Source organism: Chromohalobacter nigrandesensis (assembly GCF_023061285.1).
Taxonomy (GTDB): domain Bacteria; phylum Pseudomonadota; class Gammaproteobacteria; order Pseudomonadales; family Halomonadaceae; genus Chromohalobacter; species Chromohalobacter nigrandesensis.
The window spans coordinates 1-55,905 of sequence record NZ_JAKGAM010000019.1; the positions used below are offsets into that span (position 1 = coordinate 1).

At 59.8% G+C, this 55,905-nt stretch carries 59 protein-coding genes and 4 tRNA genes (1 of these 63 only partly in view); 56 read left to right on the forward strand and 7 right to left on the reverse strand.

Translation table 11 applies throughout. The features are described 5' to 3' along the window. Positions 1-161: 161 nt before the first annotated feature. The 46 genes from L1073_RS16065 (at position 162) to rplQ (ending at position 32,936) form a co-directional block, all read left to right on the forward strand. Complete coding sequence (locus L1073_RS16065; protein WP_246900982.1) at positions 162-1,142, forward strand: biotin--[acetyl-CoA-carboxylase] ligase; 981 nt, start codon at positions 162-164, stop codon at positions 1,140-1,142. Further along, a complete protein-coding gene (locus L1073_RS16070; protein WP_246900985.1) occupies positions 1,139-1,978 on the forward strand; it encodes a type III pantothenate kinase in 840 nt (279 codons plus the stop codon). The genes L1073_RS16065 and L1073_RS16070 overlap by 4 nt, the downstream gene beginning before the upstream one ends. 105 nt (positions 1,979-2,083) lie before the next feature. Further along, positions 2,084-2,167: transfer RNA gene (locus tag L1073_RS16075), tRNA-Tyr, on the forward strand. Between the two features lie 50 nt (positions 2,168-2,217). Next, positions 2,218-2,291 (forward strand) — tRNA-Gly (locus L1073_RS16080). Positions 2,292-2,297: 6 nt separating this feature from the next. Then, positions 2,298-2,372: transfer RNA gene (locus L1073_RS16085), tRNA-Thr, on the forward strand. Between the two features lie 128 nt (positions 2,373-2,500). Then, positions 2,501-2,576, forward strand: a tRNA-Trp gene (locus L1073_RS16090). A 72-nt stretch (positions 2,577-2,648) separates the two neighbouring features. Next, positions 2,649-3,017, forward strand: coding sequence for a preprotein translocase subunit SecE (secE, locus tag L1073_RS16095; RefSeq protein ID WP_246900987.1), 369 nt, complete (start codon positions 2,649-2,651; stop codon positions 3,015-3,017). 8 nt (positions 3,018-3,025) lie between these two features. Next, positions 3,026-3,559 carry a transcription termination/antitermination protein NusG gene (gene nusG / locus L1073_RS16100; RefSeq protein ID WP_246900990.1) on the forward strand — a complete coding sequence of 178 codons (534 nt, stop codon included), beginning with the start codon at positions 3,026-3,028 and terminating at the stop codon, positions 3,557-3,559. A 103-nt stretch (positions 3,560-3,662) separates the two neighbouring features. After that, positions 3,663-4,094, forward strand: a complete 432-nt coding sequence (gene rplK, locus L1073_RS16105; RefSeq protein WP_040239445.1) for a 50S ribosomal protein L11 — start codon at positions 3,663-3,665, stop codon at positions 4,092-4,094. 2 nt (positions 4,095-4,096) lie between these two features. Continuing rightward, complete coding sequence (gene rplA, locus L1073_RS16110; RefSeq protein WP_246900993.1) at positions 4,097-4,789, forward strand: 50S ribosomal protein L1; 693 nt, start codon at positions 4,097-4,099, stop codon at positions 4,787-4,789. 262 nt (positions 4,790-5,051) lie between these two features. Continuing rightward, positions 5,052-5,555 carry a 50S ribosomal protein L10 gene (gene rplJ, locus L1073_RS16115; protein WP_246900996.1) on the forward strand — a complete coding sequence of 168 codons (504 nt, stop codon included), beginning with the start codon at positions 5,052-5,054 and terminating at the stop codon, positions 5,553-5,555. A gap of 83 nt (positions 5,556-5,638) precedes the next feature. Continuing rightward, complete coding sequence (rplL, locus tag L1073_RS16120) at positions 5,639-6,010, forward strand: 50S ribosomal protein L7/L12 (protein WP_246900997.1); 372 nt, start codon at positions 5,639-5,641, stop codon at positions 6,008-6,010. Positions 6,011-6,237: 227 nt separating this feature from the next. After that, entirely contained in the window at positions 6,238-10,314 is a 4,077-nt protein-coding gene (rpoB, locus tag L1073_RS16125) for a DNA-directed RNA polymerase subunit beta (RefSeq protein ID WP_246901000.1), read from the forward strand. Positions 10,315-10,392: 78 nt separating this feature from the next. Beyond that, positions 10,393-14,610, forward strand: coding sequence for a DNA-directed RNA polymerase subunit beta' (gene rpoC, locus L1073_RS16130; protein WP_246901003.1), 4,218 nt, complete (start codon positions 10,393-10,395; stop codon positions 14,608-14,610). Positions 14,611-14,758: 148 nt separating this feature from the next. Then, positions 14,759-15,133, forward strand: coding sequence for a 30S ribosomal protein S12 (gene rpsL, locus L1073_RS16135; protein ID WP_040239433.1), 375 nt, complete (start codon positions 14,759-14,761; stop codon positions 15,131-15,133). Between the two features lie 107 nt (positions 15,134-15,240). Next, complete coding sequence (gene rpsG / locus L1073_RS16140) at positions 15,241-15,711, forward strand: 30S ribosomal protein S7 (protein WP_246901005.1); 471 nt, start codon at positions 15,241-15,243, stop codon at positions 15,709-15,711. Between the two features lie 18 nt (positions 15,712-15,729). Further along, positions 15,730-17,850 carry an elongation factor G gene (fusA, locus tag L1073_RS16145; RefSeq protein WP_246901007.1) on the forward strand — a complete coding sequence of 707 codons (2,121 nt, stop codon included), beginning with the start codon at positions 15,730-15,732 and terminating at the stop codon, positions 17,848-17,850. A gap of 29 nt (positions 17,851-17,879) precedes the next feature. Next, positions 17,880-19,073: an elongation factor Tu gene (gene tuf, locus L1073_RS16150; RefSeq protein ID WP_246901008.1), complete on the forward strand. Its 1,194-nt coding sequence runs from the start codon at positions 17,880-17,882 to the stop codon at positions 19,071-19,073. 152 nt (positions 19,074-19,225) lie between these two features. Beyond that, the gene (gene rpsJ / locus L1073_RS16155) at positions 19,226-19,537 is read left to right on the forward strand and encodes a 30S ribosomal protein S10 (RefSeq protein ID WP_011505728.1); all 312 of its coding nucleotides are present in this window, start codon (positions 19,226-19,228) and stop codon (positions 19,535-19,537) included. Positions 19,538-19,668: 131 nt separating this feature from the next. Further along, positions 19,669-20,307: a 50S ribosomal protein L3 gene (rplC, locus tag L1073_RS16160; protein ID WP_246901011.1), complete on the forward strand. Its 639-nt coding sequence runs from the start codon at positions 19,669-19,671 to the stop codon at positions 20,305-20,307. Between the two features lie 14 nt (positions 20,308-20,321). Further along, positions 20,322-20,930, forward strand: a complete 609-nt coding sequence (gene rplD, locus L1073_RS16165) for a 50S ribosomal protein L4 (protein ID WP_246901013.1) — start codon at positions 20,322-20,324, stop codon at positions 20,928-20,930. Then, positions 20,927-21,223, forward strand: a complete 297-nt coding sequence (gene rplW / locus L1073_RS16170; RefSeq protein WP_040239417.1) for a 50S ribosomal protein L23 — start codon at positions 20,927-20,929, stop codon at positions 21,221-21,223. Before rplD ends, rplW begins: the two co-directional genes overlap by 4 nt. 16 nt (positions 21,224-21,239) lie before the next feature. Continuing rightward, complete coding sequence (rplB, locus tag L1073_RS16175) at positions 21,240-22,070, forward strand: 50S ribosomal protein L2 (protein ID WP_246901015.1); 831 nt, start codon at positions 21,240-21,242, stop codon at positions 22,068-22,070. Between the two features lie 33 nt (positions 22,071-22,103). Next, positions 22,104-22,379 (forward strand): 30S ribosomal protein S19, encoded by a 276-nt coding sequence (gene rpsS / locus L1073_RS16180; RefSeq protein WP_011505733.1) that lies wholly within the window; start codon positions 22,104-22,106, stop codon positions 22,377-22,379. Between the two features lie 16 nt (positions 22,380-22,395). Then, positions 22,396-22,728, forward strand: a complete 333-nt coding sequence (rplV, locus tag L1073_RS16185; RefSeq protein ID WP_246901017.1) for a 50S ribosomal protein L22 — start codon at positions 22,396-22,398, stop codon at positions 22,726-22,728. An 11-nt stretch (positions 22,729-22,739) separates the two neighbouring features. Further along, positions 22,740-23,438, forward strand: coding sequence for a 30S ribosomal protein S3 (rpsC, locus tag L1073_RS16190; protein ID WP_246901019.1), 699 nt, complete (start codon positions 22,740-22,742; stop codon positions 23,436-23,438). 14 nt (positions 23,439-23,452) lie between these two features. Beyond that, positions 23,453-23,866: a 50S ribosomal protein L16 gene (rplP, locus tag L1073_RS16195; RefSeq protein WP_011505736.1), complete on the forward strand. Its 414-nt coding sequence runs from the start codon at positions 23,453-23,455 to the stop codon at positions 23,864-23,866. Next, positions 23,866-24,057, forward strand: a complete 192-nt coding sequence (rpmC, locus tag L1073_RS16200; RefSeq protein WP_011505737.1) for a 50S ribosomal protein L29 — start codon at positions 23,866-23,868, stop codon at positions 24,055-24,057. Before rplP ends, rpmC begins: the two co-directional genes overlap by 1 nt. A 1-nt stretch (position 24,058) precedes the next feature. Beyond that, the gene (gene rpsQ, locus L1073_RS16205; RefSeq protein WP_040239407.1) at positions 24,059-24,319 is read left to right on the forward strand and encodes a 30S ribosomal protein S17; all 261 of its coding nucleotides are present in this window, start codon (positions 24,059-24,061) and stop codon (positions 24,317-24,319) included. Positions 24,320-24,370: 51 nt separating this feature from the next. Beyond that, positions 24,371-24,742, forward strand: coding sequence for a 50S ribosomal protein L14 (gene rplN / locus L1073_RS16210; protein WP_246901022.1), 372 nt, complete (start codon positions 24,371-24,373; stop codon positions 24,740-24,742). Between the two features lie 14 nt (positions 24,743-24,756). Then, positions 24,757-25,071, forward strand: a complete 315-nt coding sequence (rplX, locus tag L1073_RS16215; RefSeq protein ID WP_246901024.1) for a 50S ribosomal protein L24 — start codon at positions 24,757-24,759, stop codon at positions 25,069-25,071. A gap of 18 nt (positions 25,072-25,089) precedes the next feature. Beyond that, on the forward strand, positions 25,090-25,629 hold the full coding sequence (rplE, locus tag L1073_RS16220; protein ID WP_246901026.1) for a 50S ribosomal protein L5: 540 nt from the start codon (positions 25,090-25,092) through the stop codon (positions 25,627-25,629). Between the two features lie 10 nt (positions 25,630-25,639). Then, on the forward strand, positions 25,640-25,945 hold the full coding sequence (rpsN, locus tag L1073_RS16225) for a 30S ribosomal protein S14 (RefSeq protein WP_040239397.1): 306 nt from the start codon (positions 25,640-25,642) through the stop codon (positions 25,943-25,945). A 28-nt stretch (positions 25,946-25,973) separates the two neighbouring features. Further along, positions 25,974-26,366, forward strand: coding sequence for a 30S ribosomal protein S8 (gene rpsH / locus L1073_RS16230; RefSeq protein ID WP_246901028.1), 393 nt, complete (start codon positions 25,974-25,976; stop codon positions 26,364-26,366). Positions 26,367-26,375: 9 nt separating this feature from the next. Next, entirely contained in the window at positions 26,376-26,906 is a 531-nt protein-coding gene (rplF, locus tag L1073_RS16235) for a 50S ribosomal protein L6 (RefSeq protein ID WP_246901031.1), read from the forward strand. 9 nt (positions 26,907-26,915) lie between these two features. Then, positions 26,916-27,266: a 50S ribosomal protein L18 gene (gene rplR, locus L1073_RS16240; protein ID WP_246901040.1), complete on the forward strand. Its 351-nt coding sequence runs from the start codon at positions 26,916-26,918 to the stop codon at positions 27,264-27,266. 11 nt (positions 27,267-27,277) lie between these two features. Continuing rightward, on the forward strand, positions 27,278-27,778 hold the full coding sequence (rpsE, locus tag L1073_RS16245; RefSeq protein WP_246901043.1) for a 30S ribosomal protein S5: 501 nt from the start codon (positions 27,278-27,280) through the stop codon (positions 27,776-27,778). A gap of 6 nt (positions 27,779-27,784) precedes the next feature. After that, complete coding sequence (gene rpmD, locus L1073_RS16250; RefSeq protein WP_040239387.1) at positions 27,785-27,970, forward strand: 50S ribosomal protein L30; 186 nt, start codon at positions 27,785-27,787, stop codon at positions 27,968-27,970. A 3-nt stretch (positions 27,971-27,973) separates the two neighbouring features. After that, entirely contained in the window at positions 27,974-28,408 is a 435-nt protein-coding gene (gene rplO, locus L1073_RS16255; protein WP_075369411.1) for a 50S ribosomal protein L15, read from the forward strand. Further along, a complete protein-coding gene (gene secY, locus L1073_RS16260) occupies positions 28,409-29,740 on the forward strand; it encodes a preprotein translocase subunit SecY (protein ID WP_246901045.1) in 1,332 nt (443 codons plus the stop codon). It abuts the gene before it with no gap. 31 nt (positions 29,741-29,771) lie between these two features. Then, entirely contained in the window at positions 29,772-29,885 is a 114-nt protein-coding gene (gene rpmJ, locus L1073_RS16265) for a 50S ribosomal protein L36 (protein WP_075369409.1), read from the forward strand. Positions 29,886-30,007: 122 nt separating this feature from the next. Further along, a complete protein-coding gene (gene rpsM / locus L1073_RS16270) occupies positions 30,008-30,364 on the forward strand; it encodes a 30S ribosomal protein S13 (RefSeq protein ID WP_246901047.1) in 357 nt (118 codons plus the stop codon). Between the two features lie 39 nt (positions 30,365-30,403). Then, on the forward strand, positions 30,404-30,790 hold the full coding sequence (rpsK, locus tag L1073_RS16275) for a 30S ribosomal protein S11 (protein ID WP_246901049.1): 387 nt from the start codon (positions 30,404-30,406) through the stop codon (positions 30,788-30,790). 12 nt (positions 30,791-30,802) lie between these two features. Next, positions 30,803-31,423 carry a 30S ribosomal protein S4 gene (gene rpsD, locus L1073_RS16280; RefSeq protein ID WP_246901051.1) on the forward strand — a complete coding sequence of 207 codons (621 nt, stop codon included), beginning with the start codon at positions 30,803-30,805 and terminating at the stop codon, positions 31,421-31,423. A gap of 91 nt (positions 31,424-31,514) precedes the next feature. Beyond that, positions 31,515-32,513 (forward strand): DNA-directed RNA polymerase subunit alpha, encoded by a 999-nt coding sequence (locus L1073_RS16285; RefSeq protein WP_246901060.1) that lies wholly within the window; start codon positions 31,515-31,517, stop codon positions 32,511-32,513. A gap of 39 nt (positions 32,514-32,552) precedes the next feature. Then, positions 32,553-32,936 (forward strand): 50S ribosomal protein L17, encoded by a 384-nt coding sequence (rplQ, locus tag L1073_RS16290; protein ID WP_246901062.1) that lies wholly within the window; start codon positions 32,553-32,555, stop codon positions 32,934-32,936. A gap of 293 nt (positions 32,937-33,229) precedes the next feature. Here rplQ and uvrA read toward each other — a convergent pair whose 3' ends face one another. Then, a complete protein-coding gene (uvrA, locus tag L1073_RS16295) occupies positions 33,230-36,100 on the reverse strand; it encodes an excinuclease ABC subunit UvrA (RefSeq protein ID WP_246901063.1) in 2,871 nt (956 codons plus the stop codon). A gap of 244 nt (positions 36,101-36,344) precedes the next feature. Between uvrA and L1073_RS16300 the strand changes: the two genes are divergently transcribed. The 6 genes from L1073_RS16300 (at position 36,345) to pgaD (ending at position 44,634) form a co-directional block, all read left to right on the forward strand. Continuing rightward, a complete protein-coding gene (locus L1073_RS16300; protein ID WP_246901065.1) occupies positions 36,345-37,727 on the forward strand; it encodes an MFS transporter in 1,383 nt (460 codons plus the stop codon). A gap of 33 nt (positions 37,728-37,760) precedes the next feature. Then, entirely contained in the window at positions 37,761-38,330 is a 570-nt protein-coding gene (locus tag L1073_RS16305; protein WP_246901067.1) for a single-stranded DNA-binding protein, read from the forward strand. A 336-nt stretch (positions 38,331-38,666) separates the two neighbouring features. Further along, on the forward strand, positions 38,667-40,748 hold the full coding sequence (pgaA, locus tag L1073_RS16310; protein ID WP_246901068.1) for a poly-beta-1,6 N-acetyl-D-glucosamine export porin PgaA: 2,082 nt from the start codon (positions 38,667-38,669) through the stop codon (positions 40,746-40,748). Then, positions 40,748-42,853 (forward strand): poly-beta-1,6-N-acetyl-D-glucosamine N-deacetylase PgaB, encoded by a 2,106-nt coding sequence (gene pgaB / locus L1073_RS16315; RefSeq protein ID WP_246901070.1) that lies wholly within the window; start codon positions 40,748-40,750, stop codon positions 42,851-42,853. Before pgaA ends, pgaB begins: the two co-directional genes overlap by 1 nt. After that, the gene (gene pgaC, locus L1073_RS16320; RefSeq protein WP_246901072.1) at positions 42,850-44,148 is read left to right on the forward strand and encodes a poly-beta-1,6-N-acetyl-D-glucosamine synthase; all 1,299 of its coding nucleotides are present in this window, start codon (positions 42,850-42,852) and stop codon (positions 44,146-44,148) included. Before pgaB ends, pgaC begins: the two co-directional genes overlap by 4 nt. Before the next feature lie 3 nt (positions 44,149-44,151). After that, entirely contained in the window at positions 44,152-44,634 is a 483-nt protein-coding gene (gene pgaD, locus L1073_RS16325) for a poly-beta-1,6-N-acetyl-D-glucosamine biosynthesis protein PgaD (protein WP_246901075.1), read from the forward strand. A gap of 36 nt (positions 44,635-44,670) precedes the next feature. On the opposite strand, the gene norR is transcribed toward pgaD, so the two are convergent. Then, positions 44,671-46,239 carry a nitric oxide reductase transcriptional regulator NorR gene (gene norR, locus L1073_RS16330; RefSeq protein ID WP_246901081.1) on the reverse strand — a complete coding sequence of 523 codons (1,569 nt, stop codon included), beginning with the start codon at positions 46,237-46,239 and terminating at the stop codon, positions 44,671-44,673. Between the two features lie 247 nt (positions 46,240-46,486). Between norR and hmpA the strand changes: the two genes are divergently transcribed. The 3 genes from hmpA to L1073_RS16345 all read left to right on the forward strand — a co-directional run bounded on the left by hmpA (position 46,487) and on the right by L1073_RS16345 (position 49,536). Further along, positions 46,487-47,668: an NO-inducible flavohemoprotein gene (gene hmpA, locus L1073_RS16335; RefSeq protein WP_246901084.1), complete on the forward strand. Its 1,182-nt coding sequence runs from the start codon at positions 46,487-46,489 to the stop codon at positions 47,666-47,668. A 243-nt stretch (positions 47,669-47,911) separates the two neighbouring features. After that, positions 47,912-48,784 (forward strand): sugar nucleotide-binding protein, encoded by an 873-nt coding sequence (locus L1073_RS16340; RefSeq protein ID WP_246901086.1) that lies wholly within the window; start codon positions 47,912-47,914, stop codon positions 48,782-48,784. Then, entirely contained in the window at positions 48,781-49,536 is a 756-nt protein-coding gene (locus tag L1073_RS16345; RefSeq protein WP_246901089.1) for a lysophospholipid acyltransferase family protein, read from the forward strand. The genes L1073_RS16340 and L1073_RS16345 overlap by 4 nt, the downstream gene beginning before the upstream one ends. Positions 49,537-49,649: 113 nt before the next feature. Here the strand turns inward: L1073_RS16345 and fabB are convergent, their stop codons facing one another. Continuing rightward, positions 49,650-50,867, reverse strand: a complete 1,218-nt coding sequence (gene fabB, locus L1073_RS16350; protein WP_246901092.1) for a beta-ketoacyl-ACP synthase I — start codon at positions 50,865-50,867, stop codon at positions 49,650-49,652. Positions 50,868-50,880: 13 nt separating this feature from the next. Then, positions 50,881-51,396 carry a 3-hydroxyacyl-[acyl-carrier-protein] dehydratase FabA gene (gene fabA / locus L1073_RS16355; RefSeq protein ID WP_246901094.1) on the reverse strand — a complete coding sequence of 172 codons (516 nt, stop codon included), beginning with the start codon at positions 51,394-51,396 and terminating at the stop codon, positions 50,881-50,883. A gap of 213 nt (positions 51,397-51,609) precedes the next feature. Between fabA and L1073_RS16360 the strand changes: the two genes are divergently transcribed. Further along, complete coding sequence (locus tag L1073_RS16360) at positions 51,610-53,445, forward strand: putative bifunctional diguanylate cyclase/phosphodiesterase (protein WP_246901096.1); 1,836 nt, start codon at positions 51,610-51,612, stop codon at positions 53,443-53,445. On the opposite strand, the gene L1073_RS16365 is transcribed toward L1073_RS16360, so the two are convergent. The 3 genes in view from L1073_RS16365 to L1073_RS16375 are tightly spaced (each overlapping or abutting the next) and all read right to left on the reverse strand, a layout consistent with a single transcriptional unit that may run on beyond the window. After that, positions 53,414-53,956: a DUF2878 domain-containing protein gene (locus L1073_RS16365; RefSeq protein WP_343322515.1), complete on the reverse strand. Its 543-nt coding sequence runs from the start codon at positions 53,954-53,956 to the stop codon at positions 53,414-53,416. The two genes, L1073_RS16360 and L1073_RS16365, sit on opposite strands and share 32 nt — an antisense overlap. After that, the gene (locus L1073_RS16370; RefSeq protein ID WP_425531596.1) at positions 53,902-55,170 is read right to left on the reverse strand and encodes a class I SAM-dependent methyltransferase; all 1,269 of its coding nucleotides are present in this window, start codon (positions 55,168-55,170) and stop codon (positions 53,902-53,904) included. Before L1073_RS16370 ends, L1073_RS16365 begins: the two co-directional genes overlap by 55 nt. Then, positions 55,167-55,905, reverse strand: partial view of a DUF1365 domain-containing protein gene (locus tag L1073_RS16375; protein ID WP_246901097.1) — the 3' portion only. It continues 32 nt past the right edge of the window; only the last 739 of its 771 coding nucleotides appear in the window; the start codon falls outside the window, past its right edge; the stop codon is at positions 55,167-55,169. Before L1073_RS16375 ends, L1073_RS16370 begins: the two co-directional genes overlap by 4 nt.

The window sequence follows — 55,905 nt, forward strand, 5'->3', positions numbered from 1 at the left end:
TGCGGCCTGAAGATCAGAAAGCAGCAAGTTACAAGAGCAGGGATGCGGTCTACGGCTAAAATGGCTACCTAGAATAATTTGTTGCGCTTTGGTCGGCTATGCTCCCCCGGCGGAGCGCATTTCGATAGAATGGCGTTTTTTTCCCGACGGGGATGATCTGAATGACGATCGGTGATCTGATCCGTTTGCTGAGCGACGGTGAGTATCACTCCGGCGAACAATTGGGCGAGCAACTGGGCGTTTCACGCACGGCGGTCTGGAAGCAGCTCAAAAAGCTGGAGAAAATGGGGTTGCAGCTGGAGGCGGTAAAAGGTCAAGGGTATCGCTTGGCCGCCCCGCTGGACCTATTGTCCGGGCCGGCTATCATCGAGCGCCTGCCGGCAGAACCGCGTCATCATTTGACCCGCCTTTTCGTCGAAGATGCACTACCTTCGACCAACACTTTTTTGCGTGAACGCTTTCAGCAGGGCGCGGGGCATGCCGAGGTATGCTTGGCGGAGAGCCAGGGCGCCGGGCGTGGGCGGCGTGGTCGTCATTGGGTCTGCCCCTGGGGCAGTGGTCTGCTGTTCTCGCTGGGCTGGCGTTTCGATGAAGGTGCGTCGGCGTTGGAAGGCTTGAGTCTGGCCGTGGGCGTGGTGCTGGCCGAAGTGCTGGAACGTCTCTGCGTACCTGTGGTGCTTAAATGGCCCAATGACGTATTGTTGCAGCGTGGCGATAGCACCGCAAAGTTGGCCGGCATCCTACTGGAGGTGAGTGGTGATGTTGCCGGCCCCTGTGAGGTCGTCATCGGCATTGGGTTCAATGTCGCCTTGCCTACCGCCGCAAGAGATAGCGTGGACCAGCCCGTTGCCGCTCTGCATGACGTAAGGTCCGATATTACGCGCAATGACCTGTCTGCATCGTTGGTCGAGGCCCTGCTGGGAATGTTGCCTCTTTTCGAGCAGCATGGCTTCGAGCCGTGGCGTAATGCGTGGAACAGTCGCAATGCCTATGCAGGGCGCGAGGTGGATGTCACTCAGGGTGGGCATACCTATGCGGCTGTTGCCAAGGGCGTGGACGCCACCGGGAACTTGCAAGTCGATGTGAATGGCGAAGTCCGGCTGTTAGCCGGTGGTGAAATCAGCTTGCGCGTGCGCTCATGATTTTAGATCTCGATATCGGCAATACCTTGTCGAAGTGGCGCCTGAAGGATGTCGCGAGCAGCGAAATTCGTTCTCGAGGGGCCGTCTGGACGCGGGAAGAATGGCGCCCCGGTGCCGACATACCAGATCTCGATGTCGTAGAGGCTGTGCGTATCTCGAGCGTCGCGCGTGAATCCGTATTGCGCGATACCGTGACGTTACTGCGGCGCCAGGTCGGTGTGGTGCATGTGGCGCGCTCTACCCCCGAAGCGCTTGGTGTCAGCTGTGGTTACGATGAGCCCGGGCGTCTTGGCGTCGATCGCTGGATGGGGGTGCTTGCCGGCTATCAGTTGACCGGGGGCTGCTGTAGTGTCGATTGTGGCAGCGCCATCACGATGGATTTTGTGCTGCCCGGTGGGCGCCATCTGGGAGGGTATATCATTCCTGGGCTGCGCTTGATGAAGGAAAGCCTCAAGCTGGGGACGCGTAACGTGACCATTGATCCCGACAGTGAGGCAGATGAGCTCCTGGCGCCGGGGCACAATACGGTCGAGGCAGTCAATCACGGTATCTATATGTCGGCGGTGAGCGCTGTTAATCGTATCTATAGCGAAGTGTGCGATCGAGAAGGCGTGGCGCTACCTCTGCTGCTGACAGGAGGTGATGCCCGGGTGGTGTCACGCGGGCTGCGTATCCCGCATGCAGTCTGGCCGGATATGGTCTATGCCGGGCTTGAAACATGCTATCCGCTGACGGCGGCGGAGCGCGCTGGGCGACTAGCAGGGGCGCCGTTGCCGCCTGCTGTTCCACCCCTGGAAAAAGTCCGGGCCGGACTTGCATACTCAATGCTGCTTTGACACAATATTGCGCGTTTCGAGTCGACGGGCTCATGGCGAGAGAAAAGCATTGTAAATTAAGTGCTTGACACAATTCTCAAAAGCCGTATAATTCGTCGCCACGTTGGAGGGGTTCCCGAGTGGCCAAAGGGAGCAGACTGTAAATCTGCCGCGAAAGCTTCGAAGGTTCGAATCCTTCCCCCTCCACCAGATCATATGCTTGACCGTCAGTCCGTAGGGCACAAGCGACGAGTGGGCAGGCGGGCATAGTTCAATGGTAGAACCTCAGCCTTCCAAGCTGATGATGCGGGTTCGATCCCCGCTGCCCGCTCCAGATTATGCTCATGTAGCTCAGGGGTAGAGCACACCCTTGGTAAGGGTGAGGTCGACGGTTCAAATCCGTCCATGAGCTCCATTGTTGGGCGAGGCTAGTTTCTCGTCTTGATACGATACAATTGGGTTGCCTTCCTGGTTGTAGTTAGCTAACATGACGCGCGCTGTAGCAAAACGCTACCGGTGGAGTGTCAGGTTGCAGGGCAGTATAGGCCAGTAGCTCAATTGGCAGAGCAGCGGTCTCCAAAACCGCAGGTTGGGGGTTCGATTCCCTCCTGGCCTGCCAGCCTTCCTCAGTGCTGGTTCTTCCTTTATTCTTTCTTGTTACGCTTGCCGCGCCTTTAGGAGTTCCTTTTCCATGAAACAAAGCGCCGAGGTGCAAGAGTCGCGTTTCGATGCGGCTAGATGGGCGGTCGCCGTCGTTCTTGTCGTTGTGGCGGTGGCAGGCAATGCGTATTTTGCCGATCAAGCGCTGCTGTATCGCGTCATAGGCGTCGTTGTGCTTGGTGTGGCCGCTGCAGCAGTGGCCTTGACCACGACCAAGGGGCGCGAATTGACAGAGCTGGCGCGTGGGTCGCGTAAGGAAATCCAGCGTGTAGTGTGGCCGACGCGTCCCGAGACTATTCAGACTACTGCGATCGTCTTGGTGGCCGTGGTGTTGGTCGGCATTCTCTTGTGGCTGATCGATACGCTTCTCGGCTGGGCCATGTCCGGCATCATAGGTTAGGAGTTTTCATGTCCAAGCGTTGGTACGTTGTCCACGCCTACTCCGGTTTCGAAAAGCATGTGATGCGTTCTCTCAATGAGCGCGTCAAGATGTATGGCATGGAAGATCAGTTTGGCGAAATTCTGGTGCCGACCGAAGAAGTCGTCGAGATGCGCGACGGTAAGCGCCGCAAGAGCGAGCGCAAGTTCTATCCCGGCTATGTACTGGTCGAGATGGAAATGACCGACGCCACCTGGCACTTGGTGAATGAGACACCGCGTGTCATGGGGTTCATTGGCGGTACCCCGGAAAAGCCGGCGCCGATTACGCAAAAAGAAGCGGATGGCATCTTGCGTCGCGTGCAGGATGGTACGGACAAGCCGCGTCCCAAAACGCTCTTCGATCCGGGCGAAACCGTGCGTGTCGTGGATGGCCCTTTTGCCGATTTCAACGGCGTAGTGGAAGAGGTCAACTACGAGAAAAGCCGCTTGCATGTCAGCGTGCTGATCTTCGGGCGCTCGACGCCGGTCGAACTCGAGTTCGCTCAGGTCGAAAAAGACTGAATTCAAGACGCCGGCTCGGTAGTAGCCGGTGCATGTCGTAAAGACCTTCGGGTCTTGTTGAAACGGGGAGCCGCAAGGCGTTAGCACCCAACTGGAGTCCAATATGGCGAAAAAAGTACAGGCCTATATCAAGCTGCAGGTCGCAGCGGGTAAGGCCAATCCGAGTCCCCCCGTGGGCCCCGCGCTGGGTCAGCACGGCGTTAATATCATGGAGTTCTGCAAGACGTTTAACGCCGAGACTCAGGATATTGAGCCGGGTCTTCCGACGCCGGTCGTGATCACGGTCTATTCTGATCGCAGCTTCACGTTCATCACCAAGACGCCGCCCGCAGCAGTGCTGTTGAAGAAAGCAGCGGGAATCAAGTCAGGCTCTGGCGTGCCGAACAAGACCAAGGTCGGTACCGTGACACGTGAGCAGCTGGAAGAAATTGCCAAGACCAAGGAGCCTGATTTGACGGCTTCGGACCTTGATGCAGCTGTCCGTACCATCGCAGGCAGTGCCCGTAGCATGGGTCTCAACGTGGAGGGTCTCTGATCATGGCCAAGCTTACCAAGCGCGCACAGATGCTCAGCGAAAAGGTAGACAGCTCCAAGGTATATAACCTGGAAGAAGCTGTTGCCCTTTTGTCTGAAGTGTCTACGGTCAAGTTCAAGGAATCCGTCGAGGTATCGATCAATCTCGGCGTTGATCCGCGTAAATCCGACCAAGTTGTACGTGGCGCAACCGTCATGCCTAACGGTACGGGCAAGACCGCTCGTGTTGCTGTCTTTGCGCAAGGCGCTGCTGCCGATGCCGCGAAAGAGGCTGGCGCCGATGTCGTGGGAATGGACGAGCTGGCAGCTGACGTCAAGAAAGGCAATATGGATTTCGATGTGGTGATTGCCGCACCGGACGCCATGCGTGTCGTTGGGCAACTTGGCCAGATTCTCGGTCCACGTGGGCTGATGCCCAACCCCAAGGTCGGTACCGTAACGCCTGATGTCGCCACTGCCGTGAAGAACGCGAAGGCAGGCCAGGTGCGCTTCCGTACCGACAAGAACGGCATCATTCACGCCGCCATCGGTAAGGTGGATTTCGACGCTAGTGCTATCAAGGGCAACCTCGATGCATTGATCGGTGATCTCAAGCGTCTCAAGCCGAGTACTTCCAAGGGCATCTACTTCAAGAAAATCACCCTGTCCACTACCATGGGACCAGGGTTGACTGTGGATCACACACCTTTCGTGTGAGTCACGGAAAAAGGCAGTAACTTTGCGGTCCCCGTACACGACGCTTAGACGTGGCGGCGGGGCACCGTCAAAGACCGCAGGTGCCGTGCTTCTTCGAGAGGCGCGGCTTAATGGAGATCAAGAGCCGCCTGCGCAGATGGTGTAGCCGCCAGTCTTCTGGTGAGCACCATCATCCCGGCCCCCTCTCGCGGCAAGCGAAGATAGGGGAGATGGTAACCACTGGAACGCCCTCTCAGGCGTCCGGTACGAAGGAGTGATCACTGTGCCATTAGCACTCGAAGGCAAGAAAGCGATCGTTGCCGAGGTCAGTGAAGCTGCACAAGATGCGCTCTCCGTCGTCGTTGCCGATTCTCGCGGTGTGGCGGTAAGCGCCATGACCGATCTGCGCAAGCAGGCACGCGAGAATGGTGTGCAGATTCGTGTTGTGCGCAACACGCTGGCACGCCGCGCCCTCGAAGGTACTCCTTGGGAGTGCCTCAACGAGACTTTCTCGGGTCCGACCATGCTGGCCTTTTCCTATGAGCATCCGGGCGCTGCCGCTCGCCTGTTCAAGGAGTTCGCCAAAAATGAGAAAGATTTCGAGATTAAGGCGCTGGCATACGAAGGCGAGTTCATCCCGGCTTCCGATCTTGATCGCCTGGCGACGCTGCCGACACATGATGAAGCCATCGCCAAGCTGATGTCCGTCATGAAGGAAGCATCGGCTGGCAAGCTGGTTCGTACACTCGCTGCGTTGCGTGACCAAAAGCAGGAAGAAGCTGCCTAAAGGCAGACTGAACCGCACTGGCACCAATACTGTATCAATGAGCCCTCATAATATGAGGCTCCCGCAAAGTTAGGAATTTGACAATGGCACTGACTCAAGAAGATATCATCAACGCCGTCGCCGAAATGTCCGTCATGGAAGTGGCTGAGCTAGTTTCCGCGATGGAAGAGAAGTTCGGTGTTTCTGCGGCTGCCGCTGTTGTGGCTGGCCCGGGTGGCGGCGAAGGCGAAGAGGTTGAAGAGCAGACTGAGTTCGACCTGGTGCTGACTGGCGCTGGTGAGAAGAAGGTCAACGTCATCAAGGTGGTTCGTGAAATCACCGGTCTGGGCCTCAAGGAAGCCAAGGCAGCCGTCGACGGTGTCCCGGCAACCCTCAAAGAAGGCATGTCCAAGGAAGATGGCGAAGAAGCCAAGACCAAGTTGGAAGAAGCTGGCGCATCCGTGGAACTCAAGTAATTCCGGTGACCATGGCTTTACGCGCTGCGTGAGCTTCATGGCTGGCGGCGGGCTTTCCCGCTGCCGGCCTTTTTCTGTTGCTGCTAGCCAGAATGCCAGATGTCTGAAGAGACGAATTCCGACGGCGAGCTCTCGTAAGAGCTTGCCGTCAGCGCCTGACGGGAAGTCCCTTCAGGCGGCGCCGACCACGCACCGGTCACCCAAGGTGAACAAGCTGGGGAATACAGATGGCTTACTCATACACTGAGAAAAAACGCATCCGCAAGGATTTCGGCAAACTGCCACAAGTAATGGATGTGCCTTACCTGCTGGCCATTCAGCTTGATTCCTACTACGACTTCCTCCAGCAGGACCGGGCGATTGAAGAACGCCTCGACGTCGGCTTGCATGCTGCTTTCAAGTCCGTGTTCCCTATCGAGAGCTTTTCCGGCAATGCCGCTCTCGAGTATGTCAGCTACCGCTTTGGCACATCGGCATTCGATGTCAAGGAATGCCAGCTGCGTGGCGTGACCTATTCGGCGCCGCTGCGGGTCAAGGTGCGCTTGATCATCTACGATAAGGACTCGTCCAACAAGGCGATCAAGGACATTAAAGAGCAGGAAGTCTACATGGGGGAAATCCCCCTGATGACTGAAAACGGTACCTTCGTCGTCAATGGTACCGAACGTGTCATCGTCTCCCAGCTCCACCGCTCGCCGGGAGTGTTCTTCGACCACGACAAGGGCAAGAGTCACTCGTCCGGTAAGCTGCTGTACTCCGCGCGTATCATCCCGTATCGCGGCTCTTGGCTGGATTTCGAGTTCGATCCCAAGGACAACGTCTACGTCCGTATCGACCGTCGCCGCAAGCTGCCGGCCACGGTATTGCTGCGCGCGTTAGGCATGAGTGCCGAGGAGATCCTCGAGACGTTCTTCGACACCAGTATCTTTCATATCGAGAAGAAGGGTTTCAGCGTCGAGCTGGTGCCGTCACGGCTGCGTGGTGAAACGGCAACCTTCGATATTCAGGATGGTGAAGGCAACCTCATCGTCGAGGAAGGTCGCCGGATTACCCAGAAGCATATTCGCCAGATGGAAAAAGCCGGCCTTGAGCGTCTCGATGTGCCGATGGAATATCTGTTCGGCAAGACGCTGGCCAAGGATCAGGTCGATCCGAATACCGGTGAGCTGGTGTGCGAATGCAATACGGAAATCACCCCTGAGTTGCTTGAAACGCTTGGCCAGGCGGGCATTACCACGCTCGAGACGTTGTATACCAACGATCTCGACGCGGGCTCGTTTATCTCCGATACGCTGAAGATCGATACCACGCGCTCTCAACTCGAGGCACTGGTCGAGATCTATCGCATGATGCGCCCCGGGGAGCCGCCGACCAAGGAAGCAGCCGAGACGCTGTTCCACAATCTGTTCTTCACCGAGGACCGCTACGACCTGTCGGGCGTCGGTCGCATGAAATTCAATCGCCGCCTGCGTCATGAAGGGGACAAGGGCTCCGGGATTCTCGATAAACCGGATATCCTCGACGTCCTGCGGGAAATGATCAATATCCGTAACGGCTTTGGTGACGTCGATGATATCGACCACCTGGGCAACCGCCGTATTCGTTGCGTCGGCGAGATGGCGGAAAACCAGTTCCGCGTAGGGCTGGTGCGCGTCGAGCGCGCGGTCAAGGAGCGTCTCTCCATGGCGGAGAGTGAAGGCCTGATGCCGCAGGATTTGATCAATGCCAAGCCGGTGGCAGCCGCAGTGAAGGAGTTCTTCGGTTCTTCGCAGCTGTCCCAGTTCATGGACCAGAACAACCCGCTCTCCGAGGTCACGCACAAGCGCCGTGTTTCCGCGCTGGGGCCGGGTGGCTTGACCCGCGAGCGTGCCGGCTTCGAAGTGCGCGACGTTCACGCCACGCACTACGGGCGTCTGTGCCCGATCGAAACGCCGGAAGGTCCTAATATCGGCCTGATCAACTCGCTGGCGACTTACAGTCACACCAATAGCTACGGCTTCCTGGAAACACCGTATCGCAAGGTGAGTGACCGTCAGGTTACCGACGAGGTCGTGCATCTGTCGGCCATTGAGGAGGGTGACTTCGTTATCGCCCAGGCGTCGGCGACGGTGGACGAAGATGGCAAGTTGGTCGACGACCTGGTTCAGGTACGCCACCGCGGCGAGACGACCTTCATGGCACCGGATAAGGTCACGTTGATGGACGTGTCGCCGCGTCAGGTAGTTTCCGTGGCTGCAGCGTTGATCCCGTTCCTCGAGCACGATGACGCCAACCGTGCCTTGATGGGCTCGAACATGCAGCGTCAGGCCGTGCCGACCCTGCGTGCCGAGAAGCCGCTGGTCGGTACGGGCATGGAGCGTTTCGTGGCGCGCGACTCCGGTGTCTGTGCGATCGCACGGCGCGGCGGAGTGATCGACTCGGTCGATGCCAAACGCATCGTGGTACGCATCAACGAAGATGAGATCATCGGCGGTGAAGCGGGCGTCGATATCTACAATCTCACCAAGTACCTGCGTTCCAACCAGAACACCTGCATGAACCAGCGCCCGATCGTGCGCCCCGGCGACACCGTGGCAAGCGGCGACATCCTGGCCGATGGGCCTTCCGTCGACATGGGGGATCTGGCACTGGGTCAGAACATGCGCATGGCGTTCATGCCGTGGAACGGCTACAACTTCGAGGATTCCATCCTCATCTCGGAGCGTGTAGTCGAGGAAGACCGCTTCACCAGTATCCATATCCAGGAGCTGACCTGCGTGTCTCGCGACACCAAGCTGGGCGCTGAGGAAATTTCCTCGGACATTCCCAATGTTGGTGAAGCGGCACTCGGCAAGCTCGACGAGGCGGGTATCGTTTATATCGGTGCCGAGGTCGGCCCCGGCGATATCCTGGTCGGTAAGGTCACGCCCAAGGGAGAGACCCAACTGACGCCTGAAGAGAAGCTGCTACGTGCGATCTTCGGCGAGAAGGCGTCCGACGTGAAAGACACGTCGCTGCGTACGGCGACGGGAATGAAAGGCACGGTCATCGACGTGCAGGTCTTTACCCGCGATGGTGTCGAGAAGGATTCGCGCGCCCTGTCCATCGAGCAGAGCCAGCTCGATGAGGTGCGCAAGGATCTTCAGGAAACGTATCGCATTGCCGAAGAAGCTACCTTCGAGCGCCTCAAGCGCACGTTGCTTGGTCAGCCGGTCAACGGCGGTCCCAAGCTCAAGAAGGGCGATATCCTCGATGAGGCCTATCTCGAAGAGCTGCCGCGTAGTCAGTGGTTCAAGTTGCGTATGCAGGACGAGGCGCTCAACGAGCTCTTGGCCCAGGCCGATGAGCAGTTGGAAAAACGCCGCAAAGAGATGGACGAGCGTTTCGAAGACAAGAAGCGCAAGTTGACTCAGGGCGACGACCTGGCGCCGGGCGTGCTCAAGATCGTCAAGGTCTACCTCGCCGTGAAGCGGCGCATCCAGTCGGGTGACAAGATGGCTGGCCGCCACGGTAACAAGGGTGTCATTTCATCGATCATGCCCGTCGAGGATATGCCGTTCGATGACAATGGCGAGCCGGTCGACATAGTGCTCAATCCGTTGGGTGTGCCCTCGCGCATGAACGTCGGTCAGGTCCTCGAGACGCACCTGGGGATGGCGGCCTGGGGGCTCGGGGTGAGGGTCGACGAGATGTTGCGCGAGGCACGCCAGCAGCAGGTGGCGGAGATTCGCGACTTCCTGGGGCAAGTGTACAACACTGCCGAGACGCGCCAGGAAGATATCGACTCGCTCAGCGATGATGAAATCATCACCCTGGCGAAGAATCTGCGTAATGGCGTACCAGTGGCGACGCCGGTTTTCGATGGTGCCAAGGAGCACGAAATCAAGCATCTCCTGAGCCTGGCCAACCTGCCGGATTCCGGCCAGATGACGCTCTACGATGGGCGTACGGGCGAAAACTTCGATCGCCCCGTGACGGTGGGCTACATGTACATGCTCAAGCTCAACCACCTGGTCGACGACAAGATGCACGCGCGTTCCACCGGCTCGTACTCGCTGGTGACCCAGCAACCGCTGGGCGGCAAGGCACAGTTCGGCGGACAACGCTTTGGTGAGATGGAGGTCTGGGCGCTGGAAGCCTATGGCGCGGCCTATACCTTGCAGGAAATGCTGACCGTCAAGTCCGACGACGTCGAAGGCCGCACCAAGATGTACAAGAACATCGTCGACGGCGACCACTCGATGCAGGCAGGCATGCCGGAATCCTTCAACGTATTGGTGAAGGAAATCCGCTCGCTGGGTATTGATATCGAGCTGGAAGGCTGAGCGTTTCACGCTGACGAATGACGGTCCGCGGGGCCCTACAGGCCCCGCTCATGACAACTCCGCTACGGAGCCGACCCCATGAAAGATTTGGTGAAAGTCCTCAAATCGCAGGCACAGTCCGAAGAATTCGACGCGATCAAGATTACGCTCGCGTCGCCGGACTTGATCCGCTCCTGGTCCTACGGCGAGGTCAAAAAGCCTGAGACCATCAACTACCGTACGTTCAAGCCCGAGCGTGATGGCCTGTTCTGTGCCAAGATTTTCGGCCCGGTAAAGGATTACGAGTGCTTGTGCGGTAAGTACAAGCGCATGAAGCATCGTGGCATCATTTGCGAAAAGTGCGGCGTCGAGGTCACAAAGGCTGCCGTGCGCCGCGAGCGTATGGGGCATATCGAACTGGCTGCGCCGGTGGCGCATATCTGGTTCCTCAAGTCGCTGCCGTCACGCATCGGCTTGTTCCTGGACATGACCCTGCGCGATATCGAGCGTGTGCTCTATTTCGAGAGCTTCATGGTCATCGATCCAGGCATGACCACGCTTGAGCGTGGTCAACTGCTCAATGACGAACAGTATTTCGAGGCGCTGGAAGAGTTCGGCGACGACTTCGATGCCCGTATGGGCGCCGAAGCGGTTCAGGTGTTGCTTAAGGACATCGACCTCGGTGAGGAAATTGAGCGCCTGCGCGAGGAAGTGCCGCAGACCAATTCCGAGACGAAGATCAAGAAGCTTTCCAAGCGTTTGAAGTTGCTTGAAGCCTTCTACAAGTCTGGCAACGACCCGGCGTGGATGGTCATGGAAGTGCTGCCGGTATTGCCGCCGGATCTGCGCCCGTTGGTGCCGCTGGATGGTGGCCGTTTCGCGACCTCGGATCTTAACGATCTGTATCGTCGCGTGATCAACCGCAACAACCGCCTGAAGCGGCTGCTCGACCTCAACGCGCCGGATATCATCGTGCGCAACGAGAAGCGCATGCTGCAGGAATCGGTAGATGCGTTGCTGGACAATGGCCGCCGCGGTCGAGCCATCACGGGTTCCAACAAGCGCCCATTGAAGTCGCTGGCTGACATGATCAAGGGTAAGCAGGGGCGTTTCCGCCAGAACCTGCTGGGCAAGCGTGTCGACTATTCAGGCCGCTCGGTGATCACTGTGGGTCCGACGCTGCGTCTGCATCAGTGTGGTCTGCCCAAGAAGATGGCTCTGGAACTGTTCAAGCCGTTCATCTATTCCAAGCTGCAGGCAAATGGCCAGGCGTCGACCATCAAGGCCGCCAAGAAGATGGTCGAGCGCGAGCTACCGGAAGTGTGGGACATTCTCGCCGATGTCATCCGCGAGCATCCGGTCATGCTCAACCGTGCCCCGACGCTGCATCGCTTGGGTATCCAAGCGTTCGAGCCTCTGTTGATCGAAGGCAAGGCGATCCAACTGCATCCGTTGGTGTGCGCGGCGTATAACGCCGACTTCGACGGTGACCAGATGGCCGTGCACGTTCCGCTGACGCTGGAAGCGCAGCTCGAGGCGCGGACGCTGATGATGGCCACCAATAACGTGCTGTCGCCAGCCAACGGTGAGCCCATCATCGTGCCGTCTCAAGATGTGGTGCTGGGTCTTTATTACATGACCCGCGAGAAGATCAATGCCAAGGGCGAAGGCATGGTGTTCGCCAACCTCAAGGAAGTCGAGCGTGCCTTCGGCACCGAAAGCGTGTCGATGCATGCGCGGATCAAGGTCCGCTTGACCGAGCATCTGCCCGAAGTGGAAGGTGGCGAACTGGTCAAGAAACAGTCGATCTTCGATACTACCGTCGGGCGCGCGTTGCTGTTTCGCATTCTGCCCAAGGGCGCCTCGTTCTCGCTGGTCGATCAGCCGATGAAGAAGAAGGCGATCTCGACGCTGATCAACGAGGTGTATCGCAATACAGGCCTCAAGGAAACGGTGATCTTCGCCGACCAGCTGATGTACACCGGGTTTCATCTGGCCACTTGGTCGGGTGCCTCAATCGGCGTCAACGACTTCGTTATCCCCGATTCGAAGAAGGAGATCGTCGACGGAGCCGAGGAAGAGGTGAAGGAAATCGAGGACCAGTTCTCCTCGGGGCTTGTGACCGCCGGCGAGAAGTACAACAAGGTGATCGACATCTGGGCCAAGGCGAATGACAAGGTGGCCAAGGCGATGATGACCGGTATCTCCAAGGAAACCATTACCGATCGCCATGGCGAGCAGGTCGAGCAGGACTCGTTCAACAGTGTCTTCATCATGGCTGACTCCGGGGCCCGTGGTAGTGCCGCCCAGATCCGTCAGTTGGCGGGTATGCGCGGGCTGATGGCGAAGCCGGATGGCTCGATCATCGAGACGCCGATCACCGCCAACTTCCGTGAAGGCCTGAACGTACTGCAGTACTTCATCTCGACGCACGGCGCTCGTAAGGGATTGGCGGATACGGCACTCAAGACCGCCAACTCCGGTTACCTGACGCGTCGACTGGTGGACGTGTCTCAGGACCTTGTGGTGACCGAGGAGGACTGCGGCACGTATGAAGGGCTGACGCTACATCCGGTAATCGAAGGCGGCGACGTCATCGTCTCGCTGGCACAGCGTGTGCTAGGCCGCGTCGTGGCGCAGGATGTCGTCGATCCTGCCAACGACGAGGTGTTGATTCCGCGCGGTACCTTGCTGGATGAGGCGTGGTGCGCCGAGCTCGATACCATGGGCGTGGACGAAATTATCGTGCGCAGCGCGATTACCTGTGAAACGCCGCATGGCGTGTGTGCAGCGTGCTACGGCCGTGACTTGGCGCGTGGTCATCATGTGAATATCGGCGAGGCTGTCGGCGTCATCGCGGCGCAGTCGATCGGCGAGCCGGGCACTCAGCTTACCATGCGTACATTCCACATCGGGGGGGCCGCATCGCGTGCCTCAGCCGTCGATAGTGTGCAGGTCAAGCATGGTGGCACGGTGCGTCTGCACAACATCAAGCATGTCGAGCGCAATGACGGCAAGCTCGTCGTTGTCTCCCGTTCGAGTGCCCTGGCCGTCGCCGACGAGCATGGGCGTGAGCGTGAGTACTACAAGCTGCCGTATGGTGCCGAGCTGTCGGTGCGCGACGGCGACATGGTCGAAGGCGGGACGCCGGTCGCCAAGTGGGACCCTCATATGCATCCGGTCGTGGCCGAGGTCGAGGGCAAGGTTCAGTTCAGCGATATGGAAGAGGGTGTCACCATCCATCGCAGCGTGGACGAGATGACCGGCCTGTCGAATGTCGAGGTGATCGAGACGCCTGCACGTCCGACCTCCGGCCGTGAAAAGCGTCCGATGATCATGCTGCTCGATGATAATGGTGAGCATGTCACGCTGCCGGGCTCCAATACCCCTGTGCAGTACATGCTGCCCGGCAAGGCGATTATCGCAGGCGAAAACGGTGATCAGGTGGGTGTCGGTGAGGTCATTGCGCGCATTCCGGTTGAAGCGTCCGGTAACAAGGACATCACCGGGGGGCTGCCGCGTGTCGCCGACTTGTTCGAGGCACGTAAGCCTAAGGAACCATCTATCCTCGCCGAGGTAACCGGTACCATCAGCTTTGGCAAGGAGACCAAGGGCAAGCGTCGCTTGACGGTCACGCCGGAAGAAGGCGATCCGGTCGAGATGCTGATCCCCAAGTGGCGTCAGATCGGTGTGTTCGAGGGCGAAACGGTGGAGAAAGGCGAAGTCATCTCCGATGGTCCCAGCAACCCCCACGACATTCTGCGCTTGCTTGGAATCGCGGAATTGGCCAAGTACATCACGGCCGAGATCCAGGATGTCTATCGCCTGCAAGGGGTGGTCATCGATGACAAGCACATCGAAGTGGTGGTGCGTCAGATGCTGCGCAAGGCGGAGATCACCGATGCCGGAGATTCCACCTTCATTACCGGCGACCAGGTGGAGTACGTCCGCGTCCTCGAGGAAAATGCACGCCTGGCTCAGGAAGGCAAATTCCCGGCCAAATGCGAGCGTTTGCTGCTGGGTATCACCAAGGCAAGCCTGGCAACCGAGTCGTTCATCTCGGCGGCGTCGTTCCAGGAAACCACGCGCGTATTGACCGAGGCGGCGGTGTCCGGCAAGCGCGACTACCTGCGCGGCCTCAAGGAAAACGTAGTGGTGGGTCGCCTGGTGCCCGCCGGGACTGGGTTGGCGCACCATGCCGAGCGGCGTCGCAAGCGCGAGGATGATGGACACACGGTCAATCCGTCGGCTTCCGATGTCGAACAGGAATTGGGCGCGCAGCTCACCGCGCTGGACGCCGACGACGAAGACCTCTAGGCGTATGCCGTCAAGTCCGGCGTCCTCGTGGCGACGGACTTGACGCGGCTTGTCGCCAGACATTAGAATGCGCAGCCTTTAACAGTGGGGTGGGTACGTCCTGTCCCAATGTTCAAAGGTTTGGCAACCATTGGAGTCAGCTACAGATATGGCAACGATCAATCAGCTCGTGCGCAAGCCGCGCAAGCGCCCGGCCGCCAAGAGCGACGTGCCGGCGCTGCAGTCTTGCCCGCAAAAGCGCGGGGTTTGCACCCGTGTATACACCACCACCCCGAAGAAGCCGAACTCGGCACTGCGTAAGGTTTGCCGCGTGCGCCTGACGAATGGCTACGAAGTCGCTTCCTATATCGGTGGTGAAGGTCATAACCTGCAGGAACACTCCGTGGTCCTGATTCGCGGCGGTCGTGTAAAAGACTTGCCGGGTGTGCGTTATCACACCGTTCGCGGCGCGCTGGATACTTCCGGTGTTCAGAATCGCCGTCAGGGCCGTTCCAAGTACGGTACCAAACGTCCCAAGTCTTGATCGCGAGGCGTTCAAGAATTCAATTGTTGGTCAGATAAGAGTAAGGTCGAGCGCGCGCGGCGTCGTCTCGAGTTTACCTGAAGGACCCTTCGAAACGAGGGCTTATCATGCCTAGAAGAAAAGTTATCGCCAAACGCGAAATCCTTCCGGATCCGAAATTCGGAAGTGAGCGTCTGGCCAAGTTCATGAACCACCTGATGATCAGCGGCAAGAAGTCTGTAGCTGAGCGTATCGTTTACGGTGCGCTGGACAGGGTTGCCGAACGTAGCAAGGATGAGCCGCTGGAAATGTTCGACAAGGCGCTGGAAACGATCCAGCCGATGGTCGAGGTCAAGTCTCGCCGCGTTGGCGGTGCGACCTATCAGGTGCCCGTGGAAGTCCGTCCCTCCCGCCGTCAGGCCCTGGCCATGCGTTGGCTGGTGGATGCGGCGCGCAGTCGTGGTGAGAAGACCATGGTGCAGCGCCTCGCTGGCGAAATGCTGGACGCCGCCGAAGGCAAGGGTGCTGCTGTGAAGAAGCGTGAAGACGTGCATCGCATGGCAGATGCCAACAAGGCCTTCTCTCACTACCGCTTCTAACCAACGGGGTATTCCATCGTGGCACGCAAGACTCCGCTTAATCGCTACCGTAATATCGGTATCGTGGCTCACGTTGACGCCGGTAAGACGACCACTACCGAGCGTGTCCTGTTCTATACCGGCATGTCGCACAAGGTCGGCGAGGTTCATGATGGTGCTGCCACCATGGACTGGATGCAGCAGGAGCAGGAGCGTGGTATTACCATCAGCTCCGCTGCGACTACCTGTTTCTGGCAGGGCATGAGCAAGCAGTTCGATGAGCATCGAATCAATATCATCGATACACCGGGACACGTTGACTTCACGATCGAGGTCGAACGTTCCTTGCGTGTCCTCGACGGTGCCGTCGTTGTACTGTGTGGTTCCTCCGGCGTGCAGCCGCAGACCGAAACGGTCTGGCGTCAGGCAAACAAGTATGAAGTTCCGCGCATGGTGTTCGTCAATAAGATGGACCGCGCCGGGGCCGATTACTTTATGGTGCTCGACCAGCTCAAGCAGAAACTGGGCGCCAATACCGTTCCCATCCAGATCAACTGGGGATCGGAAGATAACTTCAAAGGGGTCATCGACCTGATCCAGATGAAGGGTGTTCTCTGGGACGAGGCCAACCACGGCATGAACTATGAGCTGGTCGACATTCCCGACGAGCTCAAGGAAACCGCCGAGAAGTATCGTGAGGCAATGGTCGAGGCCGCCGCCGAGGCGTCCGAAGAGTTGATGGACAAATACCTCGAGGAGGGTGCCCTCTCCGAGGCGGACATCAAGGCTGGCTTGCGTCGCCGTACCCTGGATAACGAAATCGTTCTGGTAACGTGCGGCAGTGCGTTCAAGAACAAGGGCGTCCAGGCGGTTCTCGATGGCGTGATCGAATACATGCCGTCGCCGACCGAAGTCAAGGCCATCGAAGGTGAGCTTGACGACAAGGATGGCACTGTCGCCACGCGTGAAGCTGACGATAAGGCCCCTTTCGCCGCACTGGCCTTCAAGATCGCCACTGATCCGTTCGTGGGGACGCTGACCTTTATTCGTGTCTACTCGGGTGTGCTCAAGTCCGGTGATAGCATCTTCAATTCCGTGAAGAGCAAGAAGGAGCGCGTGGGCCGTATCGTCCAGATGCACTCCAATTCACGCGAGGAGATCAAGGAAGTCTATGCGGGCGACATCGCTGCCTGCATCGGGCTCAAGGATGTTACTACTGGTGACACACTCTGTGATCTGCATGACAAGATCATTCTCGAGCGCATGGAATTTCCGGATCCGGTGATTTCGGTCGCCGTGGAGCCGAAGTCTAAGCCCGACCAGGAGAAGATGGCGACCGCGCTGGGCAAGCTGGCTCAGGAAGATCCTTCTTTCCGCGTCAAGACCGACGAGGAAACCGGTCAGACGATCATTTCTGGTATGGGTGAGCTTCACCTCGACATCATCGTCGATCGTCTGCGGCGTGAATTCAAAGTCGAAGCCAATATTGGTAAGCCGCAGGTCGCCTACCGCGAGACGATTCGTGCCAGTGTCGAGCAGGAAGGCAAGTTCGTGCGTCAGTCGGGTGGTCGTGGTCAGTACGGTCATGTGCTGCTGCGTATCGAGCCGCTGACGGCCGAAGATAAAGGCGAAGACGAAGACATGAACTTCAAGTTCGCCTCCGAAATCGTCGGTGGTGTGGTTCCCAAGGAATACGTGCCGGCCGTCGAGAAAGGGGCCTATGAGCAGCTGCAGAACGGTGTCATCGCGGGTTATCCGATGATTGACGTCAAGGTCACGCTGTTCGATGGTTCCTACCATGACGTGGACTCGAACGAGACTGCGTTCAAGGTCGCCTCTTCCATGGCGATCAAGGAAGGCGCACCCAAGGCCAAGGCCGTGCTGCTGGAGCCGGTGATGAAGGTCGAAGTCGTGACCCCCGAAGAGTTCATGGGTGATGTCATGGGTGACCTGAATCGTCGCCGTGGTCTCGTACAGGGCATGGATGACTCCCCTATGGGTAAAGTCATTCGCGCCACGGTGCCGCTGGCTGAGATGTTCGGTTATGCGACCGATCTGCGCTCTCAGACCCAGGGCCGCGCAAGCTACACCATGGAGTTTGCGGATTACGAAGAGGCGCCCTCCAGCGTCGTTGAAGCCGTCATCAACCAGAATGGTTAACCGTTAGCTAACGTAAAGAGGTTATAGCAGTGGCTAAGGAAAAATTTGAACGCACCAAGTCGCATATCAACGTCGGTACCATCGGTCACGTCGACCATGGTAAGACTACGCTGACTGCAGCACTGACGCGTGTTTCCGCAGAGGTTTTCGGCGGCGATTGGCGTGAATTCGAGACCATCGACAATGCGCCGGAAGAGCGTGAGCGCGGTATCACCATCGCGACTGCTCACGTCGAATACCAGTCCGAAGAGCGCCACTATGCGCACGTCGACTGCCCGGGGCACGCTGACTACGTCAAGAACATGATCACTGGTGCCGCGCAGATGGATGGCGCGATCCTGGTTTGCTCCGCTGCCGACGGCCCCATGCCGCAGACGCGCGAGCACATCTTGCTGTCGCGTCAGGTCGGCGTACCATACATCGTCGTGTTTCTGAACAAGGCCGACATGGTCGACGACGAGGAGCTCCTCGAGCTGGTCGAAATGGAAGTGCGTGAACTCCTTAACGAGTATGACTTCCCGGGTGACGATACACCGATCGTCATCGGTTCCGCGCTGATGGCGCTGGAAGGCAAGGATGACAACGGCATGGGTACCACTGCCGTAGCCAACCTGATCAAAGCCCTGGACGCCTACATTCCAGAGCCGGAGCGTGCCGTCGATCAGCCGTTCCTGATGCCGATCGAAGACGTGTTCTCCATCTCCGGTCGCGGTACCGTGGTGACCGGTCGTGTTGAGCGCGGTGTCGTCAAGTCCGGTGAAGAAGTCGAGATCGTGGGTCTCAAGGACACCGCCAAGACAACCGTTACCGGTGTCGAGATGTTCCGCAAGTTGCTCGACGAAGGTCGTGCTGGCGAGAACATCGGCGCGCTGCTGCGTGGCACCAAGCGTGACGATGTCGAGCGCGGTCAGGTTCTGGCCAAGCCGAAGAGCATCACGCCGCATACCGTCTTCGAAGCCGAAGTTTACATCCTGTCCAAGGAAGAAGGCGGTCGTCATACCCCGTTCTTCAAGGGCTATCGTCCGCAGTTCTACTTCCGGACCACTGACGTGACCGGTACTTGTGAACTGCCGGAGGGCGTCGAAATGGTCATGCCGGGTGATAACGTCCAGATGACTGTGACGTTGATCGCGCCGATCGCTATGGAAGACGGCCTGCGCTTCGCGGTTCGCGAAGGTGGGCGTACCGTGGGCGCCGGCGTTGTCGCCAAGATCGTCAAGTAAGGGTTTCGCCCTTCGATGATCGAAGGGGGCTCCTTTGGGAGCCCCCTTTCTGTGCATGTTTGACTCTTACTGTCAGCCTGCCTATAATGCGCATCCTTTGAATGCGTGGGTAGACGGCTCGCGCCGTCGACATCCATTGGAGTTTAAGGCTAATGCAGAACCAAAAGATTCGCATTCGGTTGAAGGCCTTTGACCATCGCCTGATTGACCAGTCTGCGCAAGAAATCGTGGATACCGCGAAGCGTACGGGTGCTCAGGTCCGTGGTCCGATCCCACTACCGACTAATCGCGAGCGCTATACCGTATTGATCTCTCCGCACGTCAACAAGGACGCGCGCGATCAGTACGAGATCCGCACTCACAAGCGTGTGCTCGACATTGTCGAACCCACGGAAAAAACCGTAGACGCGCTGATGAAGCTCGACCTCGCCGCTGGCGTGGATGTGCAAATCAAGCTCGACTGATCACACTAGTCACTAGCGGCTTTTTTATAAAGGTCGCCACGCCGGGACGGCGTTACACAATGTGCTAGTGGAATGCTCTGGAAAGGGCAGCCATAGCGGGTGATAGCCCCGTACACTAAAGGAGACTGAACATGACTATCGGTTTGGTCGGTAAGAAGAGCGGTATGACCCGTATCTTTACCGAAAATGGCGCCTCTGTGCCCGTAACCGTTATCGAGGTCGAGCCGAATCGCGTGACTCGCGTCAAGACCGTCGAAAGTGACGGCTATAGTGCGATTCAGGTGACTTCGGGTTCCCGCAAGGCCAAGCATTTGACCAAGGCTGCCGCAGGGCAGTATGCCAAGTCAGGTGTCGAGGCCGGTCGTGCATTGATGGAGTTTCGTCTGGCAGAAGGCGAAGAGACTCCCGAGGTGGGCGGCAATATCACCGTATCCCTCTTTGAAGCCGGTCAGAAAGTCGATGTGACTGGCACCTCTAAAGGCAAGGGCTTCCAGGGCGCCGTCAAGCGCTGGAATTTCCACACCCAAGACAATGGCCACGGTAACTCGCTTGCGCACCGCGCACCGGGCTCCATCGGTATGTGCCAGACGCCAGGTCGCGTCTTCAAGGGCAAAAAGATGGCCGGTCAGATGGGCAATGAGCGTGTGACCGTCCAGAGCCTGGAAATCGTGCGCGTCGATGCCGAGCGTAATTTGCTGCTGGTCAAAGGTGCCGTGCCGGGTGCGACCGACTGCGAAGTCATCGTACGCAGTGCCGTTAAAGCTCGCTGAGGGGTATGAGACCGATGAATTTGAATCTCGCAGGTGCCGAAGCCGGCACTGTCGAAGTGTCCGACGCTACCTTCGGTAAAGAGTTTAACGAGTCACTGGTCCATCAGGTCGTGACTGCGTATTTCGCAGCCGGTCGCCAGGGGACTCGTGCACAGAAGACTCGCGCTGAAGTACGTGGCGGCGGCAAGAAGCCGTGGCGTCAAAAAGGAACCGGCCGTGCACGTGCCGGCACTATCCGCTCGCCGCTGTGGCGTAGTGGTGGTGTGACCTTTGCGGCACGCCCGCAAGACCACACCCAGAAAGTCAATCGCAAGATGTACCGCGCGGCCATGCGCTCGATTCTCTCCGAGCTGGTGCGTCAGGAACGTCTGGTTGTCGTTGACAGCATTGCGGTGGATGCCCCCAAGACCAAGCAGCTGATTGCCAAGCTGAAGGACCTGGATCTCGAGAAAGCGCTGATCGTCACCGAAGATATCGACGAAAAGCTGTTTCTCGCCGCGCGTAACATTCCCTACGTCGATGTGGTGGATGTCGCGGCTGCCGATCCGGTGAGCTTGATTGCCTTTGACAAGGTGCTGGTCACCGTTTCCGCTCTGCGTAAATTCGAGGAGAAGCTGGGATGAACCAGGAACGCGTATTCAAGGTTCTGCTCGGGCCTCACATGACCGAGAAGGCCGCATTCGCCGCCGAAAACAACCAGTACGTGTTCAAGGTGGCCCAGGACGCGACCAAGCCCGAGATCAAGAAAGCCGTCGAAGCGCTCTTCGAAAAGAAGGTCGCCGGTGTGCAGGTCTTGAACGTCAAAGGTAAGACCAAGCGCACGCAACACGGTGTTGGTCTGCGCAAGGGATATCGCAAGGCATACGTCACACTGGCGGCCGGCGAGACTCTCGAAGACTTCTCTGGCGCCGAGTAAGGCAGGAGCACGGATCATGGCAATTGTTAAGACCAAACCCACGTCCGCCGGTCGTCGTCACGTCGTCAAAGTCGTCAACGACGAGCTCTACAAGGGCCGCCCTTATGCCGGTCTATTGGAGAAGCAATCCAAGAGCGGCGGTCGTAATAATAACGGTCGTATCACTACCCGTCATGTCGGGGGTGGTCACCGTCAGCACTATCGTGTGATCGATTTCAAACGTGCCAAGGATGGCGTTGCCGCCGTCGTTGAGCGCCTCGAATACGATCCCAATCGTAGCGCCAACATTGCGCTGCTCAAGTACCTGGATGGCGAACGCCGCTACATCATCGCGCCGCGTGGTGTGAAAGCGGGCGATCGCTTGGAGTCCGGCGTCAATGCAGCGATCAAGCGCGGTAATGCGCTGCCGCTGCGTAACATTCCGGTAGGGTCTACCGTGCACTGCATCGAGATGAAGCCCGGCAAGGGTGCACAGATCGCGCGGAGTGCCGGGGCCAGCGCCCAATTGGTAGCACGTGAAGGCAACTATGCCACTGTGCGTCTACGTTCCGGCGAGATGCGCAAGATTCTGGCAGAATGCCGTGCCACCTTGGGAGAAGTGGGCAATTCAGAGCACAGCCTCCGTCAACTTGGCAAGGCCGGTGCGAAGCGCTGGAGAGGCGTGCGCCCGACGGTTCGCGGTGTTGCGATGAACCCGGTGGACCATCCGCATGGTGGTGGTGAAGGCCGCTCCAGCGGGGGGCGTCATCCGGTCAGCCCATGGGGTATTCCCACCAAGGGCCACAAGACCCGCAAGAACAAGCGCACCGAAAAGCTGATCGTCCGTCGCCGCAAGGCCCGGAAGTAAGATCCAACGCCAAGACATCAAGAGGTAACGGCTGTGCCACGTTCACTGAAGAAAGGTCCCTTTATTGACCTTCATCTGTTGAAGAAGGTTGAGACTGCAGTGGAGAAGAGCGATCGCAAACCGATCAAGACTTGGTCGCGTCGCTCCATGATCCTGCCCAATATGGTCGGGCTCACCATTGCAGTCCATAACGGTCGCCAACACGTCCCGGTGCATGTCTCCGAGGAAATGGTTGGCCACAAGCTGGGCGAATTCGCTGCGACCCGCACTTATCGCGGTCATGCGGCGGACAAGAAAGCCAAACGGTAAGCCAGAGAGGTTAGAGATGGAAGTCACTGCAAAGCTGCGTGGCGCTCGTTTATCCGCCCAGAAGGCCCGTTTGGTGGCTGACCTGGTGCGCGGTAAGCCGGTCGCCGAAGCACTGGATTCATTGACATATTCGCCGAAAAAAGCGGCGAAAATCGTCAAGAAAGTGCTTCAGTCCGCCATCGCGAATGCGGAAGAAAACAATGGCATGGACATCGACGAGCTGCGTGTCTCGACCATCTGCGTCGATGAGGGCATGACGCTTAAGCGCATCCAGCCTCGCGCCAAGGGCCGTGCGGATCGCATCTTGAAGCGCACCTGCCACATCACCGTCAAGGTAGCCGAGAAGTAGGAGTCGACCAGATGGGTCAGAAAGTAAATCCGACAGGTATTCGGCTAGGCATCGTCAAGGATCACCGCTCCGTCTGGTACGCAGAGCGTGGTGCTTATGCCGATAAGCTGAATAATGACCTCGAAGTGCGTAGCTTCCTGGAGCAGCGTTTGAAGAACGCCTCCGTGAGCGATATCACCATCGAGCGTCCAGCAAATAACGCACGTATCACCATTCACACTGCTCGTCCGGGTATCGTGATTGGTAAGAAGGGCGAGGATGTCGATCGCCTGCGTCGCGACGTCTCCGAGATGATGGGCGTGCCTGTGCACGTCAATATCGAAGAGGTGCGCAAGCCGGAACTCGACGCTCAGCTTGTCGCACAGAACGTGTGCGGACAGCTTGAGCGCCGTGTGATGTTCCGCCGCGCCATGAAGCGCGCCGTACAGAACGCTATGCGTCTCGGCGCCGGCGGCATCAAGATTCAGCTTTCAGGGCGTCTTGGTGGTGCGGAAATCGCGCGTACCGAATGGTACCGCGAAGGTCGCGTGCCGCTGCACACGCTGCGCGCTGACATCGATTACGCCACTTACGAAGCGCACACCACTTACGGCGTTATCGGCGTCAAAGTGTGGGTCTTCAAGGGTGAGATCCTCGGCGGTATCGAGGAAGTGCGTGCCAAGCAGAAGCAAGCTCAGGCACCGGGGCCCAAGAAGAAAGGTTCCAAGTAAGGGGAGAGTGATCGATGTTACAACCCAAGCGTACGAAATTTCGCAAGGTGCAAAAAGGCCGTAACCGCGGTCTCGCGCATCGCGGAAGCAAGGTGAGCTTCGGCGAGTACGGCCTGAAAGCCACCGGTCGCGGACGTATCACCGCTCGCCAGATCGAAGCCGGCCGCCGTGCCATTACACGTCACGTCAAGCGTGGCGGTAAGATCTGGATCCGCGTCTTCCCGGATAAGCCGATTACCGAGAAGCCGTTGGAAGTCCGTATGGGTAAGGGTAAGGGCTCTGTTGAATACTGGGTCGCCCAAATCCAGCCCGGAAAGGTGCTCTACGAGATCGAAGGCGTTTCCGAGGAACTGGCGCGTGAGGCGTTTGACCTGGCCGCCCAGAAGTTTCCGGTCTCCACCACCTTTGTGAAACGGACGGTGATGTGATGAAAGCCCAAGAAATTCGTGAAAAATCAGTCGAAGCGCTTCAGCAGCAGCTGCTCGAGCTCCTCCGGGAGCAGTTCAACCTGCGCATGCAGAAGGCCACCGGTCAGCTGAGCCAGACCCATCTGCTCAAGCAGGTGCGTCGCGATATCGCTCGCGTTAAGACTGTGCTCAATGAGAAGGCAGGTGACTGAGATGGCTGAAGAAAATAATGCCCGTACACTGAATGGCAAGGTCGTGAGCGACAAGATGGACAAGTCCGTCGTCGTTCAGGTCGAGCGCCGTGTCCGGCATCCGATTTACGACAAGTACGTGAAACGCTCCACCAAACTGCACGCCCATGACGAGGCGAACCAGGCAAAGGTCGGCGACACGGTCTCTATTGAAGAGTGCCGCCCGATCTCCAAGTTGAAAGCCTGGACGCTGGTCGAGGTGGTCGAGCAGGCCAAGGGCTGAGCAGGCCAGAGCCTTTCACCAGTGCAGTCAGTTTAGGTTTGGAGAAAACCGATGATTCAGACGCAGACAATGCTGAATGTCGCCGACAACAGTGGCGCGCGCCGGGTGCAATGCATCAAGGTGCTGGGCGGGTCGCACCGCCGTTACGCCCGTGTTGGTGATGTCATCAAAGTGACGGTCAAGGAAGCGATTCCGCGAGGCAGGGTCAAAAAAGGCCAGGTCCTCAAGGCTGTCGTTGTACGTACCAAGAGTGGTGTCCGTCGTACAGACGGTTCACTGATCCGCTTCGATGGAAATGCGGCCGTTCTGTTGCAAAATGCCAACGAGCAGCCGATCGGTACCCGTATCTTCGGGCCGGTTACGCGTGAGCTTCGCAACGAGAAGTTCATGAAGATCATTTCCCTGGCGCCTGAAGTGCTGTGAGGAGCGAGGCGGATATGCGTAAGATTAAACGTGACGACGAAGTGATCGTCATTGCCGGCAAGGACAAGGGCAAGCGCGGCACGATTAAACGGGTCCTGGACGGAACCTATGTCGTGTCCGGTGTGAACATGATTAAACGTCACACCAAGCCTAACCCCATGCAAGGCAAGCAGGGGGGTATCGTCGAGCGTGAGGCCCCGATTCACGCATCTAACGTGGCCATCTTCAATCAGGAGACCGGCAAGGCGGATCGCGTCGGCTTCCAGATTCAGGAAGACGGTACCAAGGTACGTATCTACAAGTCGACGCAAAAGCAGATCGACGCCTAACGCGAGCCGGGTAGCAAAATGGCGAACTTGAAAGAACGTTATCAGAACGAGGTGGCAGCTCAGCTCCAAGAGCAGTTCAGCTACGCCAACGTGATGCAGATACCACGGATCACCAAGGTGACCCTTAATATGGGCATCGGCGATGCGACCAGCGATAAAAAGCTGATCGACAACGCCATCGGCGACCTGGAGAAACTTTCCGGTCAGAAGCCGATAGTGACCAAGGCGCGCAAGTCTATCGCAGGCTTCAAGGTCCGCGAAGGCTGGCCGATCGGCATCAAGGTGACTTTACGTCGCGAACGGATGTGGGATTTCCTCGATCGTCTCGTGAACGTCGCGATTCCGCGCGTTCGTGACTTTCGTGGTCTGAACCCCAAGTCCTTCGATGGTCGTGGCAATTACTCTATGGGCGTGCGTGAACAGATCATCTTTCCCGAGCTCGAATATGATAAGATTGATCGTATTCGCGGGTTGGATGTCACAATCACCACCACTGCCAACACCGATGAAGAAGGCCGTGCGCTGCTGAGCGCGCTGAACTTCCCGTTCAAGAAATAAGGGTGGGATCATGGCAAAGAAAAGCATGATTGAGCGTGAGCTCAAGCGCGCGAAGCTGGTAGACAAGTACGCGGCCAAGCGTGCCGAGCTCAAGGCCGTCATCTATGACGTCAACGCTTCTGATGAAGAGCGCTTCGACGCCCAACTGAAACTTCAGGAGTTGCCGCGCGATTCCAGCCCGGTGCGTCAGCGTAATCGCTGCCGTGTGACCGGTCGTCCTCACGGCTTCTACAACAAGTTCGGTTTGGGCCGCAACAAACTGCGTGAAGCCGCCATGCGTGGCGACGTACCTGGGCTCAAGAAGTCCAGCTGGTAAGCTACGCGAGAATCAGGAGCGCAACGTAATGAGCATGCAAGATACTCTGGCGGATATGTTTACCCGTATCCGCAATGCGCAGATGGCCACCAAGGAGACGGTTTCCATGCCGTCTTCCAACCTCAAGGTCGAGGTGGCTCGCGTATTGAAGGAAGAGGGCTATATCCACGACTTCACCGTCACGGAAGGCGCAAAGCCCCAATTGACCGTTACGCTCAAGTACTTCGAGGGTAAGCCGGTCATCGATCACATCCAGCGCTTTTCAAAGCCGTCCCTACGCTCTTACAAGGGCAAGGATGCGCTACCGAAAGTCGCGGATGGTCTGGGCATCGCGATCGTCACCACTTCTCAGGGTGTGATGACGGATCGTGCGGCGCGTCAGGCCGGTGTCGGTGGTGAAGTCATCTGCACCGTATTCTAGGAGTTTGGAATGTCCCGCGTAGCCAAATATCCGGTGAAATTGCCGAGTGGCGTCGAGGTGAAACTCGAGGCCGACAAGCTGACCGTCAAGGGCGGTCAGGGCACGCTCTCCATGAACGTGCATTCCGATGTCACCGTGGGCCAGGAAGAAGGCCAACTGACATTTAATCCGAGCGAGTCCGCCAAAAGCTGGGCGATGGTCGGAACCACCCGTGCGCTGGTACAGAATCTCGTTACCGGCGTCTCGGAAGGCTTTAGCAGGTCTCTCGAGATCAACGGTGTCGGTTACCGCGCACAAGCAAGCGGCAACACACTCAACCTGACACTAGGCTTCTCGCACCCCGTCGAGTATACGCTGCCTGAAGGTGTGACGGCTGAAACGCCGAAGAACACCACGGTCGTGCTGAAAAGCGCGGACAAGCAGAAGCTCGGCCAAGTTGCAGCGGAAATTCGTGCCTTCCGTCCGCCCGAACCCTACAAGGGCAAGGGAATTCGGTATGGCGACGAAGAAGTCCGCCGCAAAGAAGCCAAGAAGAAGTAAGGCAGGGTTATGAACGCGAAGAAAGAATCTCGTCTCCGTCGTGCCCGCCGTGCTCGCGCCAAAATCCGCGAGCTTGGCGTGTCTCGCTTGTGCGTCAATCGCACGCCGCGCCACATCTACGCGCAGATCATTTCGCCGGATGGTGGCCAAGTGCTGGCCAGCGCATCCACGCTCGATAAGAGCCTGCGTGAAGGATCCACGGGCAATTCTGACGCCGCCTCCAAGGTGGGCGCCCTGATTGCCGAACGCGCAAAGGAAGCGGGCATCACCGAGGTGGCCTTTGATCGTGCCGGGTTTAAATACCACGGTCGCATCAAGGCCCTGGCAGATGCCGCTCGTGAAGGCGGCCTGGAATTCTAAAGGGTTTTACGATGGCGAATAACGAACAGAAGGGCGGCGATCTGCAAGAGAAACTCGTGCAGGTAAACCGCGTCGCCAAGGTGGTGAAAGGTGGTCGTATTTTCGGCTTCACCGCACTGACCGTCGTTGGCGATGGCAATGGTCGTGTCGGCTTCGGTCGTGGCAAAGCACGTGAAGTGCCTGTCGCGATTCAGAAGGCGATGGATCAGGCTCGCCGCAACATGGTGAAGGTAAGTCTCAGTGGCTCTACGCTGCAGTACCCCACGAAGGCCCGTCATGGTGCCTCCAAGGTGTACATGCAGCCGGCGTCTGAAGGTACTGGCATCATTGCTGGCGGTGCCATGCGCTCCGTACTCGAACTGGCAGGCGTCCATGACGTTCTCGCCAAGTGTTACGGTTCCACTAACCCGGTGAACGTGGTGCGCGCGACGGTCAAAGGTCTCGCCGCCATGCAGTCTCCGGAGGATATTGCCGCTAAACGTGGTATGTCCGTCGAAGAGCTCGCGGGGTAAGGCATCATGGCAGCAGCAACGATCAAGGTTACCCAGACTCGTAGTACCATCGGCATTCTGGAAAAGCACAAGGCCACTATTCGTGGCTTGGGCCTACGCCGCATCGGTCACACGGTTGAGCTGGAAGACACCCCCGCCGTACGCGGTATGGTCAACAAGGTTAATTACCTTGTGCGTGTTGAGGGAGAGTAACCCATGAAACTCAATAGTCTGAGCCCGGCACTGGGTTCGAAGCACGCCGAGAAGCGCGTCGGCCGTGGCATTGGTTCCGGTCTGGGCAAGACCGGTGGCCGAGGCCACAAAGGCCAGAAGTCACGCTCCGGTGGGTCCGTGAAGCCGGGTTTCGAAGGCGGTCAGATGCCTTTGCAGCGTCGTCTGCCGAAATACGGTTTCACGTCCATCAAGTCGCTGGCATCTGAAGAGGTGCGCGTGGCGGAGTTGGCCAAGATCGACGGTGATATCGTCGATCTGGATAGCCTTAAGAAAGCCAACGTACTTAAAGATAATACCAAGTACGCGAAGGTGATTCTCTCCGGTGAACTGAACAAAGCAGTCACGGTTCGTGGTCTCAAGGTCACCAAGGGTGCCCGTGGCGCGATCGAAGCTGCCGGTGGCAAGGTAGAGGACTAAATGGCTAAGTCAGGAAACATGCCGGCCAGTGGAAGTGGTCTGAGTGAACTTTGGGCGCGTTTGCGTTTCGTGTTCATCGCCATCGTGGTGTACCGCATCGGTGCCCATATCCCGGTGCCTGGCATCAATCCTGACCAGCTCGCTGCCTTGTTCAGGGAAAATCAAGGCACCATCCTGGGCATGTTCAACATGTTTTCGGGTGGTGCGTTGTCGCGCATGAGTATTTTTGCGCTGGGGATCATGCCGTATATCTCCGCGTCGATTATCATGCAGCTCCTGACGGCGGTCTCGCCTCAGCTGGAACAGCTGAAGAAGGAAGGTGAGGCTGGCCGGCGCAAGATCAACCAGTACACGCGCTACGGTACGGTGCTGCTGGCATTGATCCAAGCGACCGGCATGGCAGTCGGTCTGGTCGGACAGGGCGTCGCCTATAGCGGCGATCTCAGCTTCTACTTCACAGCAATCGTGACGTTTGTCGCGGGTGCCGTGTTCCTGATGTGGCTGGGCGAGCAGATCACCGAGAAAGGAATTGGTAACGGCATTTCCCTTATCATCTTCGCGGGTATCGTGGCGGGCCTCCCGAGTGCTATCGGTCAGTCTTTCGAGCTGGCACGAAACGATGGGGCCTGGAATATCTTGCCGTTGTTGTCGTTGGCAGTCCTGGGGATCGCGACCGTGGCATTCGTGGTCTTCATCGAACGTGGCCAGCGGCGGATCAAGGTGAATTATCCGCGTCGTCAGGTAGGCAACAAGATGTATGCCGGGCAGAGTAGCTATCTGCCGCTGAAGGTCAATATGGCCGGTGTCATTCCGCCGATCTTTGCCTCCAGTATCTTGTTGTTCCCGGCCTCGATTGGCCAGTGGATAGGTGACGGGCAGAACATGGCCTGGTTGCAGACGGTGTCGCAAGCGCTTGGGCCAGGACAGCCGTTGTACATCTTGCTTTTCGCGGCGGCGGTGCTATTCTTCTGCTTCTTTTACACGGCGTTGGTCTTCAATCCCAAGGATGTTGCCGACAACCTCAAGAAGTCGGGTGCGTTTCTACCTGGGATTCGCCCGGGCGAACAAACGTCCCGCTATGTCGATAAGGTCATGACGCGTCTGACGCTTTTCGGCGCCTTGTACATCACCGCAGTTTCCCTGATGCCTCAGTTCCTCGTGGTGGCGTGGGATGTGCCTTTCTACTTTGGCGGCACTTCCTTGCTCATCGTGGTGGTGGTGGTCATGGACTTCATGGCCCAGGTGCAGTCGCATCTGATGTCGAATCAATATGAATCGGTGATGAAGAAGTCCAACCTGAAAGGCTATGGCAGCGGCGGTATCCTGCGTTAAACGAGCCCCGCTAGGTTTTTTGGAGAGAACGATGAAAGTTCGAGCTTCCGTCAAGAAAATGTGCCGTAACTGCAAGATCATTCGGCGCAATGGCGCGATTCGTGTCATCTGTAGCGAACCGCGGCATAAGCAGCGCCAGGGTTGATCCTGCGCTGACTTAAAAGCGGGTGCAGGCATACCCCTTGTCTCCTAAGAGACAAAGGGGTATGCTATTGCGCCCTTATAGACGACTAAACGAGCAAGCCGCTCAACATTCGGAGTAAGCTGATGGCCCGTATTGCAGGCGTCAATATCCCGGACAATAAGCATGCGGCGATCTCGCTGACCTACATCTTCGGGATTGGCCGTACACGTGCGCAGGAAATCTGCGTCGCGACCGGCATCGCGCCGACGACGAAAGTTCAGGATCTGTCCGCCGACGAGGTGGATGTCCTGCGTAACGAAGTCGGCAAGTATACCGTTGAAGGCGACCTTCGCCGTGATACGACGCTTAACATCAAGCGTCTCATGGATCTGGGTTGCTATCGTGGTCTGCGTCATCGTCGTGGTCTTCCGCTGCGTGGGCAGCGTACCAAGACCAATGCGCGTACCCGTAAGGGCCCGCGTAAGCCGATTCGCAAATAAAACGCATGTTCGTGCGTTAAGACAGGAATAGACATCAACATGGCTAACCCGCGTAGTAACCGTAAAAAGGTGAAAAAGCAGGTAGTGGATGCGGTTGCCCACATCCATGCCTCTTTTAACAACACGATCGTGACGATCACAGACCGCCAGGGCAACGCTCTTTCTTGGGCGACTGCCGGTGGTTCGGGTTTTCGTGGTTCTCGCAAGAGCACCCCGTTCGCTGCTCAAGTAGCAAGCGAACGTGCAGCGACCGCTGCAGCCGAGTATGGTGTGAAAAACGTCGACGTGCTGGTCAAGGGACCCGGTCCCGGCCGTGAATCCGCCGTGCGTGCGCTCAATGGCGCGGGTTTCCGCGTGCAGAGCATTACCGACGCGACGCCCGTTCCCCATAACGGCTGCCGTCCGCCGAAGAAACGCCGCGTTTAAGGAGACAGATTCATGGCACGTTATATTGGACCGAAGTGCAAACTGTCTCGTCGTGAAGGCACCGACCTCTTCTTGAAGAGCGGTGTGACTCCCTTCGAGAAAAAGTGCAAATCCGAGCAGATCCCGGGTGTCCACGGCCAGCGCCGTCAGCGTCTTTCCGACTACGGCTTGCAGCTTCGTGAGAAGCAGAAAGTACGTCGCATGTATGGCGTACTCGAGAAGCAGTTCCGCAACTATTACAAGGAAGCGGCCCGCCTCAAGGGCGCGACCGGCGAATTGTTGCTGCAGCTTCTCGAATCCCGACTGGACAATGTCGTCTACCGTATGGGCTTTGGCTCCACGCGCTCCGAAGCGCGTCAGTTGGTCAGCCACAAGGCAATTGCCGTGAATGGCCGTAGCGTCAACGTGGCTTCCTATCAGGTCAAGCCGGGTGACGTGGTGTCCGTTCGTGAAAAGTCCAAGAACCAGGCGCGTATTCAAAACGCCTTGGGAATCGCCGCCAACCGTGGCGATATGACTTGGATCGACGTCGACTCCAAGAAGATGGAAGGCACTTTCAAGGCTGTCCCGGAACGCGGCGACCTGTCTGCCGACATCAACGAAAACCTGATCGTCGAGCTGTACTCGAAGTAATCATGCAGCCTCTGCGTGATGCCGCCAGGCCCCATGCCAGGGCCTGGTTTCGAGTACCGAGTATCCGTTTGGCAGCCTGAAAGGTGTTCTTATGCAGCGTTCAGTGACAGAGTTTCTCCGTCCTCGCGACATCAAGGTCGAAGAGATCAACGCGAATCATGCGAAGATCGTGCTCGAGCCGTTCGAGCGTGGTTTCGGCCATACCCTGGGGAATGCTCTGCGTCGCATCCTGCTGTCTTCCATGCCCGGTTGCGCCATTGTGGAAGCGGAGATTGAAGGCGTTCTACACGAGTACAGCGCCATCGAAGGCGTCCAAGAAGACGTCATCGAAATTCTCCTGAACCTCAAGGACGTCGCCATCAAGATGCATGGCCGTGACGAAGTGGTTCTGACGCTGAGCAAGCAGGGCCCGAGTGTGGTGACCGCGGGCGATATCGCCGTCGATCATAGTGTCGACGTCATCAACCCGGATCACGTTATCGCGCACCTCAACGACAGCGGCGAGCTGAAAATGGAGCTCAAGGTGGTTCGCGGTCGTGGCTATGAGCCAGCGGATACCCGTGCTTCCGAGGAAGACGAATCGCGTGCGATCGGCCGTCTCCAACTGGATGCGACCTTCAGCCCGGTGCGTCGTGTGTCTTACTCCGTGGAAGCCGCGCGTGTCGAACAGCGTACCGATCTCGATAAGCTGATTATCGACTTGGAAACCGACGGCACCTTGGATCCGGAAGAGGCGATTCGTCGCAGCGCGACCATCCTGCAAGAGCAGTTGGGCGCGTTCGTCGACCTCGAAGCCGACAAGGAACAGGAAGTCGAAGAAGAAGAGGATCAGATCGATCCGATTCTACTGCGCCCCGTAGACGATCTCGAGTTGACCGTTCGCAGCGCCAACTGCTTGAAAGCCGAGAATATCTATTATATCGGTGATCTGATTCAGCGTACCGAAGTGGAGCTGTTGAAGACCCCGAACCTCGGCAAGAAGTCCTTGAATGAAATCAAGGACGTTCTGGCAGCGCGCGGTCTTTCCCTCGGCATGCGGCTGGAAAATTGGCCGCCGGCGAGCCTGAAGGACGACAAGGCCTCTGCGTGAGTGCCGACTCGAGTCCCAGTTTGGTAAGGAATTTCAACCATGCGTCATCGTAAGAGTGGTCGTCACCTCAATCGTACGAGCTCGCATCGCCATGCCATGTTCAAGAACATGTGTGTGTCGCTAGTCGAGCACGAAGTCATCAAGACTACCCTGCCCAAGGCCAAGGAACTGCGTCGTCACGTCGAGCCGCTGATCACCTTGTCCAAGCAGGACAGTGTCGCCAACCGCCGTTTGGCCTTCAACCGCACCCGTTCCAAAGAAACGGTCGGCAAGCTCTTCAACGAGCTGGGCCCGCGGTATGTCGAGCGTCCGGGTGGCTATGTGCGTATTCTCAAGTGCGGTTTCCGTGCTGGAGACAATGCACCGATGGCTTATGTCGAGTTGGTCGACCGTCCGGTCGTGGAGGAAGCTGCCGAAGAGTAATCTTCGCCAGGCTTCGCCATTTCGGCACAATAAAGCCGGTCCCTCGGGGGCCGGCTTTTTTTGTCAGGTCGAAGAGCCCGGACTGAGTCCGGGAGATTGAAGAACGCCTGCTGCGCGGGCTTTAAGTCAAAAGGCTTGACCTCAAGGTCGCCGGATTTAGGCTGCGTTCGAGCTTCGAGCTTCGAGCTTCGAGCTTCGAGCTTCGAGCTTCGAGCTTCGAGCTTCGAGCTTCGAGCTTCGAGCTTCGAGCTTCGAGCTTCGAGCTTCGAGCTTCGAGCTTCGAGCTTCGAGCCTTAGGTCTCTGCCATGCTCGTGGCTTTTGGCTTGTGGCTCGCTGTCTGCCGCTCGAGCAGGGGGTTGAGAAAACGCCCGGTGTGCGAGACCTCCATCTTGGCGACCTGCTCCGGAGTGCCCTCGGCGATGATGCGTCCCCCGCCGGAGCCGCCCTCGGGACCGAGGTCGATGAGCCAGTCGGCGGTCTTGATCACGTCGAGGTTGTGCTCGATGACCACGATAGTGTTGCCATGGTCGCGCAGGCGGTGCAACACACCGAGCAATTGGCGGATGTCCTCGAAGTGCAGTCCGGTGGTGGGCTCGTCGAGTATGTAGAGGGTCTTGCCGGTATCGCGTTTGGCAAGCTCGCGGGCAAGCTTGACGCGCTGCGCTTCCCCGCCGGAGAGGGTCGTGGCGCTTTGCCCCAGGCGCACGTAGGACAGGCCGACGTCCATCAGTGTCTGCAAGCGCCGCGCGAGGGCAGGGACCGGCGAGAAGAATTCCAATGCCTCCTCGATGGTCATCTCCAGCACTTCATGGATGTTCTTGCCCTTGTACTGGATCTCCAGGGTCTCGCGGTTATAACGCTTGCCCTGGCAGACGTCGCAAGGCACGTAGATATCGGGCAGGAAGTGCATCTCGACCTTGATCAGCCCCTCGCCCTGGCAGGCTTCGCAGCGCCCGCCCTTGACGTTGAAACTGAATCGCCCGGGCTTGTAGCCACGCGAGCGCGCCTCCTGAGTGCCCGCAAAGAGCTCTCGAATCGGTGTGAAAATGCCGGTATAGGTGGCCGGATTGGAACGCGGCGTCCGCCCGATCGGGCTCTGATCGATGTCGATGACCTTGTCGAGCAACTCCAGCCCTTCGATGCGCTGGTAAGGCGCGGGCGTGAGGCTCGTGGCGCGGTTGAGCTCGCGCGTGGCGACGGGCATCAGCGTCGAATTGATCAGCGTCGACTTGCCCGAGCCGGACACCCCCGTCACGCAGACGAAAAGGCCGAGAGGCAAGTCGAGCGTGACGTTCTGCAGGTTGTTGCCATTGGCCTCGGTGAGGTGCAGCATTTTCTCTGGATTGCCGGGGATGCGGTACGGAGGAATCTCGATGCGGCGTTTATCCGATAGGTACTGACCGGTCAGCGAGGCATCGCATTGGGTGACCTGCTCGGGTGTCCCCTGGGCGACGATACGGCCGCCATGCACACCGGCGCCGGGGCCGATGTCGAGGACATGGTCCGCCGCGCGTATCGCTTCCTCGTCGTGCTCGACGACGATGACCGTATTGCCGAGATCGCGCAGGCGCTCGAGCGTCTGAAGTAGCCGGTCGTTGTCGCGTTGGTGCAGGCCGATCGAGGGTTCATCGAGAATGTACATGACGCCGACCAGGCCCGCGCCGATCTGGCTGGCCAGGCGAATGCGCTGAGCCTCGCCGCCGGAGAGCGTGTCGGCGCTGCGTTCCAGAGTCAGATAGTCGAGCCCCACATTGACCAGGAACTCCAGGCGCGAGTGGATCTCATGGACGATCTTGACGGCGATTTCGCCCTTGCGCCCCGGCAGTTCCAGTGCCGCGAAATAATGCCAGGCCTCGCCGATGGGCAGTTGTGAAACCTCGGGGAGCGGACGCCCGTCAACGTAGACATGGCGGGCTTCCTTGCGCAGTCGTGTCCCTTGGCAGGACGGGCAGGGCCGCACCGCCAGGTGCTTGGCGAGGTCTTCGCGCACCATGCTCGACTCGGTTTCGCGGTAACGTCGCTCCATGTTGGGGAGGACGCCCTCGAAGGCATGTTCGCGGGTGACCTTGCGGCCCCGATCGTTGACGTAGCTGAAGGCGATCTGATCCTGTCCGCTGCCGTGCAATACAACGTCACGCTCGTGCCGAGCGAGATCCTGCCAGGGCGTTTCCAGCGCGAAACGATAGTGCGCGGCGACCGACTGGAGCTGGTTGAAGTAATACACACTGCGCCGGTCCCAGCCCTTGATGGCGCCTTCGGCCAGCGACAGCTCGGGATGGCTGATCAGCTTGTGCGGATCGAAATACTGGCGTACTCCGAGGCCGTCGCAGGTGGGGCAGGCACCGGCGGGATTGTTGAACGAGAACATGCGCGGCTCGAGTTCCGCGATGGAGTAGCCGCACACCGGACAGGCGAAGCGTGCCGAAAAGACGATGTCGTCCCGCGTGCCATCCATGTCGTGGATGATGGCGATGCCATCGGACAGGCCGAGCGCGGTTTCGAACGACTCGGCCAGGCGCAGGGCGAGCCCATCGCGTACCTTGATGCGATCTACCACCACGCTGATGTCGTGTTTTTTGTTCTTGTCGAGCGGACCCAGCTCGTCGAGTTCCACGGCTTGACCGTCGACCATGGCGCGGACGTAACCCTGGGCGCGTAGCTCGGCCAGCAGTTGCTGGTGCTCGCCCTTGCGGCCGCTGATGACCGGCGCCAGCAGCATCAACTTGCTGCCTTCTGACAGTGCCAGAACCTGATCGACCATCTGCGAGACGGTCTGCGCCTCGAGGTCGATATCGTGCTCGGGACAGCGTGGCGTCCCCGCGCGAGCATAGAGCAGGCGCAGATAGTCGTGGATCTCGGTGATCGTGCCGACCGTCGAGCGCGGGTTGTGGGACGTCGATTTCTGCTCGATGGAAATCGCCGGCGATAGCCCTTCGATGTGGTCGACATCGGGCTTTTCCATCATCGACAGGAATTGGCGGGCGTAGGTAGAAAGGGACTCCACATAGCGCCGCTGCCCTTCGGCGTAAAGGGTGTCGAAGGCCAGCGATGACTTGCCGGAACCGGACAAGCCGGTAATGACGATCAACTTGTTACGCGGTAGTTCGACGTCGATGTTCTGCAAATTGTGGGTGCGCGCACCCCTGACCAGAATTCTGTCCATGCCCACCTCGTGCCGGTTGCGCCGTGGCGGTGGCGCGGTCAAAGGATCGATTATAGAGGGTGGAGTGGAGTCCGGGCAAAGCGCGTCCTTTCCTTGGCAGGCAGGCAGTCGGTAAAATGCGCTTGGTCGGCGTCTGCGCGCGTGCGAGACGCCGAGGTGTTGGTTCGTCACGGCCCCTGCCGCAAGGCCTCGCGGGCCGGTTTCGGTATCGAACGTTTCTTCTCTTCAACGACGCGACTCAATCATGTCTTCATCATTGCTTCACACCGAGCGGCGCGCCATTTTCGGCCTCGCCAGCTTGTATGCGACGCGCATGCTCGGGCTTTTCATGGTATTGCCGGTCTTGGCGATCTACGCCGATGGCCTGGAGGGCGCCACCCCCTTGCTGGTAGGGATGGCGCTGGGCGGCTACGGCCTGACACAGGCGATTCTACAAATTCCCTTCGGGCTGCTATCGGATCGCTTCGGCCGCAAGCTCATCATCAGCATTGGGCTCTTGTTGTTTCTGCTGGGCAGTGTGGTCGCCGCCCAGGCGACGTCGATCGGCTGGGTGATCGTCGGACGCTGTCTGCAAGGCAGTGGCGCAGTTGCCGGGGCGATCATGGCGCTGTTGGCCGATCAGACCCGCGAAGAAGTTCGCACCGCAGCGATGGCGACCATCGGGCTGTCGATCGGCATCGCATTCGGCGTGGCCATGGTCGTGGGGCCCTTGGTCGCCGATCCTTTCGGTCTGGCCGGTGTGTTCTGGTTCACTGCCGTGCTCGCGGCGGTGGGGCTGTTGGTACTATGGCGGTTGGTGCCGCGGGCGCCACGCCTGGTGTCGCATCGCGACGTAGGGCTCGACCGCAACCAGCTGCGCGGAATGCTGGCGCGGCGTGATCTGTTGCGCCTGGATTTCTCGATCTTCGCCCTGCACGCCATCCTGACCGCCTGCTTCGTGGTCGTGCCCTTTCGCCTGGAAGCCTTGGGTATTGCGCCGGCGCATCACGGTTGGGTATACCTGCCGATCATGGCGCTGGCCTTCGTGGCCATGGTGCCGCTGGTGATCGTGGCCGAGAAGTACCGCAAGATGAAACCGATCTTCATCGGTGCCGTGGCGTGGTTGACGCTGTGCCTGGCCGGGCTGGTGGAGTTTTCCGATGGGCGCTGGGCGTTGTTCTCGCTGCTCTGGGGATTCTTCGTGGCCTTCAACTTGTTGGAAGCCACGCTGCCGTCGATGATCAGCAAGCTGGCCCCGGCGGGTGCCAAGGGCACGGCGATGGGCGTGTATTCCACCAGCCAGTTTCTGGGCGCTTTCCTGGGCGGAACGGCCGGGGGCTTTCTCTCCCAGCATTTCGGCCTGGATGCGGTCTTTCTGGGCGCAACCTTGCTGGGTGCGGTATGGTTGGCGATTGTCTGGAAGATGCCGGCCCCCCGCCATCTCTCGAGCGAGATCGTCGCTCTGGACGAGCGCTCGATGGGCGCGATGGATACACTGATGGAGCGATTCGCCGCCGTGGCCGGCGTCGAGGATGTCATGGTGGTGCCCGACGAGCGTGTCGCCTACCTCAAGGTCGACCGTCAGCGGCTGGATACCGAGGCGCTGGAACGCATCCTCGGATCCGAGCGAGATCACAAGAGCGCCTGATAACGGGCGCGGGACTATTTCAAGGAGACTCACATGGCGCGCGGCGTGAACAAGGTCATCCTGATCGGCAACCTCGGTCAGGATCCGGAAGTCCGCTTTTTACCTTCCGGCAATCCGGTGTGCAATCTACGCATCGCGACTACCGACACCTGGACCGACCGCCAGAGCGGTCAGCGCCAGGAACGTACCGAATGGCACACGGTGGTGATGTTCAACAAGCTGGCGGAAATCGCTCAGCAGTACGTGAAGAAAGGCTCGCGTATCTATATCGAGGGCCGTCTGCAGACGCGCAAGTGGCAGGGTCAGGACGGACAGGATCGGTATTCCACCGAGATCGTCGCCAACGACATGCAGATGCTCGACTCGCGTAGCGGCCAGGGTGGCGGCGACTACGCCCAGCCCTCGCAAAATGCGCCTCAGCAAGGCATGGGGCAAGGTGCTGCAGCGCAGCAGGGCGGTGGCTATGGCCAGCCACAAGGCGGCCCGCCCCCGCAGCAGCAAGCGCCTCAGCAACAGCCGCCCCAGCAGGGTGGCCAGCAAGGTAATTACGGTGCTCCCAATCCCGGCAACTTCGATGACTTCGACGACGAGATCCCGTTTTAGCGTCGGCGACGTGACGAATCGAGAGAAGCTTGAAGGCCCCGTATAACGGGGCTTTTTTATGGATACGCATCGATACATAACGTCACATTCGTTTGCATATAGGAGTGCTTCCTACTAGCCTCCATATCGCTACAGCACCTGCTCAACGGATTTGAGCCTTCATCTCGTTAACGGAACTAACGGTGGTGTCATCGCATAATGCAATCCCCCCGCTTCGGCGGCCGGTGGAAGGATGGCCATGCAGGCCATTGCGCGTGTACGCGCGTACGTACCGGCTGTCATCGTTTTCTACGCTCGCGTGTGCCTTTTACTGGGCTTGTCGCGCTGAGTCTGCTTTTGGCGTCGACAAGTGTCGTTCCGGCGGACACGCGTTTTCCCGATGGTCGACTGCCGGCCGTTGATGCGTCGGCGTCGGCCTATGGTGACGATGTGCGTACGGGGCCTGACGGGCATCCCAACGCCGACGACTTGGCGGGAATCGCCGAGCGCCAGCGCCAGCAAGGCCATCCTGGGGTTGCCCTGCAGCTCGCTGAGCGTGTCTTGACGTATGCCCCGGACAATGCCCAGGCGCTCAAGACCCAGATATCGAGCCTCTCCAACCTGGGGGCTCATCGTCGTGCCGAGCAACTGCGAGAGCAGTACCAACCGAATTGGCCACAGGCTACACAGCGTCGCTTCGATGCCGATGTGGCGACGGTGGCGATCCGCGATGGTATACAAGAGCAAGCCCGTCTCGAGCGTCGGCATTACTATGTGACGAGCAATACCGAGTTGGAAAAATCGCTCGACTCACTGAATGCCAATCTCGAGCGCTTCCCGCCGGGTAGCGAAGCCAGCCTGCGGACGCGCTTCGATCGGCTGGTGGTGTGGCGTCGACTCAATCGCTTCGAGCCGGTGATCGATGACTACCAGGCCTTGCAGCGTGAATCGGCCAATATACCGACCTATGCCAAAGGGCCGGTCGCCGAGGCCTATTTGGCGCGTCGCCAGCCCCAAACTGCGGCGCGGCTCTATCGTGAAGTGATCGACGCCAACCCTCAGGCACCGCTATCGGTGCGTACCGGTTACTACTACGCATTGATAGAAAGCGAAGACTACGCGGGCGCCGCGCAACAACTGGCGCGCCTGGATGACCGTACCCCGACGTGGCGCTATCGCGAGAATGAGACGGCGGCGCCGGTTCCCAACTGGGAGCGCAGTGAAATCGATCGCCTCCGGGTCCGCGACGCAGCGTACCGAAACCATGAAGATGTTGCGCTTGATAGGGCCACTACGCTGTATCGAGCGGCTCCCCGCAACACCGATGTCATCAATGCCTTGGCCACCGCCGAGCGTGCCCGTGGTTGGTACCAACAAGCGCAGGCAACGATCGCCCTGGCCAAGGGGTACGCCCCGAACGACAAGGCCACGCGTCTGAACATCGCCGAGAACGCCCAGGATCTCGAAGCGTTTACGCGTTGGCGGGCGACCAGCGAGGCCTTGGCTGAGCAGTTTCCGAGCGATTCGGCGGTACGCCGTAATCGGCTCGAATGGCTGGATCGTCAGCACTTCTCAGTCGAGGGGCAGGGCAGTGTTGGCAGCTCTCACGGTGGCGATGCCGTCAATGGGAGCCAGGACGGCGATTATCAACTGCGCCTGAACTCACCCTGGAGCGAGGGAGGCTATCGGGCCTATGTCGAGCAGTCCTATCAATGGGGCGAATACGATGAGGGCGCGCAGCGCCATGGTCGCCAGGGTCTGGGGGTAGAACGCCAGTGGCTGCGTCGACACTGGTGGGCGGCGTTGAGCGGTGAGCGTCTCAATGATGACCTTGGCCTCGATCTCGGCTGGTCGCAATGGCTTGGCGATCATTGGCAATACCAGTTACGCACCCAGACGCAATCGCCCGAAACGCCGCTGCGTGCCGAGCGTGACGATCTGGACGGGCGTCTCTATCAGACGCAGCTGACCTGGCGTCAGAATGAATCCCGCGAAGCCACGCTCACGTTGGGCGCACTGGATATCAGCGATGGCAACCTGCGCAGCGATATCTCGGCCGACCTGACCCAGCGCATTCAGGCCAGTGCCCATCATCAGACCCGGCTGATTGGTTCGCTGTCGGCTGAACACAACCGCGATGTCGACGCCGATTATTACAATCCCGAAAACCAGCGCACGGCAGGTATTACGCTCGAACACGACTGGCTGACCTGGCGTCGCTACGACCGCTCCTTGACCCAGAATCTCGCGCTGGGCGCGGCGTCGGAATGGGAAAGCGGCTATGGCGGTGCGCCGGGTTACGAGGCCTCCTATGGCCATACCTGGCAACTGACGCGGACCTGGTCGATCAATTACGGCATCGGCTGGGAAAGCCATGCCTATGAAGGCGAGCGCGAGAAGCGCTGGTATGGACAGTTCGGTTTCGAGGGGGGGCTGTAATGCCGTCGCTGGTATCAATATTGCTGCTCGCCGTGGGGTTGCTGATAGCCGGCCCCGGCTTGGCCGAGACGCCGACTGCGCCGCCCCCGAGCGATCCCGCTGCCTCGGCCAATGTGCAGATACCCGAGGGGCATTTCGTGACGCTCGGGTTTCATGATGTGCGTGACGACGCCCAGCCGGCGGTGGGGCGCGATCCCTATGCGATCAGTCATCAGCGGCTGGCGGCGTGGTTCGATTGGATGCTGGCGCATGACTGGCATCCCGTGTCGTTGGACGACATTCAGGCGGCACGTCAAGGCAAGCGGCCACTGCCCTCGAATGCCGTCCTGCTGAGTTTCGACGATGGCCTGGAAAGCTTCTATCGTCGCGTGTATCCGCTACTGCAAGCCTACGACTATCCGGCGCTCTTCGCGATCGAGACCGGATGGCTCGAACGGGTCCGCAAGGGCGAAAGCGTGGCCTCTCGCGATACCGCTCAACTGGCGGAGAATCTGGGTAACGCGGCGAGCGACGCGCGTGACGATGCCGCCGGGAATGAAATCCAGTACAACGGCGCTGCGCGTGGCCCGTCAGGCTTCGTCACTTGGAATCAGGTGCGGGAAATGCAGGCCTCGAGCCTGGTCGAGATTGCCACTCACACCCATGATCTGCACCGCGGCATTCGTGCCAACCCCCAGGGGAACGTCGAGCCGGCTGCGCTGGCGCGGCGTTACGACCCGGCGAGCGGTGAGTATGAAGACGCGGCCGCGTATCGCCAGCGCATTCACGATGACCTCGTGCAGAGCGCCGATGTGATCGAGTCGAAGACGGGCGTGCGTCCGAGGACCGTGGTCTGGCCATATGGCGCCACCAATGCCGAGACAGAGGCGATCGCACGTGATGCCGGCTTTGATTTCACCTTCAATCTAGGCGACCGGCGCCTGCCGACCCCCGCCTCGGGGCCTGACTTCGGGCGCATGCTGGTCATGGACAATCCCACGCCGGTGGATATCGAAGCACAGGTCGCGCAGATGCTCGACCCACCGACACGTAGTCAGCGTGCCGTGCAGGTGGATCTCGACATGCTCTACGATGACGACCCCGAGCAGGTCCATGCCAACCTGAGCGCGCTGCTCGATCGCATCAAGGCGATGCAGGTGCGTACGGTCTATCTGCAGGCGTTCGCTGACCCGGACGGCGATGGCACCGCCTCATCGCTGTATTTCCCCAATGATCATCTACCGGTGCGGGCCGACCTGTTCAATCGCGTTGCCTGGCAACTCAAGACGCGTGCCGGGGTGGATGTGTATGCCTGGCTACCGTTGCTGGCCTTCGACCTGCCGGATGCCTCTCGGCAGCGTCGCTTGCAGGTCCGGGTACACGAGGCTGATGGCGAAAGTCGCGTTGCCGAGCGTGCCTATCGACGCCTGAGTCCGTTTCGTCCCGAAGCACAGGCGCTCGTTAAAGACATCTATGCGGACCTGGCCCGCAGCACGCCGGGCATCGACGGCATCTTGATCCACGATGATGCTTACCTGGCCGCCGATGAAGACGCTCAGGCCTGCCGGCGCAAGGCTCGTTGGCCGGATAGTGGTCGCCGGATTACCGATTGCAAGCTGAGCGCGCGGGACAAGACCCAGGCGCTGATCGACTTCGGTGAGCAGGCGCTCGACGGGGCGCGGCACTACGCCAACCTGAGCAATCGCTTTCGCGTGGCGCGTAATCTCTATGCGCGTGTCGTGCTCGACCCAAACGCGGAAGCGCGTTTCTCCCAGGCGTTGGGGCCCTTTCTTGAGCATTACGACGACGTCGCTCTGATGGCGATGCCCTATCTGGATGGAACCGAAAAGCCGGCGAAAGAGTGGCTGGATACGCTAGTGGACCGGGTACAGCGCTACCCACGCGGTCTCGATAAAACGGTGTTCGAGCTGCAGACCTATGATTGGGAGCGCGATGAATGGATCGCGCCAACGCGCCTGCGTGACTGGATGCATCAGCTCGTGCGTCGTGGTGCGCTCAATCTGGCGTATTATCCGGATGACTTCATCACCGGCAAGCCGGCGTTTCAGCCCACGTTCGAAGGCATGAGCCTCAACGAGTTTCCCCATCGCCGGAGCCAGCCATGATCGATGCGCTCGTTGCCTGGATACTGACCATCGATTGGCGCGACACGATGTTCGGTTTTGCGTTCTATTACCCGATCTTCATGGCCTGGATGTGGATCATCGGCGGACTCTGGTTCTACCTGCGGCGTGAACGTGGCAAGGATATGACGCCGCGCCTCGAGGAGTTGGGAGCGAATGCACCACCGGTCAGCATCGTCATTCCCTGTCACGACGAAGCGGCCCAGGTCGAACAGACGATTGCCTATGCGTTGGCGACGCGTTATCCGCACTTCGATGTCATCGCCGTCAATGACGGTAGTCACGACGATACGGGCGCCATTCTCGATCGACTGGCGGCAGACAACGAACGCCTGCGGGTCATCCATTTCGCGGCCAACCAAGGCAAGGCCGTGGCATTGCGCGCCGGCACGCTTGCGGCCCGCAGCGATTATCTGGTGACCATCGACGGCGATGCCTTGCTGCACCCCTATGCCGTCTACTGGATGATGCGCCATCTGATCGGTGGGCCTCGCGTGGGCGCGGTGACCGGCAATCCGCGCATCCTCAACCGCTCGACGCTGCTGGGCAAGATCCAGGTCGGCGAATTTTCCTCGATCATCGGCCTGATAAAGCGCGCCCAGCGCACCTACGGTCGCATTTTTACCGTTTCCGGGGTGGTGACGGGATTCAACCGCGCCGCGCTGGATAGTGTGGACTATTGGCACGCTGACATGGTGACGGAGGATATCGATATCTCGTGGCGCTTGCAGATGGATCATTGGGATATACGCTTCGAACCCGAGGCACTCTGTTACATCTATATGCCGGAAACACTCAAAGGGCTCTGGCAGCAACGCCTGCGCTGGGCCCAGGGCGGTGTCGAAGTGATGATGCGCTATGGTCGAGGCCTGTTCGCCTGGCGGCAACGGCGTTTCTGGGGCGTGGCGATCGAGTACTTCACCAGCTTGATCTGGGCCTATGTGATGCTGGCGATCGCCGTGTTGTTTTGCTTGGGCCCGTTCGTGCCTCTGCCTCAGGAGTGGCAAGTGCATACGCTGCTGCCGCAGTGGAATGGTCTGCTGCTCGGCGCGACGTGTCTGCTCCAGTTCCTGGTCAGCCTGGTGATCGATCAACGCTATGAGCGGACGGGATTCCTGCGCCATTATTTCTGGGTGATCTGGTATCCCTTGCTGTATTGGACGCTATCGACGCTCACTGCGGTGGTCGCCGTGCCCAAGGGGCTGTGTGGCGCGCGATGCCAGCGTGCCCGGTGGCGCAGTCCGGATCGCGGCATCCAAGCCGGTAGGGAGGAATGATCGATGGACGATAACGCCGATACGCATAGCGCGTTAAAACTGCCCAACATCATTTATCGTCCCGACCTGCAGTCGCGTCGTCAGCGTGGCCTGTTTGCATTGTTGGCAGGCGTGGGCTGGCTGATATGGCTCTACTTGTTCCTCCCCCTGTCGACCCTGTTGGGATGGGCCTTCGGTAGCGAGCGTTTTCAGGCCTATGTGATCGACGGCCACGAGCACAGTTGGTCATCGCTGATGATCTATGCTGTGACCGTCGTGCTGGCGGGAGCGGCGTTGCTGATATGGGCTTTCTATAATTATCGCCGCTTTCGGCATGCCGATCGTCGCCGCCCGCCATCCCCGCTGACGACTGAACGCCTGGCGACTTCCTTTGGAGTAGATGAGGCGCAGGTCGCACGGCTTCAGCAGGGCCGTGTGGCGACGCTATATCATGATGCCGAAGGCAATATCACTGACATCGAGGTGATGTCGACCCCGTCACCGTGAGTATGGCGAGCGATAGGCAGAGGCCGAGCATACCGCTCAAGGCTTGAGTCCCAGGCGTTTGCCCAGGCGATGCAGGTTACCGCTGTCCGTCTGCAGCGTGCGTGCGGTGGCGGCCCAGTTGCCGTCATGCGCCTCCAGTGCGTGGGCGATATGCCGGCGCTGGAAGGCCTCGACGGCTTCGCGTAGCGGGGCCGGGGGCGCAGGATACGCCTTGGGCGCTGGCGGCTCGGGAGGCATGGTGTCGTCGACAGGTGTCGTCGGCAGTTCCAGATGATGCTCGGCGATGCGCACCACGGCGTCGCGGCGCGCGCCCTGCCCTGAGGGTGACTGTTCGCCGAAGGCGCGAAGTGCGGCGCGTCCCAGAGTATGTTCCAGTTCGCGAATGTTGCCTGGCCATGACCAGGTAAGCAGGGCGTGTTCGGCTGCGGCGTCGAGGCGCAGGTTGGCAAGCCCCAGACGAATGCGATTGTCCTCCAGAAAGCCGCCGACCAGCAGCGGCACGTCTTCACGACGTTCCCGCAGGGGCGGGGCCTGCAACGGGAAGACGCTCAAACGGTGGTAGAGGTCTTCACGAAAGCGCCCGGCGGCAACTTCCTGACGCAGATCACGGTTGGTGACCGCGACCAGGCGTACGTTGACGTGCTGCGGCGTCTCGCTGCCCAGTGGCTGAATCTCGCCTTCCTGCAGCACGCGCAATAGCTTGGGCTGCATGGCCAGCGGCAGCTCGCCGATTTCATCGAGCATCAGCGTGCCCTCGTGGGCCATGGCGAAATGGCCGCGATGATCGCGGACGGCGCCGGAAAACGCGCCGCGCCGATGGCCGAACAGTTCGCTTTCGATCAGCGACTCGGGCAAGGCCGCGCAGTTGACGCGGACCAGCGGCCCTGTGCAGCGTGAGGAAAGCATATGCACGCGCCGGGCGATACGCTCCTTGCCGACCCCGGTCTCGCCATGCAGCAGCACGCTCATGTCGGTGGGCGCCACCAGGGCAAGACTTTCTTCCAGCCGCCGCATGGCGGGGCTTTGCCAATCGGGCGTATTGTTGCGCGGCGCATTGGGATCGGGGGAGTGCTGGTCGAGTGCCTGATTGAGGCGCGAACGGGTATCGCTGAGCTGTTGCGCGAGACGCAGGCAGGTGGCCAGCAGGCCTGCCGCAGCCAACAGCTCGTCATCGTCGATGGCGGCCAGGCAGCCCGGCGTCAGCGCATCCAGCGTCAGCATGCCGAGCAGCCGGTCGCCGTCGCGCAGGGCCACGCCCATGCAGTCATGCACATGGCTCAAACTGTCGTCGAGCAGGCCATCGAAAGGATCGGGCAGCGTCGAGTCATGCGGGAAGCGGCATACGCCGGGATGCGCGGCGATCGCGGCCAGACGCGGGTGCGCCGCCAGGTTGAAGTGGCGCCCGCGGACTTCATCGTCGAGGCCCAGCACGGCCACGGGTTGCAGCCCATCATCGTGGGCGACCATCAACGTGCTGGCATCGGCGGGATAACCGCCGACCAAGGCGGCGAGCAGCCGTGCCCAGCGCTCGGGCAGGGCGTCGCTGCCACGTCCGACGCTGAGGTCGGCGAGCAGGTCGCGCAAGGTATGCAAGAAGACTGTCATTTATACACTCTTTTTCGAGCAAGTTGTCATATCGACATATAATGTGGATGTTATTTTGACAGTTATGGCGCCGAGGGCAAGGGCTCGTTCGTTGCCTGGCTGCACTCTGAAGTATCTGTAACGTGGCAACCACGCGGCCTCGCAGGTACTGGCGTGGCACAATGTCGCGGGGACGGCGAAACGCTCCGAGTTGGCACTCCGATTGCGATAACAGGAATACATACTGCAAGTATCGCGAGGAAACATCATGCTGACATCCGCTCAGGAATCCGTCATCGCCGCCACGACGCCGGTGGTCGCCGAACACATTGAGGCTATCGCCAAGCGCTTCTATCCGTTGATGTTCGCACGCTACCCCGAGGTCAAGACGCTGTTCAATGCTGCGCATCAGCAAAGCGGCGGCCAGCCGCGCGCGTTGGCGGGTGCCGTCGTCGCCTATGTGCAACTACGCCATGAGCCGGCGCGCCTCGACGAGGTGCTGGGCATCATTGTCGACAAGCATGTGTCGCTGGGAATCCGCCCCGAACATTATCCGATCGTCGGCGAATGCCTGATGGCGGCGATCGGTGAGGTACTGGGCGAGGCGGTGACGGAAGAGGTCGCCGATGCCTGGGGCGCGCTTTACGACGAACTGGCGGGGCTTCTGATCGAGAAGGAGGCGCGACGTTATCGCGAGTTCGCCGCTCAGCCCGGTGGCTGGGATGGCACCCGCGAGTTTCGCATCGTCGCCAAGCGTCCCGAGAGTGCCGTCATCACTTCGTTCGAGCTGGCGCCGGTGGATGGCGGTGCGGTCGCCGCGCATCGTCCGGGACAGTATATCGGTCTCAAGTTGGCCATTGATGGCGAAACGGTGCATCGCCACTACAGCCTTTCGGCGGCGCCCAATGGCCGGACTTATCGGATTTCCATCAAGCGCGAGGAGGGTGGCCAGGTAAGCCGGCATTTCCATGATCGTCTGGCGGTGGGCGATACCCTGGAGCTGCTGCCGCCAGCGGGGCATTTGACCCTGGCCGAAGGCGATGCGCCGGTGATGCTGATCAGTGGCGGCGTGGGGCAGACGCCGATGTTGCCGCTGGCCCGGCAGGCGCTCGCCGAGGGGCGTCGCGTCGTCTACCTGCATGCGGCGCGCGACGGCGCGGTGCGTGCGTTTGCCGACGAGCTGGCTGATCTGCACAAGGCGTATCCGGCGCTATTGCGGGTGATTAGCGTCTATTCTCAACCGCGCGCGGAGGATGCGCCCGATCACGTCGGCCGCGTGGATGCCGACCTGCTGTCGATGTATGTGCCGCGTGATGCCGACTGCTATACGGTGGGGCCGGCGGATTTCATGCGCTGCGTCGATGCGGCGCTGGGGGCGCTCGGGGTCGAGGCTGCACGGCGTCATCATGAGTTCTTCGGGCCGGCCGAGCCGTTGGCGGATGTCGCCTGAGATATTGCGTCACTGACCCGAACGCCACGCCAGCCAGCGTGGCGTTTTTGCGTGATGCATCAGGCTGGGCTGAGTCCGTCGCCTGCTTGGCGTAGAATACTTGCCTTGAGTACGACCACGGTGACAGGTCGTTTCCGTGCGGAACCTGTGCGGATGACAGACAATACGGCGATGGGTGAGGATGTGTCCCTGCCGATGAGGTGGATGATGAATCGAGGAGACGAGCATGCGAAAGGAGAGGCCGTGAAGCTGCTGCTGGCAGATGCGGGACATTGCTTGAGCCTGGCGTTGGCGCGCGAGGCCAGTCGACGTCGCGATACCCAACTAATCATCGTCGAGGAGACGCAGGTCACGGCGGAGGCTCTGGTCGAGGCCCGGCCCGATGCGCTGGTGATGCCACCGTTATCGGCGCCATCTCGCTTGGCGCCTGCCGAGGTCATGGCGCATGTCGAGGCGGTCGATGCCAATCTCGAGCTGTGCCGTGAATACGATGTGCCGTTGATCTGGTGTGTGTCCGACGAGCTCTATGAGGACGGTGGCGACGAGCTGCTCGACGAGCATGTCATCCCGTCGCCACGCGATGACAGCCTGAAGCGCTTGATCGCCACCGGTGATCGGGTGCGTGAGTGTCTGCCTAAGCATCTCATCGTGCGGTTGGGGCCGCTGTTTGCCCTCGATGGGGCGCATGCCTGGTTACCCGAGTTGCTCGCTACGCTGCTGGCGGGCGACGAAGTGCGCGCTGCGCAAGACGTCATCTTGTGTCCGACCTCGGTGGATGCGGTGGCCATGGCGTTGATCGGCATGGTGCAGCAACAAGGTTGTGGCGCCGATGCTTGGGGCGCCTACCATTTGGCGGGTACCGAGCCGATCAGCCCGTATACGTTCGCTTCCGTCGTGCGCACCTATCTCGCCACGCATCTCGAGCGACAGAAGCGTGACGCGACCCTGGGGACGTTGCACGCCTTGCATCATCATCACGACCATCCTTTGCGGCGTGTCCTGAAATGTCGCCGCGTGTTGGATGTTTTCGGTGTTCACCAGAAACCCTGGCGGCTCGAACTGAGCCGCATGCTGGATGACTGGTGCTTGTTGCACGATAAGGAGTCGGCGACGTGAAGGTGTTACGCAGTCTCGTTTTTTACGCCGGCTACTTCCTGGCGCTGCTGATCAGCGGCTTGATATTGCTACCGGTCGCACCATTCTTGCCATTGTTTTCGCGTTTTCGGCTGCTGAATCTGTATAACCGATTCATCTTGGGCTGGTTCGCCGTGTCCTGCGGCGTGCGTTACCACGTCCGCGGGCGCGATAACGTGCCCGAGGGGCCATGCGTGGTGCTCGCCAATCATCAGAGCGAGTGGGAAACCCTGTTCCTGCAACTGCTCAAGGTACCGGTGTGTACGGTACTCAAGCGAGAACTGCTCAATCTGCCGGTCTTCGGCTGGGGGCTGCGCTTGATCAAGCCCATTGCGCTGGATCGCTCGCGTCCGTCGCGGGCCATTCGCATGGTGCTCGATCAGGGCATACAGCGCTTGTCCGAGGGGCTATCGGTGCTGATCTTTCCCGAGGGTACACGGGTGGCGCCGGGGCAGCGGCGTCGCTACAACAAGAGCGGGGTAGTGATTGCCTGTCGTTCTGGCGTCCCGGTATTGCCCGTGGCCCACAATGCGGGGGAACACTGGCCAGGGAGGCATTGGGTCAAGAAGCCAGGAGATTTGCACGTGGTGGTCGGTAGGCCGATCGCTACGCAGGGACGTTCCACCAACGAGGTCTTGGCCGAGGTCGAGGAGTGGATCGAGGCGCAGCTTCGCGAGATCTCCGCCGTGCCGCGTCCTGAGGTCGAGGACGAACCTGCCAAGGTGCCGGCCTGAGTCTTTGTCGACGGTGGGTGTGTCAGCATGCAAAAAGGGCGTCTCGCGAGAGACGCCCTTTTCGTGTTACTGGCCCCTTATTACCGAGTATCGCATGACGCTAGATCGTGCGATCAGTCCCGGTAGCGCTGTAGCACCAGGCAGGCGTTGGTGCCGCCGAACCCGAAGCTATTGGACAGCACGCGCTCGATGGCCGCATCGTCGCGCCGTTGGTTGACGATATCGAAGCCCTGGGCGGCGTCATCTAGCTCGTCGATGTTGGCCGAGGCGGCGATGAAGGAGTGCTCCATCATCAACAGCGAGTAGATGGTTTCCTGCACGCCGGTGGCGCCCAGCGAATGCCCGGTCAGCGACTTGGTGGAGCTCATCGCGGGTGTGGTATCGCCGAACACCTCGCGAACCGCCTTCAGCTCGGCGATGTCGCCCACCGGAGTGGAGGTGCCGTGGGTATTGATATAGTCGATCGGGCCGTCCACGGTCGCCATGGCTTGCCGCATGCAGCGTGCAGCGCCCTCGCCGGAGGGTGCGACCATGTCGTAGCCATCGGAGGTGGCGCCATAGCCGACGATTTCGGCATAGATCTTGGCGCCACGCGCTTGGGCGTGTTCCAGCTCTTCGAGCACCAGCATGCCGCCACCACCGGCGATGATGAAACCATCGCGCGAGGCGTCATAGGGACGCGAGGCGGTTTCAGGCGCGTCGTTATAGCTAGTCGAGAGCGCACCCATGGCATCGAACAGGCAGGACAGCGTCCAATGCTCCTCTTCGCCGCCACCGGCAAAGACTACGTCCTGCTTGCCGAGCTGGATCTGCTCGACGGCGCTGCCGATGCAGTGGGCCGAGGTCGCGCAGGCCGAGGAGATGGAGTAGTTGACGCCCTTGATCTTGAACGGTGTGGCGAGGCAGGCGGAGACCGTGCTGCCCATGGTCCGCGTGACCCGGTAGGGGCCGACGCGACGCAGGCCTTTTTCGCGCAGCACATCGGCGGCTTCGACCTGGTTGGCGCTGGACGCGCCGCCGGAGCCGGCGATCAAGCCGGTACGCTCGTTGGAGATGTCGCTGTCGTCGAGGCCGGCATCGCGGATCGCCTGTTCCATCGAGACATAGGCGAATGCCGCAGCATCACCCATGAAACGACGCAACTTGCGGTCGACCAAGGCGTCGAGGTCGATATCGACCACGCCGGCGACGTGGCTGCGGAAACCGCGCTCGGCGTATTCGTCCTTGTAGCGAATACCCGAACGTCCGCTGCGTAGCGCATCCAGTACCTGTTGCTGGTCATTGCCGAGGCAGGACACGATGCCCAGGCCGGTGACTACCACTCGTCGCATGGAAGCCTCCTGATCAGAAATTCGCGGTGGAGGTAAACAAACCAACGCGTAGATCGTTGGCCTGATAGATATCGCGACCGTCGACCGAAACGGTGCCGTCGGCCATTCCGAGTATCAACCGCCGGGTAATGATCCGCTTGATGTTGATCCGGTAGGTGACCTTTTCGGCGTCCGGCATTATCTGGCCCGAGAACTTGACCTCGCCGCAGCCCAGAGCACGTCCGCGGCCCGGATAGCCCAGCCAGCCGAGGTAGAAGCCGACCAGTTGCCACATGGCATCCAGACCTAGACAGCCAGGCATTACCGGGTCGCCGGGGAAGTGGCAGTCGAAGAACCACAGGTCCGGATGGATATCCAGTTCAGCGATCAGTTCGCCCTTGTCGTGCTCACCTCCGCCCTCCTGGATCTGCGTGATGCGGTCGAGCATCAGCATGTTGGGGGCCGGCAGTTGAGCGTTGCCCGGGCCGAATAGCTCGCCTTGGCTGCATGCCAGCAGTTCTTCGTAGCTGAAAGAATGTTGCTTGGTCACTGAGTCTTTCCGAGAGTCGAAATTGTGGTGCGTCGCAGAGCACGGACGCCCTAGTTTACTGGCAGTGCCGAGTGAATGCACGCGGGGGGCTAGCCTACCGGGCGCGCGTTATGGGTGCAATCGACGGATGGGCGCGGGTTGCGCCTGTTGCAAGAGAAGGGGCATGATACCTCCACTTTCACGAACCTCTATTGATTGAGCCGTTAATTCTCTATGTGGTCCGTCTTTACGCTCAACCGTCCCTTGGTATGGATGGGCATCGCTGCCATGGCTTCCATAAGCCTTCTGCCGACGCTGATGTTGCGACTGGCGGCCTTGGTGATGGTGATCATTGGCGGTGTGGATGCTTGCCGTCAGATCCGCCAGGAAGCGACGCGACGTCAGCTCACCGAAGCCGCTCTCATGCTCTCTCCCGATGGTGTACTGATTTCCAACGCCCGCAACCGCATCGAGGCGGTCAATCCGGCCTTTACGCAGATCACCGGCTACAGCGACGAGGAGATACGCGGCCTCGATCCGTCGGTACTTTCTTCGGGACGTCACGACAAGGCCTTCTACGAGCATTATTGGCAAACCCTCAATGCCACCGGCCAGTGGGAAGGGGAGGTCTGGAATCAGCGCAAGCACGGCGATGAGTTTCCCGAGTGGCTGCGCGTGCGGAAGATTACCGATGACAAGGGGCGTGTCACGCACTACGTGGGGTTGTTTACCGATATCACGCGTCACAAGGCGCGTGAGCAGGATCTGCAGCGTATTGGTTTCGAGGATCCGCTGACCGGCTTGCCCAACCGTCGGCGTCTGCATGACCTGCTGGCCTCGCGCTTGCAGCGTCTGCGGACCGGCGAAGAGCTGGATATTGCGCTGATCGACATCGATGGCTTCAAGGCGGTCAACGATGCCATGGGCGTCGACAAGGGGGATCGTCTGCTCTCGCGCTTCGGTCAGCGGCTCGCAGCATTCGTTGCCGGTGGTGTGGTAGGCCGTTTGGGCGGTGACGAATTCATGGTCATTCGCACCACGACCTATGACGATCACGAACAATGGGTAGAAGGACTGCGTGGGCATCTTAGCGAGCCCTTCGAGATCGGCGACAAACCCTTGCGCCTGGGGCTGACCATCGGCAGTTGTCGCGCCCCCGACGATGGACGTGATTCCGGCGTATTGTTGCAGCGCCTGGAGTCGGCGCTCTACGCCGCCAAGCGTCACGGGCGTAACCACAGCCAACGCTTCCGTCCTTCGCTCGAAGTCGAGGGGGATCCTCAGCTCGAGCTGCTCAACGAACTCCGTCAAGCCCTGGCGCATGGCACGCAACTCGAACTCTTCTATCAAGCACAATACTATCTCGACGACAGGCGATTGGCCGGTATGGAAGCTCTGCTGCGCTGGTACCACCCCACGCATGGCATGATTTCGCCGGGAACGTTCATTCCCCTGGCCGAACGCCACGGCTTGATGGCATCCCTAGGCGACTTGGTGATCGATCGCGCCTGCGCGCAGTTATCGACTTGGCGCCAGCAAGCCTTATCGTTCGTGCCAGTGTGGATCAATATTTCTGCAGTGCAGTTGATCCAGGGCGATCTCGAGTCGCGGCTGTCCGCCAGCCTGTCCAAGCACAACGTGCCTGCTGCCATGCTGGGGCTGGAGCTGACCGAGTCGGTGTTGCTCGACGAGCGCGCCGGGAATATCTCGACGCGTCTCGTCGCGCTGCGCGACAAGGGGCACCCGATCGCCATCGACGACTTCGGCACCGGCTATTCGTCGATGGCCTATCTCAAGGAACTGCCGGTGGATAAACTCAAGCTCGACCGCGCCTTCGTGCGTGCCCTGCCCGACGATAGAGCAGATGCCGCAATCACCTCGGCAGTGCTCGCCATGGCGCGCGGCCTGGGGTTGGACGTGATCGCCGAGGGCGTGGAAACGGAGGCGCAGCGGGACTACTTGCGTGATCAGGGCTGCGCCATGGTGCAAGGCTTTCTCTATGCCCGTCCCGAACGGGTCACCGATGTCGAGAAGCGGCTCAAGGGCGACGTCGAGATGTCGCTGCCCTGAGCGCCAGCCATCCGCATAGACCACCCCATACCAGGGCCTGTACCACTACGGCCCAGGGGGCCAGTTCGACATCGGCCAGGCGCGCGCCGCCCAGATAGGAACTCGGCCCACCGAGTGCCCCGCCCAATATCGCCAATCGAGGATGCGACCATAGCCAGGCGAGTGAATGGTGAAGGGTGGTCGCGAACAGCGGCCAGAGCAGCCACAGCCACAGCGGCAATCCCCAGGCCTCGGTAAAGCGTAAACCGCCGAGTAGCGTCAGCGTGCCATCGACACACGCGCCCAGCAGGGCGAACCCCGCCAGCCAGCGCCATTCTCCCGGTATACCCAGCCAGAGTAGATGACAGGTCACGATGAGTGCCACTATGGGCAGTGCCCAGGGCGTGCCACCCAGCACGCAGGCCAGCCAGCCGGCCTGAAAGGCAAGCGCGTTGACGACCTTGCCAAACATGGGGTTCAAGGTGCGCCGGTGAGCGGCGCGCGCCGGCTGCCGGGTTTGGCCATCAGCCATTGCGAGGCGCCAATGGTGCGCTCGCGGAACCCGCCCTCGCAGTAGCACATATAGTAACGCCACATGCGGATGAAGCGCTCGTCATAGCCGAGTGCCCGAACGTGCTCGAGGCTGGCCTCGAAGCGCTGGCGCCACTCGTGAAGCGTGCGTGCGTAATGCGCCCCGATCTCGTCTAGAGCGAGCACATTGAGCTGCGTGCGCCGCGCGATGCTTTCCAGCATCGCCTGATGAGAAGGTAAGAAGCCGCCGGGAAAGATATAGCGCTTGATGAAGTCGACCTCGCGCTTGGCCGCCTCATAACGCTGATCGCGGATGGTGATGGCTTGAATCAGCGCCAGCCCGTCGTCGCTGAGCAGGCGGTCGACGGTGGCCAGATAAGTGGCCAGGTACTGATGCCCCACCGCTTCGATCATTTCCACCGACACCAGGCGATCGTAACGCCCCTCGAGATCGCGATAATCGCGCTTGAGCAGGGTGATGCGCTCCTCGAGACCGGCTTCGCGAATGCGACGCGCGGTGTGTGAATACTGCTCCTCGGAAATGGTCGTGGTGGTGACGTGGCAGCCCCGGGTGCGCGCCGCGTAAAGTGCCAGCCCGCCCCAACCGGTACCGATCTCCAGCAGGTGATGCCCGGGGCCGATATCCAGCTTGTCGAGAATGAGCTCCAGCTTGTAGGTCGAGGCGTCTTCCAGGCTGGCGTCCGGGCGTGGAAAGATGGCGCTGGAGTACAGCCAGTGCTCGCGATCGAGGAATGTCTCGAAGAGGGCATTGCCGAGATCGTAATGCGCGGCGACATGGCGTCGGGCACGCCCGGTGGTATTGCGTTGCAGGGCATGAAGCGTACTGAGCACGCCGTGCGCCAGTCGTGCGGGGCCTTTCTCCAGCCGCTCGTTGACGTGCTCCAGGTTGCGCGCGAGCAAGCGAATCAGCGCCACCAGGTCGTCGCAGTGCCAGTCACCGTCCATGTAGGTTTCCCCGGCCGCGACACTGCCCCCCAATGCGATGCGTCGCCATAAGCGCTCGTTATGCACGTGCAGGTGTACCTTCAGCGGACCGCCCCGGCCGAGTCGATGCGTGCGTCCGGCTTCTTCGATGATCAGCATGCCTCCCTCGAGGGTCGCCAATTGGCGCAGCAAGCGTGGCTTGAGCCAGCGTGCCATGCGCGTATCGAGGGTGTTGGCGGGCATCTTGGTGGCGGAACGAGTAGTCGTCACGGGCGTTTCTCCTCGCCACGGGAATGTGAAAAGAGCGGCACGCGCTTCAACCATAGGCGCAATGCCTCGAAGTGAATGCCGGCCAGCGTCTTGAGACTCATCCAGGGGGCGCGTGCCAGGGCGACAAGCCACGCGCGCTGCCCCGCGGGTGCGAAGCGCAGGCTCAGCGTGGCGTCGAAATGGCGTGTGGCCTCGCGCCATACTTCCATGTGCATCAGCAAGTGGTCGCCCGGTGTGTTGAAGCGCCAGCGATAGCGCATGTCCATGGGGTTGAACGGTGAGACGTGCAGCGCCTTGTCGAAATGAGCAGCGTGGACATGGCGCGTCGGCGTTACCGGGTAGGCATAGACGTGACGCTCTTGCCACGGCGTGTTGGTGACCTCGCCAAGGATGGCGCACAGGCGTTCGTCGTGGTCGTAGGCGTAATACAGCGTGATGGGATTGAAGAGCACGCCACATAGGCGCAACTGGGTCAGCATGCGAACGGGCCCTGTGGGTGCCGACTCGCCCAGCTCATGGCGTAAACGCTGATGGACCGCCGTCTTGAGCGGTAGATGCGTGGGCCCTAGATAATCCTCGCGGCGAAAACGCGCCAGCGCAGCACGTCGTGCACTGAAGCCCGGCAGCGCATCGAAGAGCTCGGGCAGCTCGTCCAGGTCGATCCAGGCCATCCACACGCGGTAGGTGAAGTGATGCGCGCGCGGCGTGAATCGCCGATGGCGCAGCTCGCCCCGG

What these genes read in the sequence shown, in the direction of transcription:
- nusG (WP_246900990.1), top strand. Translation starts at nt 3,026, where the DNA reads ATGTCCAAGCGTTGGTACGTTGTCCACGCCTACTCCGGTTTCGAAAAG.
- rplN (WP_246901022.1), top strand. Translation starts at nt 24,371, where the DNA reads ATGATTCAGACGCAGACAATGCTGAATGTCGCCGACAACAGTGGCGCG.
- rplL (WP_246900997.1), top strand. Translation starts at nt 5,639, where the DNA reads ATGGCACTGACTCAAGAAGATATCATCAACGCCGTCGCCGAAATGTCC.
- L1073_RS16365 (WP_343322515.1), bottom strand. Translation starts at nt 53,956, where the DNA reads ATGGCTGATGGCCAAACCCGGCAGCCGGCGCGCGCCGCTCACCGGCGC.
- rpsQ (WP_040239407.1), top strand. Translation starts at nt 24,059, where the DNA reads ATGGCTGAAGAAAATAATGCCCGTACACTGAATGGCAAGGTCGTGAGC.
- uvrA (WP_246901063.1), bottom strand. Translation starts at nt 36,100, where the DNA reads ATGGACAGAATTCTGGTCAGGGGTGCGCGCACCCACAATTTGCAGAAC.
- rplX (WP_246901024.1), top strand. Translation starts at nt 24,757, where the DNA reads ATGCGTAAGATTAAACGTGACGACGAAGTGATCGTCATTGCCGGCAAG.
- rpmJ (WP_075369409.1), top strand. Translation starts at nt 29,772, where the DNA reads ATGAAAGTTCGAGCTTCCGTCAAGAAAATGTGCCGTAACTGCAAGATC.
- rpoC (WP_246901003.1), top strand. Translation starts at nt 10,393, where the DNA reads ATGAAAGATTTGGTGAAAGTCCTCAAATCGCAGGCACAGTCCGAAGAA.
- rpsG (WP_246901005.1), top strand. Translation starts at nt 15,241, where the DNA reads ATGCCTAGAAGAAAAGTTATCGCCAAACGCGAAATCCTTCCGGATCCG.
- rpoB (WP_246901000.1), top strand. Translation starts at nt 6,238, where the DNA reads ATGGCTTACTCATACACTGAGAAAAAACGCATCCGCAAGGATTTCGGC.
- rplK (WP_040239445.1), top strand. Translation starts at nt 3,663, where the DNA reads ATGGCGAAAAAAGTACAGGCCTATATCAAGCTGCAGGTCGCAGCGGGT.
- rplO (WP_075369411.1), top strand. Translation starts at nt 27,974, where the DNA reads ATGAAACTCAATAGTCTGAGCCCGGCACTGGGTTCGAAGCACGCCGAG.
- L1073_RS16305 (WP_246901067.1), top strand. Translation starts at nt 37,761, where the DNA reads ATGGCGCGCGGCGTGAACAAGGTCATCCTGATCGGCAACCTCGGTCAG.
- rplA (WP_246900993.1), top strand. Translation starts at nt 4,097, where the DNA reads ATGGCCAAGCTTACCAAGCGCGCACAGATGCTCAGCGAAAAGGTAGAC.
- rpsM (WP_246901047.1), top strand. Translation starts at nt 30,008, where the DNA reads ATGGCCCGTATTGCAGGCGTCAATATCCCGGACAATAAGCATGCGGCG.
- rplQ (WP_246901062.1), top strand. Translation starts at nt 32,553, where the DNA reads ATGCGTCATCGTAAGAGTGGTCGTCACCTCAATCGTACGAGCTCGCAT.
- rplC (WP_246901011.1), top strand. Translation starts at nt 19,669, where the DNA reads ATGACTATCGGTTTGGTCGGTAAGAAGAGCGGTATGACCCGTATCTTT.
- rpsJ (WP_011505728.1), top strand. Translation starts at nt 19,226, where the DNA reads ATGCAGAACCAAAAGATTCGCATTCGGTTGAAGGCCTTTGACCATCGC.
- rpsD (WP_246901051.1), top strand. Translation starts at nt 30,803, where the DNA reads ATGGCACGTTATATTGGACCGAAGTGCAAACTGTCTCGTCGTGAAGGC.
- rplE (WP_246901026.1), top strand. Translation starts at nt 25,090, where the DNA reads ATGGCGAACTTGAAAGAACGTTATCAGAACGAGGTGGCAGCTCAGCTC.
- rpsC (WP_246901019.1), top strand. Translation starts at nt 22,740, where the DNA reads ATGGGTCAGAAAGTAAATCCGACAGGTATTCGGCTAGGCATCGTCAAG.
- rplV (WP_246901017.1), top strand. Translation starts at nt 22,396, where the DNA reads ATGGAAGTCACTGCAAAGCTGCGTGGCGCTCGTTTATCCGCCCAGAAG.
- pgaD (WP_246901075.1), top strand. Translation starts at nt 44,152, where the DNA reads ATGGACGATAACGCCGATACGCATAGCGCGTTAAAACTGCCCAACATC.
- secY (WP_246901045.1), top strand. Translation starts at nt 28,409, where the DNA reads ATGGCTAAGTCAGGAAACATGCCGGCCAGTGGAAGTGGTCTGAGTGAA.
- norR (WP_246901081.1), bottom strand. Translation starts at nt 46,239, where the DNA reads ATGACAGTCTTCTTGCATACCTTGCGCGACCTGCTCGCCGACCTCAGC.
- pgaB (WP_246901070.1), top strand. Translation starts at nt 40,748, where the DNA reads ATGCCGTCGCTGGTATCAATATTGCTGCTCGCCGTGGGGTTGCTGATA.
- fabB (WP_246901092.1), bottom strand. Translation starts at nt 50,867, where the DNA reads ATGCGACGAGTGGTAGTCACCGGCCTGGGCATCGTGTCCTGCCTCGGC.
- L1073_RS16300 (WP_246901065.1), top strand. Translation starts at nt 36,345, where the DNA reads ATGTCTTCATCATTGCTTCACACCGAGCGGCGCGCCATTTTCGGCCTC.
- rpsN (WP_040239397.1), top strand. Translation starts at nt 25,640, where the DNA reads ATGGCAAAGAAAAGCATGATTGAGCGTGAGCTCAAGCGCGCGAAGCTG.
- rplB (WP_246901015.1), top strand. Translation starts at nt 21,240, where the DNA reads ATGGCAATTGTTAAGACCAAACCCACGTCCGCCGGTCGTCGTCACGTC.
- rpsL (WP_040239433.1), top strand. Translation starts at nt 14,759, where the DNA reads ATGGCAACGATCAATCAGCTCGTGCGCAAGCCGCGCAAGCGCCCGGCC.
- hmpA (WP_246901084.1), top strand. Translation starts at nt 46,487, where the DNA reads ATGCTGACATCCGCTCAGGAATCCGTCATCGCCGCCACGACGCCGGTG.
- pgaC (WP_246901072.1), top strand. Translation starts at nt 42,850, where the DNA reads ATGATCGATGCGCTCGTTGCCTGGATACTGACCATCGATTGGCGCGAC.
- rpmD (WP_040239387.1), top strand. Translation starts at nt 27,785, where the DNA reads ATGGCAGCAGCAACGATCAAGGTTACCCAGACTCGTAGTACCATCGGC.
- rpsK (WP_246901049.1), top strand. Translation starts at nt 30,404, where the DNA reads ATGGCTAACCCGCGTAGTAACCGTAAAAAGGTGAAAAAGCAGGTAGTG.
- L1073_RS16360 (WP_246901096.1), top strand. Translation starts at nt 51,610, where the DNA reads ATGTGGTCCGTCTTTACGCTCAACCGTCCCTTGGTATGGATGGGCATC.
- L1073_RS16065 (WP_246900982.1), top strand. Translation starts at nt 162, where the DNA reads ATGACGATCGGTGATCTGATCCGTTTGCTGAGCGACGGTGAGTATCAC.
- rplW (WP_040239417.1), top strand. Translation starts at nt 20,927, where the DNA reads ATGAACCAGGAACGCGTATTCAAGGTTCTGCTCGGGCCTCACATGACC.
- L1073_RS16070 (WP_246900985.1), top strand. Translation starts at nt 1,139, where the DNA reads ATGATTTTAGATCTCGATATCGGCAATACCTTGTCGAAGTGGCGCCTG.
- rplD (WP_246901013.1), top strand. Translation starts at nt 20,322, where the DNA reads ATGAATTTGAATCTCGCAGGTGCCGAAGCCGGCACTGTCGAAGTGTCC.
- rpsH (WP_246901028.1), top strand. Translation starts at nt 25,974, where the DNA reads ATGAGCATGCAAGATACTCTGGCGGATATGTTTACCCGTATCCGCAAT.
- secE (WP_246900987.1), top strand. Translation starts at nt 2,649, where the DNA reads ATGAAACAAAGCGCCGAGGTGCAAGAGTCGCGTTTCGATGCGGCTAGA.
- rplF (WP_246901031.1), top strand. Translation starts at nt 26,376, where the DNA reads ATGTCCCGCGTAGCCAAATATCCGGTGAAATTGCCGAGTGGCGTCGAG.
- rpsE (WP_246901043.1), top strand. Translation starts at nt 27,278, where the DNA reads ATGGCGAATAACGAACAGAAGGGCGGCGATCTGCAAGAGAAACTCGTG.
- rpmC (WP_011505737.1), top strand. Translation starts at nt 23,866, where the DNA reads ATGAAAGCCCAAGAAATTCGTGAAAAATCAGTCGAAGCGCTTCAGCAG.
- L1073_RS16285 (WP_246901060.1), top strand. Translation starts at nt 31,515, where the DNA reads ATGCAGCGTTCAGTGACAGAGTTTCTCCGTCCTCGCGACATCAAGGTC.
- rplP (WP_011505736.1), top strand. Translation starts at nt 23,453, where the DNA reads ATGTTACAACCCAAGCGTACGAAATTTCGCAAGGTGCAAAAAGGCCGT.
- rplR (WP_246901040.1), top strand. Translation starts at nt 26,916, where the DNA reads ATGAACGCGAAGAAAGAATCTCGTCTCCGTCGTGCCCGCCGTGCTCGC.